Source organism: Meiothermus rufus DSM 22234, assembly GCF_000423425.1.
GTDB lineage: Bacteria > Deinococcota > Deinococci > Deinococcales > Thermaceae > Meiothermus > Meiothermus rufus.
In genome coordinates, this window is sequence record NZ_AUHY01000013.1 from 1 (window position 1) to 57,671 (window position 57,671).

A 57,671-nucleotide genomic window follows, 5' to 3' on the forward strand; every position below is an offset into this window, starting at 1 on the left:
CGCTCTCCAAGGACGGGGAGGCGGAGTACTGGGCCACGAACCATCTGGGGATGAGCGAAGAGAAGCGGGCGGAGTTAGAGCGGCAAGGATGGGGGATCGAAGTGTACCATCGGGGGCTCAAGCAGTGCTGTGGGGGGGAGCGGGCCCAGGTGAGGAAGGCGGTCTCCATCCTGCGGCACCTCCTCCTGGCTTTGCGGGCCTTCCTCCGGCTGGAGGTCTACCGGCTGCGCAGGGGGGTGAGCTGGTACGAGGCCAAGGCGTCCATTGTTCGCGAGGCAATACGAAGTTATCTCGCCCATCCCCTCCACATCCTTCAGCCAACTGCGTAAGTCCTAACCAGATGAAAATGGCTTTTTCCCATCCCCAGGAAAAGCCGTGTATCCTAATGGGCATGGAGTGGAGTGGCGCGGTGCTGGCCGGAGGGCAGTCGCGGCGCTTTGGTCAGGACAAGGCCCGCTACTGCTACCGGGGCCGCCCTCTGCTGCAGTGGGTTCTGGAGGGCCTGGAGCAGGCTTCCGAGCGCTTCGTGGTGGCCAACCAAGCCTACCCTGTAGCCGTGCCCATCTACCCCGACCTGCGCCCCGGCGGCGATACCCTCTCGGGCTTACACACCGCCCTAGCCCGTGCCCGCTGCGAATGGGTGGCCGTGGCCGCTTGCGACCAGCCCTTCTTGCAACAGGACTACTGGTGCTACATCCTAAAGCGAATCCTACCGGAAGCCCAGGCCGTAATAGCCGCCTCGGAGGGCTTCCTCGAGCCCTTGGGAGGGCTATACCACAAGTCCCTCGAGGCCGAGGTAGCCTGGCGCCTCGAGGCTGGCCAGCTGGGACTGCAAGCCCTGCTGCGAAGCGTCCCCCACGTGACGGTGCCTAAAGACGAGCTGGAGGCGCGCTTTGGCCCCCAGCTTTTCCTCAACGCCAACCGCCCCCAAGACCTACCCTAACCCTGGATGACCCGCCGGGTGGGGTAGGGAATGGGGATGCCCTCGGCATCCAGCCGCAGCTTAATGCGGCGGCGAAACTCCCGCCCGATGGCCCACTGCTCCTTGGGCTTGGCATTCAAGAGCACCCGGATGACTATCCCTGAGTCGGCGAGCTGCTGCACCCCCAGCACCTCGGGGGGGTTCTCGGTGAATTTGTCGTGCCAATCAGGGTCTTGGTAGAAGGCCTGCACCTCCTCGCGCACCACCTCTAAGGCCCGATCCACCGGAGCCTCGTAGGCAATGGACACATCCACCACCGCCCGGGCCCAGTCACGGCTCATCACCGTGACCTGCTGGATGGTGGAGTTGGGGATGAAGTGCACCCGGCCCTCGAGGTCGCGCAAAACGGTGACGCGCAGGTTGAAGCGCTCCACCCCCCCGGAAAGCTGGCCCACAGTAATCACGTCGCCCACCCCATACTGGTCTTCCAGGAGGATGAAAAAGCCGTTGATCACGTCGCGGATCAGGTTTTGCGCAGCCAGCGAGATGCCTAGCCCTACTACCCCTGCCCCGGCCAGCAGGGCGGTGACGTTGAGGCCCAAATTGGAAAGCACCAGCAGCACCCCTAAAGCCACAATCAGCACCCGCAACACCGACTCCAGCACGCTCTTCAGGGTTTGGGCCCGCACCTGTTCGCGGGTGAACTCCTGCGAGGTGCCCGCTGGCAGGCGTTGCAACAGCCGGGGTACCAAGCGGTAGAAAAACACCGTAGCCCCCAGGATGAGCAGCACGGCCAGGCCCCGCTCCCCCAGCCAGCCATACAGCCGCTGGCCCCAGGGGTAGAAGGGCTCGAGGGGCATCTGCCAGACAAACACCCCCAGCGAAAACACCCCTAGGCCAATCAGGCCCCACCAAAGCCAGCCGGCCAGGCGCCAGTAGCGGTCGTCGCGGGCCTCGGGGGTAAGCCGACCCAGCCAGCCCAAGAGGGCGGCCCCCGCCCGCCCCAGCCAGAAACCCAAGAGGAGCAGGCCCAGGCTGGTTAGAAGCTGAAGGGAAAGGCTCGAGGTCTCCATAATGCCCCCTACTCTGCCAAGCGGGCCATCCCTGCGCGTACCCGTTCCACCAAGCCTGCCTCCACCGCGCTTTTGGCCTTACGCAGGGCACTATACACCGCCCGGGCATCCGCCGAGCCGTGCCCGATAAAGACCGGCCCCTCTACCCCCAGTAGGGGCATCGCCCCATACTCCGCAGGATCCACCCGCGCCCGCAAACCCTGCAAGGCACCCCGCACCAGCAAGGCCCCCAGCCGGGTCAGCCAAGAGCCATGGGTTAGGGCTTCGCGCACCCACTGGAGAAGGGTGCGGGCCTCCCCCTCGGCCAGCTTGAGCACCACGTTGCCGGTGTAGCCATCGGTAATCACAATATCGGTGGTGCCGCGGAAGATATCCCGCCCTTCCACGTTGCCGTAAAAGCGAATCCCGGGAGCGTTTTTCAGCAAAGGGAAGGTCTGCAGGGTTAGCTCGTTGCCCTTCTCCTCCTCCTCCCCAATGGAGAGCAGCCCCACGCTGGGGTGCTCGAGGCCCTGAGCTTGGGCATAGGCGGTGGCCATTACCGCAAACTGCACCAACCAGTGCGGCTTACAGTCCACGTTAGCCCCGCCGTCGGCCAGGTAGGTGCGGCCCTTCTCGCTAGGCAGCTCGATGAGCAAGGTAGGCCGATCTACCCCCTGGATGCGCCCCAGATGAAATAGGGCCGCGGCCAGAGTAGCCCCGGTATGGCCCATGGATACCGCTGCCGAGGCCTGCCCCTGCTTGACCAACTCCATACACACGTTGATGGAGGCTCGGCGCTTCTTGCGCACATCGGTAGCATGATCCTGCATGGTGATGTACTCGGGGGCTTCCACAATGGGTAGCCAGCCCCCTTGGGCCGTTAGCTCCGGCTTTAGCAGGTCGGTAGGGCCCACCAGCACTACGGGAATCCCTTGCCTATGGGCTTGTAAAGCGCCTTCTACCGTAACCTTGGGGGCTCGGTCGCCCCCCATGGCGTCTAGGGCAATAGGTTTCATGCGGGGGTATTGTATCCCTACTCCTTTGGAGGCGCACAACTTCCCCGTCGGATGAGCCGACCCGGAAAGCGTTTGCGCACCACTTTGTCCAGGGTGCGGTTTTCTATCGCATCCAGCACAATTTCCACCGCAGCTTTGCCCATCTCCTCAACGGGTTGTTCGATCACGTCGAGGGGTGGGGTTACCAGACTGGTCCAGGAGTAGTTGTCGAAAGTAAGCAGCGAGACATCCGTGGGGATGCGCAAACCCAGTTCCCGCAAGGCGCGAAAGGCTCCGGCGGCTTCGCTTCCGGTAAGGGAAAACAGGGCTGTGGGTGGCTCGGGCAGGCGCATAAGATCCAGCGTCAGGTGATAAGCCGCCACCTCACTGCGTTCTATGACCCGCTGGTAGCGAGGGTCGGGGCTTAGCCCCACCGCCTGCATAGCTTCAGGGAAGACCTGAGAGCGCTCATCGGGGGTGAGCACAGGGTCGTAATCGCCCAAGGTGGCTATGCGGCGGTGGCCCAAGCTATAGAGGTACGAAACCCCAGCAAAAACGCACTGTCGGCCATCCAGCATGACGTAGCTAAAGGGACTTTGGGGATGGCGGTGGTCGATCTCCAGGATATAGGTACCCCGCTTGTGCATGCGCTCGAGGTACTCGAGGTTGGGCTTACCGAAGGCCGAGCGCAAAATCAGACCGCTGACTCGCTGGCCGCTGAAGGTTTTGAGGTTTTGCAGCTCGAGGCTCGAGTCATACTCGTTGTCGGCAATCATCAGAGCATAACCACGGGTACGAGCAGCAATAGAAACACTACGAATAAGGGCCGCGAAAAAAGGCTCGATGATGTTACCCACCATCAGCCCTAGGGTGCGGGTACGGCCTCGGCGCAAGCTCCCGGCCACCTGATCCGGCTCATATCCCAGTTCCTCGATGGCTTTGCGTACCCGGGCCAGGGTTTCTGGAGCCAGCCGGTGGGGCTCGTGGATGGCCCTTTTGGCAGTGGTGGGGGCCACCCCCGCTTTTTTAGCAACGTCGAGGATATTGGCCACGTGACTATTGTAACAAGAAGGGACTTGACAAGGCCAGGGGGGTACCCGTAGATTTATGGACACGAGACCATAAAGCTGTACGCCACCACAACAGGTTCGTGAGTCGATTCGGTTGTTAGGGCGATATATGGTCACGTGACCATTACCTTGGGGAGCGTATTTCACCATGAAACCTCTAGCGATTGGACTAGACTACGGCACGGAGTCGGCCCGGGCCTTGCTGCTCGAACTGGAAACGGGCCGGGAACTCGAGGTCGCCGTGGCCCCCTACCCCCATGGGGTGCTCAGCCGTTGTCTGCCCTCGGGAAAACCCCTACCCCCAGCATGGGCGCTACACCACCCTGCCGACTACCTCGAGGTTACCCAAATCTTGTTGACCCAGATGGCCCAAGCCGCACGGAAACATACCGGCGAGGTAGTAGCCCTGGGGTTAGATACCACCGCTTCTAGCCCCTTGCCCACCGATGGGGAAGGCACCCCTCTGGCCCTGAAGGAAGCTTTTCGCGAAGAACCGCACGCCTACCTAAAGCTCTGGAAGCACCACGCTGCAGAGCCCTATGCCCAAGCCATCAACCAGGCCCAGCCTGGCTTTCTACGCATGTACGGGGGAAAAACCAGCGCGGAATGGTCGCTAGCTAAGGCCTGGGAGGTGCTGGAACAAGCCCCATCAGTCTGGGAAGCCACCAGCCGCTGGATTGAGGTTGGAGACTGGCTGGTCTGGCAGCTTACCGGCAATGAGGTTCGCTCAGCCTGCCAAGCTGGCTACAAGGCCCACAGGCAGCCTGAAGGCTATCCTTCACCCGAGGCACTCCGAGCCCTTTGCCCGGGCCTCGAGGGTTGGCTAAACCGCCTGGCTCCTCCCCGGCCAGTAGGCTATCAGGCCGGGGGGCTTACTTCTCGGTGGGCCCAGGCCTGCGGCCTAAGACCCGGCTTACCGGTGAGTACCGCGGTTATCGATGCCCATGCCGCTCTGCCGGGTGTAGGGGTGGTGGAGCCCGGAGCGATGGTGGCTATCCTGGGTACCTCGAGCTGCCACCTGACCCTGAGCTCTCAGGCCGTACCCGTGGCCGGGGTAGCCGGGGTGGTACCTGACGGTATATGGCCTGGCTTTTTCGGTTACGAGTGTGGTCAGCCCGCCAGTGGCGACATGCTGGCTTGGTGGGTGCGCACCTTAGCCTGGGCTAGCAGCAGCGACGAGGCTCCCCTTTTTACACGCTTAAACCACGCCCTGAAGCAGCAAGCAGGACCCTCCGGACTGGTGGTGCTGGACTGGTGGAACGGCTGCCGCACACCCCTGATGAACGCCCGCCTCAAAGGGATGGTCAAGGGTCTCGACCTGGCCACCGACCCTCCCCGTCTTTACCAGGCCCTGGTGGAGGCCAGCGCCATGGGCACCCGGCTGGTGCGGGAGACCCTGGAAAAGGCTACCGGCCCCCTGCCCCGGGTAGTGCTTACCGGGGGGCTGAGCCGAGTAGAGGCTATTGTGCAGCTCTACGCCGACGTGCTGGGCTCGGTCGTAGAGGTAGCCACCACGCCCCAGGCCTCGGCCCGGGGAGCCGCCCTGTACGGTGCACGGGCTGCCAACTTCGAGCTGCCTCCAGCCCCAGCCCTACGCATTTTTGAACCTCGAGGCTGGCCCTATGAAGCTTCCTACGCTGAATACCTCGAGCTGGTCGACTATTTCGGTCGTTCGCAAGAAGGAGGTGATCATCCTACACAAAACGCTTCGGCACCTCGGCCCTAAGCACTTCCCTAAGGAGGTACCTATGCGCTTCAAAACCTTGCTGATAGGAAGCACCTTGCTGGCCTCGCTGGCCCTGGCCCAAACCACCATTACCATTGCCACCGTTAACAACCCCGACATGATCACCATGCAAAAGCTGACCCCGGAGTTCGAAAAAGCCAATCCGGGCATTAAGGTCAACTGGGTGATCCTGCCGGAAAACGAGCTGCGGCAAAAGGTAACCACCGACATCGCCACCAACGCAGGCTCCTACGACATTCTGACCATCGGCACCTACGAAACGCCCATGTGGGGTAAGAACGGCTGGCTGGTAGAGTTGACCGACCTGCCGGAATCCTACGATCTCAACGATGTCTTGAAGTCGGTGCGCGATGCTCTTTCCTACCAGGGGAAACTCTTTGCCCTGCCCTTCTACGCGGAAAGTTCTATCTTCTACTACCGCAAGGACATCTTCGAGCAACGCCGAATAACGGTGCCGAACCAACCAAGTTGGGATCAGGTACTGAACTGGGCCCGTACCCTGCACAACCCCCGCCAAGGGTTTTATGGCATCTGCCTGCGGGGCCTGCCCGGCTGGGGTGAGAACATGGCTTTCATCGGCACCCTGGTTAACACCTACGGAGGGCGCTGGTTCGACGAGAACTGGCGGCCCCAGTTCACCAGCCCAGAGTGGAAACAGGCCATCCAGCGCTATGTAGAGCTGGTCACGCGCTATGGCCCTCCGGGGGTGACGGGCAACGGCTTCACCGAGAACCTAACCCTGATGTCTGAAGGCAAGTGTGCTATGTGGATCGACGCCACGGTGGCCGCCGGTTTCTTGGAAAACCCCCGCACCTCCAAGGTGGCTGGCAAAATTGGCTATGCCCGGCCTCCGGTGGCCGTTACCCCTCGAGGCTCCCACTGGCTGTGGGCCTGGGCCCTGGCCATTCCCAAGTCCAGCAAAAAGATTGACGCAGCCAAAACCTTCATAGCCTGGGCCACCTCCAAGGAGTACATCGCCTTGGTAGGGCGCACCCAAGGCTGGGTCTCAGCACCTCCAGGCACCCGCCGCTCCACTTACGAAAACCCCAACTACCTGCAAGCAGCTCCTTTCGCCCGCACAGTGCTTAACCTGATCAGCCAAGCCAATCCTAACCAGCCTACCCTCAAGCCTGTGCCTTATACGGGAATCCAGTACGTCTCCATCCCTGAGTTCCAGGCCATTGGAACCCGTGTGGGCCAGGAGATTGCTGGGATCGTAGCGGGCCGGGCGAGTGTGGATGCTGGGCTAGCTCGAGCCCAGGCCGCAGTAGAGCGGATCATGCGCGATGCGGGATACCTCCGCTAGGTAGCGCAAAGGGGCCGGGGTGTCCCCCGGCCCCCTCTCGAAGGCTTTACCATGGTGCAAATACATGCTCTAAATCAAGGTCGCCGCAGCACTCTTCGTCCCAACACCTTCTGGCTTCTGGCACCAGCTATAACCGTGCTGGTGTTGTGGACTCAGATTCCCTTTGCCCTAACCATTTATTTTTCTCTACGCCGCTTCAACCTGCTCAACCCCGAACGCCAAGGCTTTGTCGGTCTGACGAACTTCGCCTCTTTGCTGAGCGACCCAGTCTTTTGGACAGCCATCCTCAACACTTTGGTGCTGGTGGGCTCGGTACTGCTGATAACGGTGGTGCTGGGCCTCCTGCTGGCAGTGCTCTTTTACCAGGACTTTCCTGGCCGCTCTCTAGCCCGCACCCTGATCATCTCGCCCTTCTTCGTGATGCCGGTGGTCTCGGCACTCATCTGGAAGAACATGCTGATGCATCCGGTGCATGGCATCTTCGCCTGGATTGCTCAAAGCCTAGGGCAAGAACCCATCGACTGGCTGGCCGCCTACCCCATGCAGTCCATCGTGATCATGGTGGCCTGGCAGTGGACCCCTTTTGCCCTACTGCTCATCCTGACCGGGTTACAGTCGCTTTCCAAGGAGCAGCTCGAGGCTGCCAAGATTGATGGCGCCAACCCATGGCAGGAGTTCCGCTACATCATCGTGCCTCACCTGGCCCAGACTCTCTCGGTAGTGGTGATGCTGGAAACCATCTTTCTGCTGACCATCTTTGCCGAAATCTACGCTTCCACCTCAGGCGGGCCGGGTCTAGCTACCACTACCCTGCCCTACCTGATCTACCTCAAGGCTTTCGGTGAGTATCGCATCGGCGCTGCAGCAGCAGGGGCCGTTTTCGCGGTCATTCTGGCCAACATCGTAGCTATCTTTGTGCTACGTATGATTGGGCGTAACCTGCAAGGAGGGCGCACATGACCAGCCAGCGCCTGCGTTGGGAACTCAGCCTGCTGGCTTACCTGGCTGCCGGCATAATGTTCTTCCCCATCTTCTGGCTGTTTCTAACCGGCTTCAAAAGCGAGGGTGAAGCCATTGCCATTCCCCCACGGCTTTTCTTCACCCCAACCCTGGAAAGCATCCAAGAAGCTCTGACCCGCAGCGACTATGGCCTCCATGTCATCAACTCCTTGATCTCGGCACTGGGTTCCACCTTCCTAGCTTTGCTGCTGGCTGTACCGGCGGCCTATGCCATGGCCTTCTACCCCACCCGCCGAACTCAGGGCACCTTATTGTGGATTATCAGCACCAAGATGATGCCCCCTGTAGGGGTGGTGATCCCGGTGTATCTGATCTTCCGCGACCTACGCTGGTTGGATAACATCTGGGCTTTGGCCCTGATGTACGCGGTGATGAATCTGCCGGTGGTCATCTGGACGCTTTATGCCTACTTCCGGGAGGTGCCCCACGAGATTATGGAAGCTGCACGAGTGGACGGTGCCAGTACCCGGCAAGAACTCTTGCAGGTCTTGCTCCCGGTCTCGCTGCCAGCCATCGCCTCCGCTGCCTTGCTCAGCATCATTCTGGCCTGGAACGAGGCTTTCTGGAGCCTTAACCTGACCTCAGCCCAGGCCTCGCCTCTCTCGGTCTATGTGGCCTCCTTCAAAACAGCGGAGGGCTTGTTCTGGGCGAAAATGTCGGCAGCATCGATGATCGCCGTACTACCAGTGATGGTGATGGGCTGGCTGGCCCAGCGCCAGTTGGTGCGAGGGCTGACCTTTGGGGCCATTAAGTGACAAGGATACCCATGCGCGCTGCTCTGATTACCCAACCCCGAAACCTCGAGGTTCGCGAACTCCCTACCCCCCACCCGGGCCCCCTGGAAGTGCGGGTTCGGGTAGGGGCCACCGGGGTTTGCGGTACCGACCTACACCTTTTTGAGGGTCACTTCCACGCCCGGCTACCTTTGGTACCTGGCCACGAAATCGCAGGAATCATCGACGAGGTAGGGCCGGGCGTACGGGGCCTCGAGGAAGGCCAGCTGGTGGCCCTCGACCCGGTAATTGCCTGTGGCCAGTGCTGGGCCTGCCGCCGGGGCCAGCGTCAGCACTGCCTGGCCTTCCAGGCCCTGGGGGTTACCCAGGCCGGCGGTTTTGCTCAATATGTGATTGCCCCTGCCAGCAATGTCTATCCCGTGCAGGGCCTTAGCATGGAAGAAGCTGCCTTTGCCGAGCCTTTAGGCTGTGTGGCCTGGGGGCTTTTGCGCCTGCGCCCCGAACCCGGCAGCCAGGCCCTGCTCTTCGGGGCCGGGCCCATTGGCCTTCTATTGATGCAAGCCCTGCTGATCAGTGGGGCTAGCCGGGTGGTGGTGGTGGACCCGGTGGCCGAACGGCTGGCGTTGGCCCAGCAGCTTGGAGCTCAGGCTACCGTACAAAGCGGCCCCGAGCTGGAAGGTCATCTGCGCGATCTGGCGCCCCACGGCTTCGACATTGTGGCCGAGGCCACCGGTGTACCCAGCGTGGTAGCCCAGATGCCCCACTACGCCGCAGTGGGAGGAAAGCTACTGATCTTTGGGGTGGCCCCTGAGGAGGCCCGCGTATCCTTCAGCCCCTACGACATCTTCCAGCGCGACCTCTCGATTATCGGCAGCTTTTCTCTGAACGGCACCCTACCCCTGGCCCTGGAATGGCTGCAAAGCCGACGCATACAGGTACAACCCCTGATCAGCCACCGCCTGCCCCTCGAGGAACTAGCGCAGGCCCTGGCCTACAAAGAGCAACCGGGCATGGCCCGATCCCTCAAGGTGCTGATTACCCCGGAGTAGGTTATGGTGTTAGACAAGTTTAAACTGAACGGCCAAACCGCAGTGGTGACTGGTGGTGCCCGAGGAATTGGTCTGGCCATCGCCACTGCCCTGGCCGAAGCTGGGGCCCGGGTGGTCATTGCTGACCTTGACCCCCAGGGCCAAAAAAGCGCCGAGCATCTCCAAGCCCAGGGGCTCCAGGCTGAATACCACTCCCTAGACGTGACCCACTCGAGCCAGGTCGAAGCCCTAGCCCAGACCTTAGGCCCGGTGGATATCCTGGTCAACAATGCCGGAATTTGCCGCAATACTCCAGCTTTGGAAACCCCCGACGAGGAATGGTTGCAGGTCTTCAACGTTAACGTGCACGGAGTATTTTGGTGCAGTCGGGCTTTTGGCCGGGGCATGGCGGCCCGCCAACAGGGTAGTATCATCAACATCGCTTCGATGTCGGGGCGAATTGTGAACCGGCCCCAACCCCAGGCCGCCTACAACGCCTCTAAGGCGGCAGTAGTTCACCTGACCCGCTCTCTAGCAGCCGAATGGGCCCCCTTTGGGGTGCGGGTCAACGCCATCTCACCCGGCTACATCGGCACCAAGATGACCAAGCGAGGCTTACAAACCCCGGAGTGGCGGCAGGACTGGCTGGGTCTGACCCCCTTGGGCCGGCTGGGCGAACCGGAAGAAGTGGCAGCCTGTGCGCTTTTTCTGGCCTCGGAGGCCAGCAGCTACCTCACGGGGAGCGAGCTGGTGGTGGACGGGGGCTACACCATTTGGTAGGAGGCGCGATGCAAACGGTGATACCTGAGCCCCACCAGGTGATTTGGGCTGATGCCGTTGAACCCATCCCCGGCCCTGGAGAGGTTCTGCTCCGCCCCCTGGCCGTAGGCATCTGCGGCTCCGACCTCCACGTCCTCGAGGGGCAGCACCCCTTTGTGCGCTATCCGGTCTACCCCGGTCACGAGGTGGCCGCCGAGGTGGTGGCCCTGGGGCCAGGCGTGGAGGCGGAATGGCTGGGTGCTCGGGTGGCCCTCGAGCCTTCCCTCACCTGTGGGTGCTGCAACGCCTGCCGCAGCGGCCGGTATAACATCTGCGAAAACCTAAAGGTGATGGGCTTCCAGGCCGCGGGGGCCATGGCCGAACGATTCGTGAGCCCAGTGCGCAACCTGCACCGCCTACCCCCAGGACTAAGCCCGGAGGCCGGAGCCCTAGTCGAACCGCTAGCGGTAGCGGTTCATGCAGTAACTCTAACCTCGGTAGCCGGCCGCCGGGTGGCAGTACTGGGGGCAGGCCCTATCGGCCTTCTGGTGGCTCAGGTAGCCCAGGTGTACGGAGCCACCGAAGTGAGCTTGATAGAGCCATCCCCCACCCGTCGGGCCCGGGCAGAGGCTTTGGGACTGGCCGCCCAGCCCCAGGCAGCCGATCGCTATGAGGTGCTCTTCGAGTGCGTGGGGCATGAGAGAGCCCTCGAGGCTGCCATTAAGAGCGCCTGCAAGGGCGCCCAAATCGTAGTGGTAGGGGTATATGGCCAGCCCACCTGCATCAGCGCTGGCCTCATCCAGGACTGGGAGCTGGGCCTTAAGGGCAGTCTAATGTATACCTATCACGACTACTGCGAAGCCCTACGCCTTCTGGCCCAGCAAAAGGTAGATGTGACCTCGCTCGTTACCCATCGCTTTGCCCTTGAACAGGTTGCAGAGGCTTTCAAAACCGCCCAGCAGCGCGATCAAGCTCTAAAGGTACTCCTGCTGGGCTGACCTTCCCTTTGGACAGATTGTCCATTGCGGCCCAGGGGGCTTTGCGCCTACCATGAAGCCAAGCCAAGGAGGCAGGTATGCTCAAAGAACCCCAGGTAACCCTCAAACGCATCGCCCACTGGATTGGAGGCCAGCCGGTCGAGGGCCGCTCCGGACGCAGCGGGGTGGTTTGGAACCCTGCCACCGGAAAGCAGCAGGCCACAGTGGACTTCGCCTCGGTAGAAGAGGTGGATAACGCCGTGGCGGTGGCTAAGGAAGCCTTTAAGGGCTGGCGGCAGGTGCCCCTCTCCCGCCGGGCCGAGATCATGTTCAAATTCCGCGAGCTGCTCGATCAGAACCGCCGCAAGCTGGCCGAGCTAATCGTCTTAGAGCATGGCAAGACCCTGGCCGACGCCCTGGGCGAGGTGGCCCGTGGCCTAGAAAACGTGGAGTTTGCCACCGGCATTCCCCACCTCCTAAAGGGGAGCTACTCCGAGCAGGCCAGCCGCGGGGTGGATGTCTACCAGATTCGCCAGCCCTTGGGCGTGGTGGCCGGTATCACCCCCTTCAACTTCCCGGCCATGGTGCCCATGTGGATGTTTGCCAACGCCATCGCCTGTGGCAACACCTTTGTGCTGAAGCCCTCGGAAAAAGACCCCTCCCCTAGCCTGTTCCTGGCTGAGCTATTGCAGCAGGCGGGCCTACCCGATGGGGTGTTCAACGTGGTGCAGGGCGACAAAGTCGCGGTAGACCGGCTGCTCGAGCACCCCGATATCAAGGCGGTAAGCTTTGTGGGTAGCACCCCTATCGCCAAATACATCTACGAGACCGGCAGCAAAAACGGTAAGCGGGTGCAGGCCTTGGGTGGGGCCAAGAACCATATGATCGTGCTACCCGACGCCGACATCGAGATGGCTGCTGATGCCGCTGTGAGTGCAGCTTATGGCTCAGCCGGCGAGCGCTGCATGGCCATTTCCCAGGTAGTGGTCGTGGGCGATGCCACCGCCGAAGCCCTTATCGAGGCCATCCAGCAGCGCCTGCCCAGAATCAAGGTAGGGCCGGGGCTGGAGGAAGGCGTGGAGATGGGCCCCCTGATCACCCGCGAGCACCGCGATCGGGTGGCCTCCTACATCGAAAATGCCCCCAAGGAAGGGGCTACAGTGGTGGTGGACGGGCGACAAGACCCCATCAGCCAGCGCGAAGGCTTCTTCCTAGCGCCCAGCTTGCTAGACCATGTCAAACCCGGCATGCGGTGCTACAACGACGAGATTTTCGGGCCGGTGCTGGGCGTGACCCGGGTCAAAACCTACGAGGAAGCGGTGCGCCTGGTCAACGAGCACCCCTACGGCAACGGCACCGCCATCTTCACCCGCGATGGCGGTGCAGCCCGGCAGTTCCAGTTCGAGGTGGAAGCCGGCATGGTGGGCATCAACGTGCCTATACCGGTGCCGGTGGCCTACTACAGCTTTGGCGGCTGGAAGGCCAGTTTGTTCGGCGACTTGCACATGTACGGCCCGGAAGGGGTGCAGTTTTACACCCGGGCCAAGGTGGTCACCAGCCGCTGGCCCGACCCCAGTACCAGCAAGGTGGATTTAGGCTTTCCTCAGGTGCGCTGAGCGACCTATCCCCTGAACACCCGCTTCACCTTTTCCCAAAAGCCCTCCGGGGCTACCTCCTCCCCCATCTCCTGGGCGTACTGGCGCAGTAGGTCTCGAGCCCGGGGAGGAAGATTCTGGGGAACCTCGAGGCGGGTCACCACCTGGAGCTTGCCCCGGCGTGGGCTGCCCGGGAGGGGCAGCCCCTGGTTCTCCAGCTCGAATACCTCACCCTCGCGGGTACCAGGGGGGATGCTGAGCTCGAGATCCCCCTCCAGACCCGGAACCGTAACCTTGGCCCCCAGGGCAGCCTGGGCCAGGCCCAGCCTGAGTTCGTAGATCAGGTTGGCCCCATCCCGCTGCAGATGGGGATGAGGGCGGATGCGGGGCCGCACAAAGAGGTCACCTGCCCCCCCCGGCCCCAGATTGCCCATCCCCGAGACCCGCAACAACTGGTTTTCGTCTATCCCCGCGGGGAGGTGTACCCGAAGGTGCTCCTGCCGCCGTACCCGGCCCTGGCCCTTGCAGGTTGGGCAGGTTTCGGCCAGGGTGTAGCCCCGGCCCCGGCAGACCCCACAGGAGGCCTGGGCCACCATGTTGCCGAAAAAGGTGCGTTGAATCTGCTCCACCACCCCCCGCCCGCCGCAAGCCCGGCAGGTCTGGCGTCGCCCCCCCTGCCCCTGACAGTCTGCGCAGGGCACCAAGCGCTCATACACCAGCTCCTTCTCGGCGCCGTGTAGCACCTCGACCAGCTCCATCTCCACTGTGGCTTCCAGGTCCTCCCCCCGGGGGGCTCGCCCGGCCCCACTCCCAGGGGAGCGAAAGCCAAACACCTGTTCAAACAGGTCGAAAATATCGCCAAAATTGCTACCTCCCGCACCCCCCCCTGGCGTAGCGGTGCCGTAACGGTCGTAGTGGGCCCGCTTCTCGGGGTCGGAAAGCACGGCATAGGCTTCATTGATCTGCTTGAATTTCTCCTCGGCGGCCTTGTCCCCAGGGTTTTTGTCGGGGTGGTAGCGCAGGGCCAGTTTGCGGTAGGCCCGCTTGATCTCCTCGGCGCTGGCGTTTCGGTCTACACCCAGGATGGCGTAGTAGTCGTTCATCGAAGTTTAGTCTAGCAGGCTTAGGTATTTTTCAGGTGTGATAGAACACCAGGACGCTTTGCGAAACCTACGGATCGGCCCGCTTTGACAAAGCGTATATACCCCTGTATATTCAGGGCAGATGCGGCTCTCTGCTCGAGCTACCCAGTAACGGCGCTCTTCTTCGGAAGAGGCCGTGCGGGTTTCCCAGCAGGGAGCCTTTTTTGTTTGGAGGAATCCCCATGGTGCTCCTAACCCCTGGCCCTACCCCTCTCCACCCTCGAGTGCAAAAAGCCCTGGGCAAAGAGATGCGGGGCCACCTCGATCCCGAGGTACTGGCCACCAACCGACGCATCCGCGCCCATCTAAACCGCCTGTTTGACCCCGGCGAGGGGGCTTTGCTGGCCGCACTGCCGGGCTCGGGTAGCCTGGGCATGGAGGCGGGCCTGCACAACCTGGCCGACGAGGGCGACGCGGTCTTGCTCTTGGTCAGCGGCACCTTTGGCGAGCGCATGGTGGAGATTGCCCACGCCTACCGCTTCAACTACAAGGTGCTGCGTTCCGAGCCGGGGCAGCCCATTGACCCTCAGGCAGTAGCCGAGGAGTTGAACCACCGCCCCTATAAACTGGTCGCTCTGGTACATGGCGAAACCAGCACCGGGGTGCTCAACCCGGTAGAAGAGATTGCCGCTTTGGTACAGGCCCACGGAGCCCTGTTCATGCTGGATGCGGTAACCACCGCGGGCATGATGCCCCTCTCGATGCAGAAACTGGGCATCGACTATGCCTTCACCGGCAGCCAAAAATGCCTTTCTGCTCCCCCCGGGCTGGCCCCCTTTGCCCTTTCCCAGCGCGGGCGGGAGTGCTTAGGACAGGTGCGCGGCTGGTACTCCGACCTCTCGCGGGTGGCGGTGTACTGGGAGCAGGAGGGCTACTTCTGCACCTCACCGGTCTTGCTGCACTACGCTTTAGAGGAAGCCCTCGAGCTGGCCCTGGAAGAAGGCCTGGAAAAGCGGCAAAAACGGGCCGAGAGCCTTTACGCCGCAGTACTCTCGCTTTTAGAGGAGCTGGGCTTTAGGCCCTATGCCGCTGCGGGTGCGCGCCTACCCACAGTGCTGGTGGTTCGCCCACCCCAAGGCTGGCACGAGGCCGAGATTCGTAAGGGCCTCTACGCCCGGGGGGTCTCGGTAGCTGGGGGCATCGGCCCGACCGCAGGCCAGGTGCTGCGCTTGGGCCTGATGGGAGAAAGCGCACGGGTCGAGCACTACCGGGCTTTCTTCAAAGCTTTGGGCGAGGTACTGGGCAAGGGTGGCCTAGAACAGGCCTTCGAGGAGCGGGTCGGGTTGGTGGCATTTTAGGGTTGGGTTAGGTAGAAGTGCTCGAGCTCGGCCTCGAGCTGCCTCAGGGCCTGCTTTAGGCTGCCCCCTTGCAGGGGCATAACCCCATAGGCCTGGATGGGTAGGCCCTGCCGGATACGGCGGAAGACCACCTGGGCCCCCTCGGGGCTGCTCCCCTGCAACACCACCAGAAAGCGATCCGGTGCCAAGGCAAAGACCATATCGGAGGGGCGCAAAAAGGGCAGTAGCTCGCTTCCCGATAGGTCGGTGGGGGCATGGAGCAATAAAAGGGTGATGGGACGTGCTCTGGAAAGAACCTCGAGGCTAGGGGCCAGGCCTTCTAGCATAGCCCGGGGCAGCACCCCGGTCTTTGAGGGGCCCAGCGGTAGGCCCGGCACTTCCTGCCAAAAAAGCAAGCCCAGCAGCAGTGCTCCCGTCCCCATAAGACCCGCCAGCGAGGCCACCACCGCCACGTCCTCGGGCACCTGGGCCAGGTCGCGACTAGCCGCTACGGCCACCATGCAACCCAAAAGACCCAACCCCAACACCCAGAAAAAGCGCACCCGGGGGCCTAAAGGGGCTCTGGCATACAGGCTGGCTGCCGCAGCCAAGAGCAAAGCCGCCAGCAAAAACACCACACCGGGATAGAGGCTCTCCTTTCGCGGGAAGAGCCATAGTGGCAGCAGGCCCAAAAGGACAAACCCCCAGGGCAACAAGGACAACCCCATAATCCCTAGCATAAAAGCTAAGGGCCTGGGTCGGTAGGTAGCCCCCACAGTCGTTTCGGGGGCGAAAGTACCGATAGCCCGTGGTCAGGGCCTCCTCCTGCTGGTAGAGTTATGCTGTGAACATAGTGCCGCTGGCTGAACGCATACGCCCCAAAACGTTGGACGAGGTCGTAGGACAGGAGCATCTGACCGGGCCAGGAAAACCCTTGCGGCGGATGCTCGAGGCCCGCCGCCTGTCCTCCTTTATCCTGTGGGGGCCCCCAGGCAGCGGCAAGACCATCCTGGCCCGCCTGCTGGCTCAGGGGGTGGGCCAGGCAATGGTGGCCCTCTCTGCCGTCAGTGCCGGGGTCAAGGAAATCAAGGAAGCCGTGGCCGGGGCCCAAACCCAAAGTGGCCTGGTGCTTTTCCTAGACGAGATTCACCGCTTCAACAAGTCGCAGCAGGACGCACTGTTGCCCCACCTAGAGTCGGGTCTCCTGACCCTGATTGGGGCCACCACCGAGAACCCCAGCTTCGAGATCAACCCTGCGTTGCGCTCCCGAGCCCGGGTGTACATACTCAAACCGCTGGACGAAGAGGCCATCCGCAAGGTGCTGGAGCGGGCCCTAGCCCACCCCGAGGGGTTGAAAGCCCAGGCCGACCCCGAGGCCCTAAACCTTTTGGCCCAAGCTGCCTTGGGCGATGCACGCCGGGCCTTGTTGGCCCTCGAGCTAGCCACCAGCCTGGGCGAGGGTCAGGTTACCCTAGCCACAGCCAAGGAAGCCTTGGGGCACAGCATTCTGGCCTTCGATAAGGAAGGCGAGCACTTCTACGACCTGGTCTCTGCCCTGCACAAATCGGTGCGTGGCAACCACGTCGATGCCGCGCTTTACTACTTCGCCCGTCTGGTGGAGGGCGGGGCCGACCCTTTGTACCTGGCCCGCCGCCTGACCCGCATGGCCGTGGAGGACGTGGGCCTGGCCGACCCAGGCGCCTTACGTTTAGCCATAGCGGCCAAGGCAGCCTACGAACTTCTGGGCAGCCCCGAGGGCGAGCTGGCCCTGGCTGAGCTGGTCATTTACCTGGCCCTAGCCCCCAAGTCCAACAGCAGCTATGTAGCCTGGAAAAATGCCCAGAACGCGGCCCGTCAGTACCCCGATGCCCCCATTCCGCTGCACATCCGCAACGCCCCCACCGCTCTGTTGCAGCAGCTTGGCTACGGGCGGGGCTACGCCTACTACCATGACGACCCCGAGGGCAGCTTCGCCCAGCCCTATCTGCCCGAAATACTCGAGGGTCTGACCCTCTACGAAGCCACCGGGGAAGGCTGGGAACAGCGGGTGCGCCAGCGGCTACAAGCCCTACGCGAGCACTTCGCCTCGAAAGCCAAAAATCCACGTAACGCTTAGAGACCCTGGGTTCGTTCATTCGTCACAGGGGTTGCGTAACGTCTTGCGTAACATACCCTTACATGGCGGGAGCTATCCCGCCGCCGCAACCTTGGAGGAACACATGGCCAAACTTCTAGCCGTAGACGACTCACTAGCCGATTTAAAGCTGATCGAACAAACCCTTGCGCCTTACCACCAGGTGGTGCTCTACCAGGGCAGCGAAAACGTAGAACAGCGCATCGAGGCGGAAAAACCCGACCTGGTGCTTTTGGACGTGGTCATGCCAGGTCGCAACGGCTACGAGGTGTTGCGCTCGCTACGGCGCAACGAGGCCACCAAGCACATCCCGGTGCTGGTCATCAGCTCCAAAGGGGAGCCTACCGACATTGAGTGGGGTAAGCGCCAGGGGGCCAACGGCTACCTTACCAAGCCCTACACCCCCGAGGCCTTACGCCAAGCGGTGCAGGAGCTGCTCTAGCCGACGGTGGCCTGGGGGTGCAGCATGCCCAACACAACCGTAGGCAGAATCTGGGTGCTGCGCCTGGGCAGTGCCTTGCTCGGGGTGGAGCCCAAAGCCTTTAAGGAGGTATTGGAGGTGAACCAGCCCACCCCCGTTCCGCTGGCCCCCCCGCTGCTGCTGGGGCTTTTGAGCAACCAAGGCCAGATTGTGCCCCTGGTTGACCTCAGCCAGGTTCTACAGATGACCCCAGCAAGTTCGGGGTTGGCGGCGTTGCTCGAGGTCGAAGGGCAGCCCCTGGCCTTTCCGATCGACGAGGTGGTGGGGCTGCACACCCCGCTGGGGGCCAGGGTTCTCCCCAGCACCCACCCCCTGTTCAGCGCCGTCCTCGAGGATGGCCGCCAGCCCATCCAGGTCCTCGAGGTGGGGCGCTTACTGGCCCATCTCTCCGCCCAGATGTCCCCCGCCCTGTCTGCCCCTACACCTGGCCTTACAGGGTCACAAGCCTAAAGGAGCAAATCCTATGGAACAAAACCATCTCCCCATGAGCCACGACCCCCTGCTGGTGGGGTTATCCTTCTTGATTGCCATCTTTGCGGCCTACGCCGCCCTGACCATTATCAACCGCCTGCGCTATACCCGCGCGGGCAAGGGTTGGCTGTGGGTGGGAGCCACCACCTTCGGCCTGGGGGTGTGGGCCATGCACTTTACCGCCATGACCGCGCTCAAGCTCGACCGGGTGGTGACCTACGACCCTCTCCTCACCCTCCTCTCGGTCTTCTTCGCCATCGCAGGTGCGGCCATGGCCTTTCAAATGGTCAGCAAGCCCCAGGTGGGCCGGGCCCAGCTCCTGGGCGCGGGCTTTTTCCTGGGAGCTGGCATTGGCACCATGCACTATACCGGCATGTTCGCTATGCGCTTAGACGCTCAGATGGAATTTAACCTGGCGCTGGTGGCCCTCTCGGTGCTGGTGGCGGTGGTGCTGGGCACCCTGGGGCTCTGGACCCTGACCAGCCCGGTCTTCCGCCCCCTTCCCTTCCGCCATCTTTTCACTGCTACCCTTACCGGACTGGCCATCCCCTTCATGCACTACACCGCCATGCTGGCGGTTCGGTTTACCGATAGCGACAGCGAGCAAATCCACAGCATGGTGGCCAGCGGCCAGCTGCTTTCGCTCAACCTCTTCCTGCTCTTGGCCGTGGCGGTGGTGGGGCTACCCATGTTCCTGACTTCCTTGCTCGAGACCCCCGACGATAGCTTGCAGGAGGTTCAGGTATGATTGGCCGGGTACCTGCCCGCCCCCAGCGCCGGCCTATCCCCGCCGCCCCCACCCAGGTGCTTCGGGCGGGGGGGGTGCTGGGCTCGCTGAAGATTTGGCAGAAGCTGCTGCTCATTAGCTTGGCCTTCCTCCTGCCGATTGCCTTGCTTATCGTCACGCTGTACAACAACCAGCAGGCTCGTCTGAGCACCGTTTGGCGCGAAGCCGACGGGGTGCAGTATATCCGCAGCACATACGACATCATGTTGCAAGTTGGGCAGCACCGCCGTGCAGTGGAGCGCTTCCTTTTGCGCCAGGGCAGCCGCGACAGTGTTCAGCAACGGGCCCTTGAGGTTGATTCAGCTGTATCGGCCCTCGAGGCCCTCGATCAGCAGCTAAAGGGGCGGATGGGCGTCGGTCAAGAAATCGCCAGCCTGAAGCAGAGCTGGGAACGGCTTAAGACCCAGGCCCTAAGCCTGGATCCTATCAACAGCTTTGAGGAGCATACCGCCCTGCTGGCAGACCTTCAGCGGCTGATCGTGCTGGTAGCCAACAACTCGCAGTTGGCGCTGGACCCCGAGCTAGACAGCAACTATCTGATGCAGTCGGCGGTGTTCCGAATTCCCGCCTTGCTGCAAGACCTAGAGCGGCTAGATAACCTGGGTCAGAATATCCTCAACAAGCGCATGGCCAACGCCTACGAACGCTCCGAGGTCAACGCCTTGGCCGTTCGACTGGGTAGCGGTGCCGCCGAACTCAAACAGCAGTTCGAGTACGCCAGTCAGAAAAACCCCTCGCTGGCCACTGTTCTGGGTGAACCTTTGAACCAGACCGAAGGCTTGGTACGCGAAGCCTACGTGTTGGCCATTAACGAGATCGTGGCCCCCCCACGCCTGAGCCTGGCGGTGGCAGACTACGAAGCTGCTTTTACCCAAGCCTTTGAGGCCCTTGGTCGCTACAGCGCATCCCTACTGGCTGAGCTTGAAGATCTGTTGGAAGAGCGGATGTACTACCTCCAGCGAAATCAGCTCATCACCTTCGCCCTCATCGCCCTGGCCTTAGTACTCACCTTCGGCCTGGTCGGGTCGGTGACCCGTTCCATCGTGGGGCCGGTGAACCAGTTGTTTCTCGCTTCCAACCGCCTGCGCAAGGGTGAGCTGGGGGTACAGGTACCGGTACAGTCGGCTGACGAGCTGGGCTCGCTGGCCCGCACCTTCAACGAGACCAGCGTGCAGCTCAAGGCTAAGGCCGAGGCCGACGCCGAGCAGCTTCGCCAAAGCCAGCTCTTGCAGGAAAACATCGCCGCCTTCCTCAACGTGGCCATGGAAATCGCGCAGGGCGATCTGACCCGGCGTGGACGGGTCACCGAGGACGTGCTGGGCAACGTGGTGGACGCGGTAAACCTCACCGTAGAGGAGATTGCCTACCTGCTCAAAGAAGTGCAAAAAGCCGCCGAGATGGTCAACCAAGGGGCCTTGCAGATGGCCCAGGTCTCGGAGAACGTACTGCAAAAGGCCGAGTCGCAGGCTGAGCTCTCGGCCCGGGCCCGCATCGAGGCCCTGGACGCCAGCGAAGCGGTTCGCACTATGGCTACCCAGATCGCCCAGGAAAGCGAACTGGTGGCCCAGGCCCGCGAAGCTGCGCAAGAGGGCCAGGCCGTAGTGGAAAACACCTTGGCCGGCTTGAAGAATATCCGCCGCGAGGTGCAGAGCATCTCCAAGAGCATCAAGGGCCTTACCGATCGCTCCTTAGAGATTTCCGAGGTGGTGGACACCATCTCTCGCATCGCCAAGCAAACCAACCTGCTGGCGCTGAACGCAGCCATCGAGGCTGCCGGGGCGGGTGAGGCCGGGGCTCGTTTCGCGGTGGTGGCCGACCAGGTACGCAAGCTGGCCGAGGACTCGGCCCGGGCAGCCCAACGGGTAGCCCTGCTGGTCAAGGGCATCCAGAGCGAGATTCAGGGCGTGGTGATCTCGGTCGAAGGCGGCACGCGCGAGGTAGAACAAGGCTACCAGATCGCTACCGAGGCTGGGCGTCGCCTCGAGGAAATTGCCCGTCTGGCCCAGCAGTCCGCCGAGGCAGCTCGCTACGCGGCTCAGGCCGCTCAGGAGCAGGTGAGCCGGGTAGAAGCGGTTACCGAGGTGGTGCAGGAAATCTACGATACCGCCCTGCAAACCGACCAGGAAAGCCGCAAAGGCCGCCAAGCGGCTGAAGCCTTGCAGGGGCTGGCCCAGCAACTCAGCCAGAGCCTGACCCGCTTCCGTCTGCCCCAGTAGCCAAGGAGTGCCGCTATGCGCAAAGCCCTCCCCCTCCCCTTCGCCCCTCGAGGCCGGCCTGCCGCCCCTCCCCCAGCCAGGGCCTCGAGCCTGCGCACCCGCCTTTTGCTGGGGAACCTTCTGCTGGTGCTGGTACCCATCCTACTAGTAGGCCTGGCGGTAGGAGCCCTCTCCCTACAAAGCCTGCGCCAGAGCCTGCTCCAAGCCCAGCAGGAAAAACTGGTGGTCATCCGCGACGCCACCAAGCGGCAGATCCAGGAAAACCTCCAGCGCACCCTATTCAGCAGCGCGGTCGCTGCGCGCAACCCCAGCCTGGTAGCCGCCTTGCAAGCCCTTTCCCAAGGCTGGGCCCAGCTTCCCCAGGATGGTCAGCGGGGCCAGCCCCCTAGCCCGGCTTTCCTGACCGAGCAGCGTAGCGCCATACGCAGCTACTACCAAGACCAGTGGCTACAGACCTACCTGAACCTGAACGCAGGGCAAAGCCTCGATCTAACCCCTTATCTGGCCTCGCTGGATAGCCGCAGCCTGCTGCTGCAAGCCGCCCTGCTGAACAACCAACCCAGCCTGCTTCAGGGTAGCGCCTATGGGGAGGCCTACACCCGCTACCACCCCCTGCTGCAGGAGCTATTGCAGAGCCTCGAGCTCAACAACCTGTACCTGGTGGATGCCCAGGGGGTGGTGGTCTACAGCAACCGCATTGACCTAGGGCGCTCCTTGCTCAAAGCCCCATTGGAGAACTCCCCCATGGCCCGGGTCTTCCGCGAGGCCCGCCAAAACCTGGATCGCCGGGCCGTCCTGAGCGACCTTAGCTTCTACACCCCGGCCTTCGACGAACTGCTTTTGTTCTCGGCAGCCCCCGTCTATCAGGGCCAGAAGCTTTTGGGGGTGGTCGTCCTCGAGGCCCCGGTAGGCCGGTTAGACAACATCCTGACCAACAACGCCAACTACGAGGAGCTGGGCCTGGGTCAGCGAGGAGATGTATACCTCCTCAACCTTAACAACGGCCTGATGCTTTCCAACCAACGGGGCTTTCTGCGGGAGACCGATACCTATCTAGAAAGCCTGCGTCAAGCCGGCCTGCCCCAGCCCCTGCTCGAGCGCATGCTGAGCAAGGGCAGTGTGGCCGGTCTGCTCAAGGCCGACCCCGAGGTGGTGCAGCGGGCCAACTTGGGCGCTGGCGCGGGGCAGGTGCAAGACCTGCTGATAGCCTATGAACAGGTGAGAATCGCCGACCTCCCCTGGGCTTTGGCCGCCCAGATTCCCCTGAAAGAGGCCCTGGCCCCCCTAGGCCCACTGCAACAGCGCTTCTTGCTGGTGTTAGGTGCGGTGCTGCTCTTGGTGGTGGGGCTGGCCTTGTTGGCCACCCAAGGCTTCGTAAACGCCATCACCCGCCCCATCCAAGCCATCGCTAAGGTGGTGGAAGCCTTCGGCCAGGGCAACCTCTCCCAACGGGTCAACCTGCAAAGCAATGACGAGATCGGCCAACTAGGGCAGGCGTTCAACCAGGCTATGGCCCAGCTCGAGGTCTTCTTCGCCCAGCAGGCCGAGGAGCAGCGCCGCAGCCAGCAGCTCCAGCAAAACGTGAGCGCCTTTTTGCAAATCGCCACCGAAATTGCCCAAGGCGACCTGACCAAGCGGGGCCAGGTCACCGAGGACGTCCTGGGGAACGTGGTGGACGCGGTGAACCTGACCATCGAGGAGCTGGCCCAGCTGCTCAAAGAGGTGCAAAAGGCCGCGCAAATGGTCAACCATAGCGCAATCCAGCTGGACCAGCTCACGGCCTCCATTGCCTCTGGGGCGGTTGCCCAGGCCCAGGAAGTCGGCCAGGTGCAAGCCCAGACCCAGCAGGTCACGCAAAACATTCGCCAGATGGCCCAAAGCGCTAACCAGACAGCCCAGGCCGCCTTGAAGACCCTCGAGTCGGCCCAGCTAGGCCGTCAGGCGGTCGCCCAGGTACTCTCTGGGATGCAAAGCATCCGCCAGGAGATGCAGGACATTGCCCAGAACATTGCCGCTCTCTCGCAACGTTCGGCGGAAATCGAAGAGATCGCCAAAGTGCTGGAGGAGTTCGCCTCCCAGACCAACCTGCTGGCTCTCAACGCCTCCTTCGAGGCTGCCGGGGCCGGAGCAGCAGGCCGCCGCTTTGCCATTGTGGCCGATGAGATTCGCAAGCTGGCCGAGGAGTCGGCCCGGGAAACCAGCCGGGTGGGTAGCCTAATCCAGCAGGTGCAACAGGAGATCGCCCAGGTGGTGGGCCTGGTCCAAGAAGGGGTACGCGAGGTCGAAACCGGCTATGGCGTGGCCCAGACCGCCGGGAGCCGGCTGGAAGAAATCGCCAGGCTGGCCGAAGCCTCGGCGGGTCTGGCCCAGGCCATCTCCAGCCTGGCCCAAGGCCAGGTGGCCCTGGTGGAGCGGGTAGAGGAAGCCGTACAGAACATCGCCCAGACCGCGCAGCAAACCGGGCAGGAAAGCCAGGAAGGCCGCCGCTCCGCTGAGGCCATGCGCCTTCTGGCCGAGCAGCTCTCCCGTGGCCTGGCCCGCTTCCGCCTGCCCAACTAGGAGGCTTTGTGTCCACTGCTACCCCGCCTGATCTGCTGCAAAGCTTCCTCGACGAGGCCTGGGAAACCGTGGTGGTCTTCGAGCAAACCGCGGAATTCCTGGCCATCGGACGGCACGAGCCTTTGGTGGTGATGGCCCACCGCCTCAAGGGCTCGGCTGGGCTGTATGGCTTCCCCCAGACCGCCAACCTAGGAGCCCTGGCCGAGCGCATCCTGGAAGCGGCCCCTCACTACACCGAGGCCCAGCGGGCCAAGGTGGTAGAGTTTATGAGCCAGCTCACCGCGGTACTTTCCACCGCCTTGGAAAACATCGCTATCCACGGCAAGGAAGGCCAGGTGGGTCTGGAGCTAGGGCGTCTGGGGGCTGCCCAGCTTCTCTACGAGCTCACCGCCGAGAACCCCCAGGCTTTCGCTGACATAGCCCTCGAGCCCTCGCCCGAGGAAACCCTGGCCCTAGAAAACCCCCAGCCGGGGGTGGTGGAGGAACTCCAACGCTTCTATCAGCAAAACGCTGAGTTCTGGGAGTTCTTCGCCCCAGAGACCCTGGAGAACCTCGACCAAGTGGCCAATGCTCTGCTGGCGCTGGAACAGAAAGAAGCGCCAGATGAAGCCCAAAGGGATTTGTTCCGGGCCATGCATACCGTCAAAGGCGCAGCCTACTCGGTAGGCTGTAAACCCATCGGGAGCCTAGCGCACCAGCTCGAGGACCTGATGGTGGCGGTGCGTGAGGGCCGCCTAGCCTGGGATGCTGAGGTGGCCCGGCTGGTACTGGAAGGGGCCCAGCTTCTGGGCAAAATGGTGGCCGTCGCCGAGGGCAAGGATGCTGGTGCTGCGCAAAGCCTGCCTGCCGAGCTATTCCACCTGCAAAACCATCTGGCCCGCTTGCTGGGCCTCGAGGCCCCCACCCCCCTAGCCGAACCCGCAGGGCCAGCCCAGGCCCCTACCCCTTCCCCCGAGCGCCCCCGCCCTAGCCCCACCGCCTCGGTGCGGGTGAACCTCGAGCGCCTGGATGCCTTGCTCAACCTGGCCGGCGAAACCCTGGTCACCCGGGCCCGGCTGGAGCTTCTGCTAGAGCGCTTGGAAGAGCTAGATGCATTGCTAGAGAATGCCCGCCAGCGGCTTCTGCGCACCACCACCGACTTCGAGGCCCGCTACCTCAACCCTCGCCTCGAGGCCAGCCCCCCCGCCCCTGAGGCGCCGGCACAAAGCAGCGTGGGCAAAACGGTACGGGAGCTTTTTACCGAACTCGAGTTCGACCGCTACGACGACCTCAACATCCTGGCCCGCTCCATTCAGGAGATGACCAACGACCTCACCGAGGTGCGCAACAGTTTCAGCGAGCAGATCAAAGCCCTTAGGCAGGAAACCGAGCGCTTCGGCAAGCTCTCGCAGGAGCTGCGCACCGAAGTGAGCCGCACCCGTCTGGTGCCCATTGGCCGCTTCTATCAGCGCTTGGCCCGCCAGGTGCGGCAGATCGCTGGGGAAAAACCCGTTCAGCTAGAGTTCCAAGGCGAGCAGGTGGAGATCGACTCGGTATTGCTTGATGGCCTCTCGGAAGCCCTCATCCACCTGGTCAACAACGCCATCGCCCACGGCCTGGAAAGCCCAGAAGAACGCCTGGTCAGGGGCAAAAATCCCCAGGGCACCCTGCGCATCCGCACCCTGCAACAGCGCAACACCCTGGTGCTGGAGGTCAGCGACGATGGCCGGGGCATCGACCTAAAGGCCGTCAAGCAAAAAGCAGTGGAAAAGGGGCTCAAAAGCGCAGCCCAGGTCGAGGCCATGCCCCCGGAAGAGGTGATCCAGCTCATCTTCCTGTCCGGCCTCTCCACCGCTGAGGCCGTCTCGGACGTAGCTGGGCGGGGAGTGGGGCTAGATGCCGTGGCCGCTACCGTCCGCCGCCTACGCGGCGATCTGAGCGTGGAAACCCGCGAGGGGCTGGGCACCACCTTCCGCTTGCACATCCCGCAAAATCTGGCGGTCTCGGAGCTCCTGCTGCTGGAGGCCGGGGGCCAGACCCTAGCCCTTCCCCGGGAAAGTCTGCTTACCTTGCTTAGCGCCCCCGCCGAGGCCCTGGAAATTCCCTACGAAGGCCGCTCGATTCCCATCCAGCGCTTGAGCGAACTCTTGGGCCTCCCCCCCGTGCAGCAGGAAGAGTATGCCCTGGCGGTGGTGGAAGGACGTGGGGGGGCTTGGGTAGGGCTGGCCGCCGAGCGCTTCATCGGCCTAGAGCAGGCCTTGGTCAAACCGCTAACCGCCCCTCTAGCCGATCTACCCCATCTTTTGGGGGCCACCGTTTTGGCCACCGGCGAGGTGGTGCTGGTGCTTAGCCCCAGCGGCCTGCTCTCTTTGAACCATCCCCTTCCCGTGCAGGCCCAGGTTGAGACCTCCCCTACCCAGCAGCTGCCGGTGCTCTTGGTGGACGACTCTCTCTCGGTACGCAAGGTGGTGGGCCAGATGCTGCGCAAGGCCGGATACCCGGTGGTCACGGCAGCCGACGGGCAGGAAGCCCTCGAGCTTTTGGAGCAGCAACCTTTCCAGGCGGTGGTCACCGACCTGGAGATGCCCCGCATGTCGGGCTTTGAGCTATTGGAAGAGGTGCGCCGCCGCCCCCACCTGGCCCACCTGCCGGTAGCGGTGCTCACCACCCGGGCTTCCAGCAAACACCGCGATCTGGCTCTCGAACTGGGAGCCAGGGCCTACCTGACCAAGCCTGCCGACGAAGTAGAATTGCACCGATTCTTGCAGGATGTGTAGCCTTTGATCTACCGGGGAGATTATCCGATGAAGGCGCTTATTCTAACCAACCAGCCCAAGCGGGGCATTGCCCTCAAGGATAGCTTCGCCCTTTCGGGGTTTGAAGTGCAGGTCGAGGAGAGCGCCCTGTACGCGATGACCCTGCTCGAGCGCAACCACCCCGATGTGATCGTGAGTACAGCCACCCTCAGCGACCTGAGCGGGCGGGAGTTCTTCGAGCTGGTACGGGCCGACCCTCAGCTAGCCCTGGTACCTTTCGTTCTGCTGGACGAACATGCCCCGGCTCAAGCCGGCGAGTTGGACCTGGTACTGCCCCCCAGTACCCCGGTAGCCGAGGTAGTGCGCCAAGCGTACAAGCTGATCCTCGAGCTCACCCGCAAGACCCACACCTCCGAGCCCCACAACCCCGTGGCCCAGCACGGCATTCAGGGGCGCCTGGGCGACCTGAGCCTGTTCGAACTGGCCCAGTGGCTGGCCAAGTCCAACAAAACCGGACGGCTGAGCGTCGAAATTGAGGGCGAGCGGGCTAGCTGGCTTTTTAACAAGGGCCAGCTGATCCACGCCGAGTACGCCGGCAAAAGCGGCGAGGACGCGGTGTTGCATCTATTGCTTCGGGCGGAAAACCAACCCAAGGGCTACTTCCACTTCGAACCCCTCACCGAGGCTGACTTTTTCCTGGAACCGGTCACCATCCGCAAAACCACCGATCAGCTCTTGCTTTCCCTAGCGGTAGAGATGGACCACCGCCAACAGGGCATCAACTGAGGCGGAAGCTCGAGCTGAGCCGGCTGAGGTCCGCCGATACAAAGCAAAGCGTCCGGGTGCTGTTGAGGGGAAGCTCCTGGCCCATCGCCAGGCTGGTGGAAAGGCCCAGCTCGGGGAGCAAGAACACTCCCTGACGCTCGACCAATACCCCCGGGCCACAGTAACCGTGTTGCAGCAGGTAGACCAGGGTCCAGTGCTCCCGGCTTTTGCGCTCGGCTTCCCGCACCAGATCGGCCACCGCCTCCGCCGCACCCACCCGCAAAAGAACCTCGTCCCGTGAGAGCACCGGCTTCCCGGCCAAGAAAGCCCGCAGCTGCTGGTGGGCCACCAGGTCCAGGTAGCGGCGCAAAGGGCTGGTCACTTGAGCGTACAAGGGCAGGCCCAGCCCCCGGTGGGGCCCCGGGCTGGTCTTGAGCTGGGCCCGCCTTATCCGGCGGCGCAGGGCCCACATGCCCGCCAGCCCTTCGGGCAGGGCCTCGAGCGAAACCTCGGGAGCCTCCTGGGTGGCAAAGGGGAAAGGAATCTGGTGTTCCAAAGCGAACCCCGCAGCCGCCTGGCCGGCCAGCAGCATAGCCTCCCGCACCCAGACGCGGCTTTCGTAGGGGGGCAAAGGGGCCAGGCGCACTGCTTCCCCTTCCAGCCGAACCTTAACCTCGGGCAAAGCCAGCTCGAAGGCCCCCTGAGCCAGCCGTCGTGCCCGGAATATCTGGGCCAGCTCAGCTAGGGGAGCCAGCTCCGGGCGATGTAGGGCTTCCGCGTAACTCAGGCGCTCCACCCGCACCCAACTAGGGTAGATGGCCAGGGAACACACCTCCCCTTCCCGCGAGACCTCCAGTTCGAAGCTCAAGGCTGGGCTGATCGCTTTCAGGCCCAGGCCCAGCTCGAGGGTGACCGCGGGGGGCAGCATCCCCACCGTGCCTTCTGGCAGGTAAAGGTTGGCCCCTCGGCGGCGGGCCTCGAGGTCCAGGGGGCTATCCGGCCAGACCAAGGCGGCCACATCGGCCACGTGCACGTACAGACGAAACCCCTTCTCCTGGCGCTCCACCCAGACCGCGTCATCGGGGTCCTGGCTCTCCTCGTCGTCGATGGCTAAAGCTGGCAAGTGGGTCAGGTCGCGGCGGTTTTCCTCCGCTAAGGAAGGCAGGGGAAGGTCGGGGGGGGAAAGCCGCAGGCCCAGCCGGCTGGGGTGGGGGTTTTGGTAGCGCCAGTAGCCCCGCTGGACTAGATAGGCCTGGGCGCTCTCCGGCGTTTCCGCCAGGCCCAAGGCTCTAAGCACCGGGCTGTCCTGGCGCCGGCCTAGGGCCAGGGCCTCAATCTCCCGCCGTAGCTCCGGCACATCCTCCCCCTGGGCCAGCCGGGCGATGGCTGCTTGGTAGGCCTCACGGGCGGCTTGTTTTTGCCGCAGGGCCTCGAGCTCCTCCCGGCGGCGGGCCCGGATGCGCGTGCCCTCGAGGGTAAACCAGAGGCCCTCCTGGGCCAGCTGGTAGGCCCCGTAGGCGCTCTGGGGGGTGTACTGGCCGTAGAGCAACTCGGCCAAGGTCGCCAGGGCCACCTCTTCCCCCTGTAATAGCTCCCAGGCTGCCTCGGCCTCGGTAGGAAGCCCGGGCTCGAGGGGAAAGGAAACCGGCCCGGGATGCAGCAGCCAGACATCCTTAGGGCGCACTTTCTGCTGGCTGCCATCGGCTAGGCGCAGCAGCCACTTCTCCCCCGTTTGCTCCACCAAAGCGGGTTTTCCTTTATAGATAACCAATGCACCTACCATGTGGGGTCCTGCAGTAGTTTGGCCAGCTCCACGTGCAGCCGGTGTGAACCCCGGTGCACCATGAACTGGCCCAGATAGGGCCGGCCCGCCAGGTACAAATCCCCCAGAAAATCCAGGGCCTTGTGCCACACCGGCTCCTGCAGCATCCGGGGGGTGTTGACAAACCCCTCCCGACTATAGACCAGGGCATTCTCCAGCGAGGCCCCCTGGATAAGCCCCTGGGCCCGCAGGGCCTCCACCTCGTGCAAAAAGCCAAACGTGCGTGCCGGGGCCAAAGCCTTTAGGGGAGTGGGCGGGCACTGCACCTGCTGGTAGCCAATTTTAGGGTGGGGAAAGAAGATGCTCACGGTAAGGGAAAACTGCGCGGCGGGCTGGGCCAGCACACTGCTCTTGCCCTCGGCCACCCGCAGGCTGCCCGGCAGCGGCTGGGGTGGGGGACCTTGGGGCACTAAGCCTTCCAGGGCAGCCAACCACTCCTGGGCGCTGCCATCCAGGATGGGTACCTCGGGCCCCTCCACCTCGATGAGCAGCCCCTGCCAAACCCCCCGGATGTAAAGCGCCGCCAGAAGGTGCTCCACCGTCATCAGGCGGGCTTCCTGCTCAGCCAGCACGGTGGAACGCGTCGTCTCCACCACCCTCGAGGCCAGCGGGCGGAAGGCCACCCCTCCCAGCCAGAAGCGCACGGGCCCCTCACTGGGATGAAAGCGCACCGTGGCGGCTGCACCGGTGTGCAGACCGACGCCGCGGATAACCACCTCGCTCATGCCCCGGAGCGCAACAACTGCCGCAGGCCCCGCTCCACGCTGGCCAGCCAGTCCAAGAGGGCCAGGCGGCGCCAGTGCTGGCGGATGGGCCGGGCGGGCACCGCCCCCGCCCAGGTCTGGCCCGGGGGCACATCCTTGGAAACGGCGCTGCCCCCGCTCAGGCGGGCCCCGGCGCCCACCCGCACGTGGTCGGAGAGCACCACCCAGCCCCCCATCAAGACCCCATCCTCTACCACCGCACTCCCCCCGATGGCGCTGCTGCCCACCATCACCACACCCCGGCCAATCCGCACATTGTGACCAATCTGGGTCAGGTCGCCGATCTTGCTCTGGGCCCCGATGCGGGTCTCCCCCACCACGCTGCGCTGCACCACACAGCCAGCCCCTAGCTCCACCCCGTCCTCCAGCACCACCCGGCCCGTGTGGGGCAGGCGACGCCCCTCCTGGAAGCCAAACCCAATCACCCCTAGCACGCTGCCCGCCCCCACCCGGCAACCCGCCCCCAGCCGGGTGTAGCGATACAGGGTGACCCGGGGCTCGAGGACGCTAAAAGGCCCCACCTCTACCCCTTCACCCACATAGCAAAAAGGCCCCACCACCGCTCCCTTGGCAACGCGGGCCCCCCGGCACACCACCGCGTAAGCCCCTACCCGGGCGCCGGCCTCGAGGCAGGCCCCCTCCTCGATGAGGGCGGTGGGATGAACCCCCAAAGCCCAGTTCTCGGGCGGGTCGAAAAGGGCTAGCAGAGCGGGCCAGGCTTTCTCCACCGAGGGCACCCGGACGACGCTTCGCCCCAGGGGGCAAGGGCTGGCCTCGTCCAACACCAGGGCGGCCCCACTGGCTATGGCGGCCTCGAGGAAGCGCGGGCTGCGCACCGCCACCAGCTCACCCGGCCGGGCCTCATCGGGCGGGGCCAGGCGGCTAACCTCGACGTCGGGGCCCTCGAGGCGGCCCCCCAGGTGTTGGGCAATAGCCAAGAGCCGCATGGCGTTCTAGCGCTTCAGCACATTGTCCGAGGTAACCAATGCGTCGCGCAACACGTGCAGCATCTCCAAGGCCTTGCCGGTGCCCAAAGCTACCGCCTCCACCGCGTTCTCGGCCACCACCACCGGTACCCCGGTGGACTCTTGCAGCAGTAGGTCTAGGTTGCGTAGCAAAGCCCCTCCCCCGGTGAGCAGAATCCCCCGGTCAATAATGTCGGCCACTAGCTCGGGCGGGGTGGTCTCGAGGACGCCCTTCACTCCCTGCACGATCTTTTCCAGAGGCTCCTGTAAAGCCTCCACCACATCATCGGCGCTCACCTCGATGCTCTTGGGCAGGCCCGAGATCAGGTCGCGCCCCCGCACCTCGGCCACCGTTTCCTCTTCCCCAGGGGCCTTTTTGGCCGCCCCGATTTTGATCTTGAGGTCTTCTGCCGTGCGCTCGCCAATCAGCAGGCTGTACTTGTTGCGCACATGGCGAATGATGGATTCGTCGAACTCGTTTCCGGCAATGCGCAGGCTGGTTGAGCGCACGATGCCCCCCAGGGAGATAACCGCAATGTCGGTCGAACCCCCACCGATATCCACCACCATGCTACCGGTGGGCTCGGCGATCTTAATCCCGGCCCCGATGGCCGCCGCCAGAGGTTCGTCAATCAGATAGGCCCGCTTAGCCCCGGCCTCCACAATGGCCTGAACTACCGCTCGCCGCTCCACCTCGGTGACCCCTGAGGGCACCCCCACCATCACCTGGGGCCGGGCAAAGCGCAAGGGGGGCAGCACCTTTTTGATGAACAAAGTCAGCATCCGCTCGGTGAGGGTATAGTCGGCGATGACCCCATCCTTAAGGGGCCGGGCCGCCACAATGTTGCCGGGGGTTCGCCCCAGCATCCGGTAGGCCTCGGCTCCCACCGCCTTGACCTCTTTAGTGTCGCTGACCATAGCAATAACCGAAGGCTCACGCAGCACAATACCTTTGCCACGCACGTAAATCAGCACCGAGGCGGTGCCCAGGTCAATACCCACATCTTCGCCGCGAAACGAGAACAAACCAGCCATAGCGCTTTATTGTACAGGCTTACAACCCAGGCGGGTATCCCAGTGCCCTAGAATACATGGGATGCAGACCTGTGACTATTTGATCATCGGCGGGGGGATTGTGGGCCTGACCATTGCCCTCGAGCTGCGCCGGCGGCAGAAGGAAGCCCGGATTGTAGTCCTGGAAAAAGAAAAGGCGCTAGCCCAGCACGGCTCTGGACGCAACTCGGGAGTACTGCACGCTGGGTTTTACTATAGCGCCGACTCGCTCAAAGCCCGCTTCACCCGCGAGGGCAACGCCCGTTGGAAGGCTTTCGTGGAGGAACGGGGGTTGCGCATTAACCGCTGTGGCAAGTTGGTGGTGGCTAAAAACGAACTCGAGGTGGAAGGGCTGCGCGAGCTCAAGCGCCGGGGCGACCAAAACGGGGTAGAGACCTACCTAATCTCCCTCGAGGAGGCCAAAAAAATCGAGCCCCGGATCAAGACCACCGAGCTGGCCCTGTGGTCGCCCCAGACCGCCACAGTAGACCCTCAGGAGTGCATGGCCGCCATAGCGGCAGAGTGCCGGGATCAGGGAATCACGCTATGCCTGGATAGCCCTTACCAGGGCCGGCGGGGCCTGGACATCCTCACCCCGCACGAGGTCTACAGCACCGGATTCGTCATCAACGCCGCAGGCCTTTACGCCGACAAGGTAGCCCACGACTTCGGCCTAGGTCTGCGCTACCGCATCCTGCCCTTTAAGGGGCTGTACCTCTACGGCGACGAGCCGGCAGGATCGCTGCGCACCAACATCTATCCCGTCCCCGACCTGCGCAACACCTTTTTGGGAGTACATTTCACCGTAACCGTGGACGGCAGGGTCAAGATTGGCCCCACCGCCATCCCCGCTTTCTGGCGGGAAAACTACCAGGGCCTTCAGGGCTTCAACCCCACCGAGGCCCTATCCATTCTGCGGGATGAGGCCGTTTTATTCTTGCGCAACGACTTCAACTTCCGCGGGATTGCCCTGGAGGAGCTGAAGAAATACGCCCAGCCCTATCTGGTAGCCCAGGCCGCAGCCCTGCTGGAAGGGGTCCGGCGAGAGAACTACCGTACCTGGGGCCGGCCCGGCATCCGGGCCCAGCTTTACGACCACCAAGAGAAGAAGCTGGTGATGGACTTCACCCTCGAGGGCGACGCCACCAGCCTACACGTACTCAATGCCATCTCGCCTGCCTGGACCGCGGCCATGCCCTTTGCCGAGTATGTGGTGACGCGGGTGGAGGAGCTACAGCAAGGCCACAGCCTCAGCCCATAAGCTGGCCTAACAACCGGCCCAAGCGGGTCGGGGAGCCCTCATCGTGGCCGCAGTCCACCTCGTTGCGGTTGGTGCCGCAAACCGGGCAAAGGCCCTTGCAATCTTCCTTACAGAGCACGGTGTAGGGCAGCTCGAGGGCAAAGGCCTCGCTGAGGATGGGCCCTAGCTCGAGGTTGGGATGGCCAAACAGCAGAACCTCCTCTTCATCTTCCTCCACGAGCTCGGGGTGGGCCAGGCCCGGCTGGTAGCGCAGCATGTACTGGAAATGGGCCCGCACCGCCGCCGGGGTAGGGGTTAGGCAGCGGCGGCACTCCAGCAAAGCGTAGCCGGCAATCTCCCCCGAGAGCCAGAAAGCCTGCCCCTCCTCCCCCTCCAGCCGGGCCACCCGCACCTTCCAGTGGGCCGGGCCCTGCAGCAGGATGCGCTCGTTCTCTAGGGGAATGTATTCCAAAATCTCCCCCTGGGCCGCGGTGCTGCCCCCCTCCCGCAGCAGGCGCGAGAGGTTGATGCTTTGAATGGCTTGCTCTTTCATTTCTGCCAGTCTACGCCCAAAGCGTAGCCTCTTACTTTAGCCCGGCCAAGGTTATTAGGTCAACAAGGGTAGACTTGAGCCTATGAAGCCGATTGGCATTTTAGGAGTGCCTATGGACCTTGGCCAGGGGCGACGGGGCGTGGATATGGGGCCCAGCGCCATCCGTTACGGGCGCTTGCAAGAAGTGCTGCAAAGCCTGGGCCACCAGGTACACGATTTTGGCGATGTGAAGGTGCCCGTGGTGGAAAGCCTGCACCGCCAAGCGGAACAACCGGGGGGACTGGGCTACCTCGAGGCCATCCGGGCCGCCTGCCTGGACACCATCCAGGCCCTGGGCCAGATGCCAGCCGATACATTCCCCATCGTGTTGGGGGGCGACCACTCCATCGCCATGGGCTCGGTCACCGGGGTGGCTCGAGGGGAGCGCATCGGGGTGATCTGGGTGGATGCCCACGCCGACTTTAACACCCCCGAGACCAGCCCCAGCGGCAACATCCACGGGATGCCCTTGGCCCACCTGTGCGGCCTGGGAGACCCCCGCCTGATCAACCTGGGCTACCCAGGGGCCAAGGTACGCCCGGAAGACGTGGTGCTGATCGGGGTTCGCAGCCTGGACCCCGGCGAGGTTCGGCTGCTGCGCCAGCGGGGGGTCATGGTCTTTACCATGAAAGAGGTGGACATAGAGGGTATTCCGGCCATTGCCGAGGCGGTGGTTCAGCATTTTCGCGGGTTTGCCAAGGTGCACCTCTCCCTCGATGCCGATGTGCTCGACCCCGAGATTGCCCCTGGGGTGGGCACCCCGGTGGCCGGGGGCCTGACCTACCGCGAGGCCCACCTGCTGATGGAGCTCTTGGCCGATGCCCAGCTGGTCACCAGCCTTGACCTGGTGGAGGTCAACCCTATCCTGGACATCGCCAACCGCACCGCCCGAATGATGGTCGAGCTGGCCGGCAGCCTACTGGGTAAGAAAATTTTCTAAAGCTGGCTTAATCCTACACTCATAAAGCACAAAGGGCTTTGCTAATGCTGGGTCTGATTGCCCTGGGAGCCTGCGCCCCCGTCTAAAACCCCCCACCCCAGGCCATTCTCAGCAGCGATCCTTTGGTCTACCTGCCGGAAGCCTGGGTGGAGGCCCGCACCCTGCGAGGAGGGGTGGAGGAGGTGCGCCTGCGTACCTACTACAGCCGCACCCTGGGCGAGCTGCAAGACGCGCTGGTTCGGGGCTTTCAGAGCAGCCGGACGCAGCTTAAGTGCAGCGAACTGGTGGGTTTAGGCCTGGGTGGGGGGCCCTACCTAAAGCTGCGCCTGGCCGCCAGCCCCGACCGCGACCTTACCCTGCGCCTCACCCCGCTGGACGGGCACTGGCTACTGGGCCATAGCCTCTTCCAGGCGGAGCTACGCCGGGTTCCACCCCACTTTGGCCTGGGCTGTCCATTGGACTAAGGTAGACCCAGCCGACCTCGAGCCTCATGCACCTGGGCCGGGGTGAGGTTGCGGCCTCGCTGGGCCTGCACCTCGGCGGCGGTGAAGGGTTTTTGCCCTTTGGGGAAGCGGTTGCCCCACTGGGTGGCGATATGGTTGAGCAACCCGGCAATCTCTTCATCGGAAAGGGAGCGGCCAAAACCGGGCATCACCTGGTCGAAGCTACGGCTGCCTACCCGTATTTTGCCTTGCAGGCCATAGAGCACCACCCAAATCAGGTACTCCCGCCCGCCAGGCTGGGCCAGGAGGGTGGGCACATGGCCTGCCAGCGGGGGCCAGTTACCCACCCCACCCCTTCCGTCCGTTTTGTGGCAGACCGCGCAACGCTCGTAGAGCGGGCTGGGCTGGGCCAAAGCCAGACCCAGCAAAAGGGGAAGCCAAAACGCCCACATGAGTTCCTCCTTACTTCGAGTATAAGCCAAAGGTAGGAGGAGAGCCGGTATTTTGACCCTTACCCCACCCAGGTAAGCCGGAACCCTCTGGTACAATCCCGTTGTGTTGGTGATTCCCGCGGTAGACATCCAGTCCGGACGGGCGGTTCGGCTCCTCGAAGGCAATCCCGAGCAGGAAACGGTTTACTTCGAAAACCCCGTGGAGGCTGCCCTGCACTGGCAGGCCCAGGGAGCTCGGATGCTGCACCTGGTGGACCTAGACGCGGCCACGGGACGAGGGGAGAATCGCCAGGTGCTGCGGGCGGTGGCGGCCACCCTCTCCATCCCTTTCCAGGTGGGAGGTGGGGTGCGCAGCTTGGAGGACGCTCGAGCCCTTCTGGCCCTGGGGGCCTACCGGGTGGTGGTGGGCACCCTGGCGGTCAAGGCTCCGGAGGTGCTGGGGCAGATGCTGGCGGAGTGGGGCCCGGAGCGGGTGGTGGTCAGCCTGGACGCCCGAGGCCTGGAGGTGGTGGTCTCGGGCTGGAGCGAGGCCACGGCCCGCCAAGTCCCCGAGCTGGCCCAGCCCTTGTGGGCCATGGGCCTGCGCACCCTGATCTATACCGATGTACGCCGGGATGGCACCCTGGCTGGGCTAGACCTCGAGGGGGTGCGGGCGGTACGCTCGGCCTGGCCCGGCTTCCTGATTGCCGGGGGGGGCATCGCCTCCGAGGCCGACCTACTGGGCCTAAAGCGCCTAGGGGTGGAGGGGGCCATTACCGGAAAGGCCCTGTACGAGGGGCGCATCGACCTCAGGCGCTGGGTCCAGGGGTAAACTGCGACCATGAAACTCCTGAACGGGCTGGCTTTCCTAATCGTGCTGGCGGTGGCCGCAGGGGTCTGGGCTCTGTATACCCTGGAACCGAATCTGTGGTTGGGCACACCCTGGGGCGCGGTACACGGGGCTTATCTCCTTCTAGGAGCTTTTGCCTTAGGCCTGCTGGTGATGGGGCTGTATGGGCTGGTGGCCTGGGTCAACGCGCAAACCGCCCTTCGTCGGCTGCGGCGAGAGCTACAGCAGCTTCGGGAGGAACTCGAGGCCCTAAAGCGGCAGCACCCTGAGGAACTCCCGGTCATCCCCGATCGGGAAGCGGAGTAAGCATGGTCTGGAAGTTTCGCCCATGGCCCAGCCTCGAAGCCCTACGCCCGTTGGCCGAAGGGCTGGGCCTCTCCCCTTTGGGGGCTGCTTTGTTGTGGCACCGAGGCTTCCGCCAACCCGCCGACCTAACCCCACCCCTCACCCTGCTGCCCCTGGAGGGCCTGGAGGAAGCCGCGAGGCGCGTACTGGAGGCCATCGAAAAAGGCCAGCGCATCCGGGTTCACGGCGACTACGACGCCGATGGCCTATGCGGCACCGCCCTCCTGCTCGGGGGCCTGGGAAGGCTGGGGGCCAGTATCCATGCCTTTATCCCCCACCGCCTGGAGGAGGGCTATGGGGTTTTGCTAGAGCGGGTGCCGGAGCACCTGGAGGCTTGCGACCTCTTCATTACCGTGGACTGCGGCATCAGCAATCATGCCGAGCTGAAAGCGCTGGTGGAAAACGGCGTCTCGGTCCTGGTCACCGACCACCACACCCCAGGGGAGGTGCGGCCTCCGGGTCTGATTGTGCACCCGGCCCTCTCCCCCCGGCTAAAAGACCAGGCCCACCCTACCGGCGCGGGCGTGGCCTTCCTGCTCTTGTGGCAGGTGTACGCCATCCTGGGTAAAGAACCCCCGCTGGAGTATGCCGACCTCGCGGCCATCGGTACGGTGGCCGATCTAGCCCCTTTGCAAGGGTTCAACCGGGCACTGGTCATGGAAGGGTTGCGGCGCCTCTGCGACTCGGCCCACCCGGGCCTGGCCTGGCTCGCTGCCGAGCACTGCCGGGCCTTTACCGCTAGCGAAGTGGCCTTCCGCATCGCCCCCCGGCTCAACGCGGCCTCGCGGCTGGGCCAGGCTGAACTCGCCCTGGAACTCCTCACCACCCAAGACCCCCTCCAGGCCCGACGGGCAGCCGAGGCCCTCTCCCGGCTAAACCAGGAGCGTCAGCGGATCGAAGAGGCGATGCTAAAGCGCATCATGGCCGGGTTGGAAACCGAGCCGGCGGCCCTGGTTGTCCACGACCCAGAGGGCCACCCGGGGGTAATGGGGATTGTGGCCAGCCGGCTGCTGGAGCGCTTCTACAAGCCGGTATTCATCATCGCCCAGGGCAAGGGTTCGGTGCGCTCCACCCCCGGCATCAGCGCCGTAGGGGCGCTGCGGAGTGCCCAGGCCCACCTCAAGCGCTTTGGCGGCCACGCGCAGGCGGCCGGTTTTGCTATGGAAGAAAACCAGGTTCCCGCTTTCAAGGAGGCCATTCAACGTTATGTGGCCCAGTTTCCCCCACCTGTACCCGAGCTTTGGCTGGACGGAGCCCTGGACGGGGAGGACCTCGAGGCCCTGTACCGGGCCACTACCCTCCTCGAGCCCACCGGGGAAGGCAATCCGCCGCCCTTGTTCTTCCTACGGGGCCGGCCCGAGCGGGTACGCCGGATGGGCAGCGAAGGGCAGCATCTGGCCTTTTACCTGAATGGGCTGCGGGTAGTGCGGTGGCGGGATGGCGGGGAGAACCTGCCGGCCTTGCTGGAGGTGGCCGGCGAGCTGGTCGCCAACGAGTGGAACGGCGAGCGTTCCCTCGAGCTCTGGGCTGCGGCCTACCGCCCGGCCCAGGAGGAAGAGGACGATCCCCTATCGAAACAGGCAAAGCCCGTGCACCTAAGGGCCTGGGCTTTTCCCCTTCCCCTGCGCCATGGCCTAAAGCAGGCCCTTGGGCAGCAAGCCCGGGTTTACGTACACCCCGAGGGTGCTTTGTGGTTCAAAAGCCGCGGGGCCCAGGTGGTGCCCCCGGAGGAAGCCGAGTACTGGTTCAGCCTGCCCTTAGCCCCAGCCTACCCCCCCCGGGTGTGGATCGCCCTTTCGGAAAAGGCCCTGGCTCAGCTAGAAAGCCACCCCAACCCCCTGGTACAAGCCCTGGGCCGACGGGTAGCCACCGCTTACCGGCAAAAGCAGGCGGGTCTGTTGGGAGAAAGTTTAGAGCGCTACTGGCAAGCCCTGAAGGTGTGCGCTACTACCTGACGACGCCACCATTCTCAGGGGCTCAAAGGGCGATCTGCGCCAGTTCTCGCCGCAGGTTCTCCCGCGCGGGCTCTTCCAGAGGGGCAAAGGCTCCGGTCTGGTAGATGCGCTCACGCGCCAAAAAGCGCTTTAATAGACTGGCCCGACGCTCCTGGTAGAGCCCCTTAGGCAGCCAGGCGTACTCCTGGCGGATGGCCTGGGTATAGGCCTGGTAGGTCTGGGGGTCGCTGCCCAGAATGGACAGGTCGGCATCCAAAAACAGCGCGCCGTCCGGGTCTTGGGTCTGATGGTTTGCCGTAGCCAGGATAAGATTCACCACCCGTTGAATAAGAACGCCAGCCAGCCCCAACCCCTCGAGGCGTGCTTGAGCCAGAAGGGCGCTCTGGAGTTCGTTGTCTTCACGGGTAGGGTCGTAGATAGCGTCGTGGAACCAGACCGCCAAGGCCAGATGGGGGGCCTGTTGTAGAGCCGGGGCCCCTATGGGCGCGGGTGGGGCTTCCAGCAGAGCGAATAGCCGCTCGAGGTGGGCCAGGTTGTGGTAGTAGCGCTGGGGCTCGGTGTGGCGGACGAGAAGCTCCTCAAGCAAGGGCCGGTGCGCCGCTGGAGCCACCCCCAGCCCAGCCCATAAAACCTTCCAGCGCTCTACCAGGCGGCGGCGCCCCCCCGGCGAGAGGTGGAACCTCATCAGCGGGCGTACTCCACTGCCCGGCTCTCCCGCACCACCGTGACCTGCACCTGGCCAGGGTAGTTCATGTCACGCTCGATGCGCCCGGCAATCTCGCGGGCCAGCAGGGTAGCCTTGGCATCGGAGATGCGCTCCGGCTTGACGATAACCCGTACCTCGCGCCCGGCCTGCACTGCAAAGGCCTGTTCCACCCCAGGGAAGCTCAGGGCGATGCGCTCGAGCTGTTCTAAGCGCTGGATGTACTCCTCCAGGCTTTCCCGCCGGGCCCCGGGCCGGGCCGCACTGATGGCGTCGGCGGCAGCGACCAACACCGAGTACAGGGTCTCGCCGTTCTCTGGGTCGTGGTGGTGGGCGATGGCGTCGATGACCTCTTTGGGCTCGCCAAAGCGGGAGGCCAGGGTGATACCGATCTCCACGTGGGTGCCCTCGATCTCGCGATCGACCGACTTGCCCAGGTCGTGCAACAGCCCTGCGCGACGGGCCAAAGCGGCATCCAGGCCCAGCTCAGCCGCCATGATGCCGGTCAGGTGAGCCACCTGGATAGAGTGCTTAAGCACATTCTGACCGTAGGAGCTACGGAAGTGCAACCGGCCCAAAAGCTGCACCAGGCCTGGCTTGAGGCCCACCACCCCGGCCTCGAGGGCCGCCTCTTCCCCGCGCTCATAGACAAAGGTCTTCATCTCGTTCTTGGCCTTCTCCACCACCTCCTCAATGCGGCTGGGGTGAATGCGGCCATCCTGCACCAATTGCTCCAGGGCCATCCGGGCAATCTCGCGGCGCATGGGGTTGAAGCTGCTGAGCAGTACCGCCTCAGGGGTATCGTCGATGATCAGGTCTACCCCGGTCAGGGCCTCGAAGGTGCGGATGTTGCGCCCCTCCCGCCCAATGATGCGCCCCTTCATGGCATCGGAGGGGATGGGCACCACCGAGACCGCCAGGGCCGCTGCGGTCTCGGAAGCCTGGCGCTGGGCAGCCTGGGCCAGCAGTTTCTGGGCCTCCCGCTTGGCCTCGAGGCGGGCCCGCTCCAAGCTGGCCTTGACCCGCAGGGCTTTCTCCTCCTCCAGCTCGGCGTCCAGGCGGGAAAGCAGAAGCTGCCGGGCCTCCTCCTGGCTCAGGCCGGCCACCTCTTGCAGCTTGAGGTCGATCTGCCGCTCGCGCTGGGCCAACTGGGCCTCACGGGCCTCCAGGGCCTTCTCTAGCGCATCGAGCTTTTCTTCCTGCGCATCGAGCCGGGCCGCCCGGAGGTCGAGCTGCTCGCCCCGGCGGGCTAGGCGTTCGGTCTCCCGCTTGAGCTCCTCGCGCTCCGCTCGGATGGCCTGTAGCTCGGCCTGTAGCCGTTCACGCTCGCGGGCCAGGCCTTCCTGCTCGGCCTGCAGGCTGGCCTGAAGCCGTTCGCGCTCCTCACTGAGCTGCTGGCGCAACCGCTCCTCGCCCTGTGTGCGCAGCCGCTCGAGTTCGGCCTGGGCGCTCTGGCGCAGGCTTTGCACCTCGGCCTGGGCACTCTGACGCAGGCTCTGGGCCTCGGCGCGGGCGGTTTCGAGCTGGGTTCGGGCCTGGGCCTGGGCCTGCTCTAAAGCGGTCTGGGCCTGTTGCCGTGCGGCCTCGAGGATGCGCTCGGCCTCGCGCCGGGCCGCCTCGAGTTCGCTTTTATCCAGTACCACCTGGCGGCCTGTGCGCTGCAAGAGCAGCACCACCGTCACCGCCAGCACCACCACCATCAGGGTGAGTATCCAATCCAGTAGGGTAAACGCCATCGGTGCCTCCTCGATTGCAAGGAGGTTCTCACAGTCTCAGGTCTGGCCGGGACAAGAAAAGCTTTTAGCGCATGGCCCGCTGTCCCACCAGAGGTAGATCGTCGCTAAACTCTACACCAAGCTGCCCCTTGGCCCGGCGGATCGCCACCGAGCAAATCCATATACTGGCTTCCTGGCCCTTCATACTGGGAGAACCCCACCTAGCAAGCCTTAAACCTCGGACAGCCGAGCGGAGGTATCCTCCTCCTCCTCGGCGGTCGTCCGTAGGGATAGCTTACCAGCTTGGGCCAAAACTTTCTCCCGGATTTCCTGGGCCAGCCTTGGGTCGCCCCGCAGAAACTCGGCGGCTTTCTCCTTGCCCTGGCCCAAACGGGTCTCCCCATAGGAAAGCCAGGAACCGGCCTTGGTGATGACCTCAGCAGCCACTGCCACCGAGACCAGGTCGGCCCAAGGGTCGATGCCCTTACCGAAGTAGAGCTCGAGCTCGTGCTCGCGGAAGGGCGGGGCCAGCTTGTTCTTGGTCACCTTGACCCGCACCCGGTTGCCCACCGCCTCGTTGCCCGATTTGATGGGTTGGCCCTGTTTACGCACATCCAGGCGCACCGAGGCGTAAAACTTAAGCGCTCGTCCCCCGGGGGTGGTCTCGGGGTTGCCGTACATGGTGCCTACCTTCTCCCGAATCTGGTTGATGAAGATGGCCGCGGTGTTGCTCTTGGAAAGGGCCGCGGTCAGCTTGCGCAAGGCCTGGCTCATCAGGCGAGCCTGCAGGCCCACAAAGGCATCGCCCATCTGCCCCTCAATCTCGGCCTGAGGCACCAAGGCGGCTACCGAGTCCACCACGATGACATCAATAGCCCCCGAGCGGGTCAGGAGTTCCACGATCTCCAAAGCCTGCTCGCCGGTATCGGGTTGGGAGACTAAAAGGTCGTCGATGTTGACCCCCAGGCTTTTGGCGTAGATGGGGTCGAGGGCGTGTTCGGCGTCCACAAAAGCGGCCACCCCTCCCGCGGCCTGGGCCTGGGCCACAATGGAGAGGGCCAGGGTGGTCTTGCCCCCCGACTCGGGGCCGTAGATTTCAATGATGCGCCCGCGGGGAATCCCCCCAATGCCCAAGGCGATATCGAGCCCCAGGCTTCCGGTGGGAATAACCTCCACCTGCTGCCGGGGGGCCTCGCCCAGGCGCATGACCGCGCCCTTGCCGAATTGCTTCTCAATGGCCTTTAGGGTTCCTTCCAGCACTTTTTGCTTTTCCTTGTCCATGTCCTGTGCTCCTTCAACTTAGGGGAAACTGCGCCAATACACGGTACACCGACCCCGCGGGCTCGAGCCTGGACTCCACTAAACACAACGCCCGGGCCTCAAAGCGCAGATCGAAGACCAGGGGGCCTATGCGGGGAGCCGGCCCCTTTTTACGGGCCAGGGTCAGGTGGGCGTGGAAGGCCTTTGGGTTGGGAATATCTGGCAGGGCTTGCTGCAACCCCTGGGCCAGAGCCTCGAGGCCCTCCCCCCGGGCCTTCACAAACCAGACCCGAGGCGAGCCCACCGGGGGAAAGTAACCGGTGCCCCCCAGGGCCACCTGGAAGGCCGGCACACTCGCCGCCACTGCCTGGCCCACCCGGTGAAGCTGGGGCAGACGCTCCTTGGGCTGCTCCCCCAAGAACAACAGGGTGATGTGGAGCTGGTGGGGCGGAACGGGCTTCCAGCCCTTGAAGCCCCGCACCTTTTGCTGGGCCTGGCCTAGGGCCTGCTGGATGGCCGGTGGCGGAAAGATGGCGTAAAAGAGCCTCATAGGCCCTCCTCAAGCGCCCTCAGCAAAAAGGCCAGCGCAGCGTGGGCCGCCCGCTGGCGCAACACCTCGCGGCTAGCCCCGGGCAGGCGATGGTGCTGGGCACGGGTGCCTTTAGGCGTGGCCAAGCCCAGGTAGAACGTACCCACCGGCTGGCCCTCCAGGGCCTCCGGCCCGGCCACCCCGGTGGTGGCGAGGGCATAGGTGGCCCCCAGGGCCTCGCGGGCCAAAGCCGCCATGGCCTCGGCAAAGGCCGCCGAGACCATACCCTGGCCGGGCGTCAGGCCTAGCCGGGCTTTGGCCTCCGGGCTGTAGGGCAGAAGCCCGCCCAGGTAGCACTCGGAAGCCCCAGGCACCCCGGTCAGGAGGGCCGCCAAAGCCCCCCCGGTGGCCGACTCGAGGGTCGCCAGGGTGGCTCGCCGGGCCTGCAGGGCCTGCAACACCAACTGTGGGAGGGTTTCACCCTCCTGACCCCACAGGGCCTGGCCCAAAAGCGGGCGGATACACTCGGCCAGCCGGTCTACCTGCGCTGGCTCCCCGCGCAGCACCACCGCTACCCCATCTACCTTGGCATAGGTGCCCACCTCCACCGCCCCGCCCCGCTGAAACAGGTCGCCCAACAATTCCACAATGCGCGACTCCCCCAAACCAAAGGTCTTGAAGGTAACCTGCTTGTAGGGTTTTTGCGGCAGGCCCAACCTGGGCAGCAGGGAAGCCCACATGGGCCGCCACTCGGCCGGAGGGCCGGGCAGGGCCACCAGGTCTTTGCCCTCCTGGCGCACCCACCAACCGGGGGCGGTGCCCCTGGGGTTTTCAATCCAGGAGGCCGAAGGAATTTTGTAGGCCTGTTTGCGGTTGGCCTCCGGCATCCGCCAGCCCCGGGCCTCGAACAGCTTTTCCAACGCGCCTAAGACCAGGGGGTCGAGCACCAGTTCTTCTCCCAAGGCCGCGGCAATGGCCTCGCGGGTGATATCGTCGGGGGTAGGGCCCAGCCCACCGGAAAGCACCACCAGCCGGGCTTTAGCCCAGGCCTCGCGCACCTCCTGGGCCAGGGTGTCTAGGTCGTCGGCGACCCGCAAGGTACGGCGAACCTGCAGGGCGTAGGGCCTCAGGCTCTGGGCGATCTCAGCGGTGTTGGTGTCGGTGGTCTCGCCATATAAAAGTTCATCACCCACGCCGATTATTTCTGCTAAAAACATAATATCCTCTATATGTTACATCGATTCTTTAAAAAGGTCAAAAACATCCACCCCCCATCCTACACCGGCAGGAGGAGGCCTATACCATGGGCAAAGCGCTCACGGTAGCCGAGGCACCCCCCACCTCCACCTGGTCGCCCGGGGCCAGTTCCTTGCGCAGTAGGGCCAGGGCAATGGCCCCCAGCCGAGGCGATTCCACTGCGGTGCCCACCCGGCCCACCCGCTGCCCCTGGCGGAAGACCTCGGCCCCCGGCGGAATGGCCCGCTGGCCCAATAGCCCCATGAGCCGGTAGCGGGTCTGGCCGCGTGCCTCGAGCCGGGCCATTATCTCCTGCCCCAGGTAGCAGCCTTTCTTGTAGCTGACCCGGCTATCCCAGCCCACCTCCTGGGGTAGCTCCCCCCGGGCCTCGGCCAGGTCGGCCACCCCACGCTCCACCCGCCAGATATGCCAGGCCTCGCGCCCGGCCAGGGTCACCCCCGCCTCCAACAGCCGCTGGGCTAAGGGCAAAGCCTGGTCAGCGGCCACAAACAGCCACAGGCCAAACTCGTCCCGCGCCACCACCCATCCCTCGGCCTGGCTCAGGCTCCAGCGGGACGGAAGCAGCCCCAGCACAGCGGCCAGTTCTGGGGCTTTAGGGCCTTGCAGACGCAAGGTGTACCAGTCCTCCAGCACCCCGACCTCTACTTGGTCAAAAACGATGTAGCGGGCAAAGCGCTCGGCCAGGGCCGAGGCCTCCGGGGTACTGATCCAAAAGGCCTCTTCCCGTGGCAGTACCACCCCGGCATACTCAATCTGGCCTTTGGCATTGAGAAAGGCGGTCTCGAGCCAGCTTTCCTTAGGCATCTGGCGGATATCCGAGGTGCACTGGTTGTGCAGGAAATCCCGCCGATCCACCCCGGAAAGCGCCACCAGCCCATACTCGGGAAAGTCCAGCAGGGCCACCCCTTGCTGTAAGGCCCCCAGTTCTTCCTCTACTGCGCCATAGTTCCAGGGAACCCCCTCCCGCCAGACCACCCCTCGCGAGGCGTGCAGCTCCTGCAGCGACATAGCTCCAGTTTAGCCTGGCCCTAGCGCACCTGCACCCGGTAGAAGAAATACCCCTCCTCACCAGGCAGAAGGGCCGGGGCCGGGCCTGTCCCATCAGGATGAGGCGCAGTGTTCAAAGCGCAGTAGGCCGCCAGGTTGAGGCTGATGGTGCTGGTTAGGCCCAGGTCAGGGTACACGGTGGTGCCATTGGGGCAGACCAGGGCCACCTCGCCGCCTCCCCCGTAGGCGTTTTGCACCAGGTCGGTGAAGAAGGGGATGGGGTCGAAGAGCACCACGTTGAAGATGGGCTGGCTGCCAATGTTCTGGTAGGCAATCCTGTACTCCAGCACCTCCAATGGCCTCCCTCCGGCGCTGGCGGCAAAGGGGGTGCCCTGGGTTACGTTGCGCACTTCCTTGGTAAGCCTAAGGGTTCCCATGGCCACCGTAGTCGCGTCTACCAGAGAGCGGGACTCCACTACGGAGGCGTTGTTGGTCCACTGCAAACTGGCCTGAAGGGTAGCCATATCCACCCGCCCATCCGGCACCCCCGCCGGAACCACTACCTGCACCTCTAGGGCGCAGGCTTTGAGGCTACCGTCGGCTTCTCGAGGCCAGGCCGCACCCACGGTGAAGCTAAGGGGTAAGGGAGTAAAGCTTTCCCCAGGGTCCCAGCTTCCATTGCAGTTGGCATCGAACCGGGCCTGGTAAGCGAAGCTGGGCGCACCGGCCAGGCTCAGCGCGACGTTCCCCAGGGTTCCAGGCTGGAAGAGGTGGGCGTAGGTCAGCACCCCAGGGCTGGTGGCCTGGCCCGACTGGTCGGGCCGGAAAGTGCTATGCCGTACCAACCCGAAGTTGCGGGTCAGATTAGCGGGCAGTCCGCTCGCTGCCCCCAGGCTCACCACCGCCCCAGAGGAGGTGGGACTAGTGGCCGCGCTCCAGCTGGTGACCGGTGTGGCCGCGCTCCCATCGTTCCAGCCCGTGGCCGGGCGCGCGGGGTGGGAGAGGGTTACGCTTCCCCAGGCGTAGGGGATCCAAAGGAGGTAATTGCCGTTCCCGTCCGTGGTGGCGGTACGGGTGTTCGTACCGTCTGTGGCCGCGAGGGTTACCCCACCCCCACCCCGCTCGGTTCCATCCTGAAGGGCGTTATTAGGGATGCCCCCTCCTTCCCCGTCGTCGTAGAAGACCCTACCGCTAAGCCGGGTACCGCGGAAAAGACCAAAATCCTGCCCGGTCAGGTTGCTATTCAAAGTCAGGCTACGCACTCCACCCGTGGGGTGGATAAAGTGCCAGCTGGAGGGCGGGTTGGGCGTGGTATCGGCAGGGTTGTTGTTATCGTCCACAATAAGGGTGTAGCTGCCAGGGGCCAGGTTGGGGAAGCTGTAGGCCCCAGTGCCGGGGTTGACCGTAGTCACCTGAACCATACTTCCCCCCTGCAAGAGCTTCACATAAACCGTAACCCCGCTGCTCCAGTCCTCGCCCCCGTCGCGCACGCTGTTGGGCTGGAGGTCGTGGTAGACGAAGCCGGAAAGGGTATACCCCACCACCGTCGAGCTAACCGAGACCGAGGCGCTTTGGCTGAAGCTAGTACCCAGGGTCTGGCTGTTGTAGCTGATCTGGGCGGTGTTGGTGAGGGTCTGCCCCGCTGCACTGGGGAGCACCTGCACCCGGAAGCGCACCGTGGCCCCCTGGGTTGGCGGGATAAGGCCGCCCGAGGTGGCGTTGGCCCCTACCCCTAAGCGGAAACGCACCCGGTTGTTGGCGCTATCGTACTCGGCGATGTCGTCCCCAGGCGTATCGGACATGGAGCCAGTGGGAGCGGTTGCCGCATTGGAAACCACCACCAGACTGCCCGGCACGTACTGGGTGTGGGCCGGAATGGGATCGGTGAGCACCACGTTGGTGGCCCCGTCCAGACCAATGTTGGTGAAGCTTAAGGTGTATTCCAGGATATCCCCCAGCAGGACATCCCCCCCGTTCAGGTCCTGGACGGTTTTGGTAAAAGTGGTAATCAGGTCGGGGACGTAGAGGTCAATCTGGAAGGTCAGAACGGTGGGAAAGTACACATCCTGGGTACTGGTGAACTGGAGGGTGGCACTGGTGGCCCCGTTGGGAATGCGGCCCGTGGCGTCTACGATATCGGCATCCACCGCCATCTGGTTGATGTAGTCGGGGGTTTTGCTGCTGAAGCGGGTTCCCAGGAGAGACACCGAGGAGTTAAAGAAGTTGTTGGCGGGGTTCTGGCCGTCGCTAAGGGCACTACCGTTGAGCAGAAGCTGGTCACCATTAATCCCGCCATCTCCTTCGAAGGCCACCGCTCCAACCCGGGCATTCACGCTACCAAAATAGGGGGCCAGAAAGCCGGAAGGGGTGATGGTCACCGGGTTGCCACTGCTAACTACGGCCAGCCCATCGTAGACCACCAGATTGCGCAGGGACTGGGCGGTGTCGCGGTAGACCACCACCAGGCTCCAGCCGGCGTAGAACCCCAGGCCGTCGTTTCCCGTGGCGGCCAGAATCCCCCCCACCCAGTAGGTGCCGTTGCCCGCAGCCTGCACCAGGCTGGTCAGGTCGGCAAAGGCAGTATAGGGGCGGCTTGTATTGGTGCCCTGGGTCGTAATGGTGCCCAGTAAGGTGCCGCTGATGCTCTGGTAACTGCCGCTGCCGGGGGGTTTGACGGAAATTTGATTGCGTCCAGCCGCGTTTTCACCAGCCCGCGCCCCCCAGTACAGCCTGGCAAAGAGTATCTGGCTGCCTGCGGGCAGGCTCAGGGTGGCGCTAGAGGAACCGCCCCGCCCAGTGGGCCAGGCTGGGGCGCTGGCATCGGCATTGAAAAAACGCATGGAGCGGGTTGTGTCTAATTGGTTCGATGAGGTAAGAATCGTATTGTTCGCCGCAGGGTTATTCATCACCGCAGAATCGCAAGCTGTATTGGTGGCATTCGGATAGCACATGAGGGTGTTGGCTATCAGGGTGATGGCCCCCCGGTCGTTGGTCTGGTAGCGAATGGCAAAGGGGGTGACCACCTGGGCGAAGGCCAAACTAGAAAAGAGCAGAAGGGCCAGTGCGCGTTTCACCATCCACCTCCCAGGAAGTCGAGGCGCAGATACAAGCCGGGGGCGGTATCGGGGGTGAGGCCGGTAAAGCCGCCGAAGGTGTAGCCCAGGTTGAGCCACAGGCCCTCCAGCAGGCGGAAGCTGGCCTCGAGGGCCAGGGCCGTGGCCTCGGTCTGGGTGCCGGGCTGGAACTGGTAGTAGGCCGCCGCCCCCAGGCCCAGCCACTCGGTAAAGTAATAGTTCACCCCCAGACCAAGCTGGTAGGTGTGGCCCGCCGGGTCGTCCAGCATGAGCCGGTAGGCCAGGCTGGGGCGGAGTTGGAACGAGAGGCCAGGGTGGTAGCTGGTGGCCAGGGCCCCCTCGAGGGTGCGCGCCTCCCCGCTTTGCAGGCGGTGGTAGGAGAGCAGCGAGACCTCGCGGCCCCGCAGGGCATAGGCCAGGGTGAAGCGGCCCTCGGGGGAGGGCAAAAGCTGGTAGGTGGCGTCAAAGGAGAGGGTTTGCTGGGCGTCGAGCTGGCCCGAAGCCCCGGCCCGCACCACCACCTTGGGCTCTCTTGCCAAAGCGGTCTCGCCGCCTAGCGTAGCGGTGAAGCCCTCGGCCTGGTAGCGCAGGGCCAGGCCAAAAGCGGCCTGATCTGCGCCGCTGGCGAGGCTGCGCTCGTAGCCGGCGCTGGCGTTCAGGCTCCAGTGGGCGTCCAAGGGGAGCGGGGCCTCGAGGCCAAAGCGGGCCCGGTTGCCCTCTCCGCTCACCCCGGGAAGCTGGTAGGAGAGGGCCAGGTTGGCCGCCCCCAGCTTCTGCTTGAGGCCCAGGGTGCCGGCAAAACCCAGCCCCCAGGTCTGGAGCAGATCGGCCTCGGCCATCAGGTTGGCATCGAAGGTATAGCGGGCGCTCAACCGGGTGGTGGCACTGGCAGCCAGGCTAAAGGGCTGGGCGTGGGTTAGCTCGCTTTTGAAGGAACCTTCCTGGAGGATGAGCCGCCCCAGGGCGCTGGTGGCGGCGTTTTCCCAGGTGTAGCCCAGCCCCGCCCCGATGGAGAAGGCCGGGCTCAGGCGGCGGATATACAAAAGGCCGGTGCGGTTGGTCTCGCTGGCCTGGTGCTCCAGGGCAAGCCTATCGGCCTCGCTCAGCCGGTAGCTCAGGCGGCCCTGGCCCTGGAGCCTATTTTCGTAGGACAGGCTGGCGCTGGACTCCAAAGCCCCGCTTTGGCCGGAGACCTCGAGGCCAAACCGCCCTTGGGGTTGGCTGGCCATCTGGCTATAGCTGACCTTCAGGCCAAAGCCCGCCCCCTGGTAGGTGGCCTCGGCCCCGTAGCGCCAGGCCTCGCTCGGCAGGAGGGCGGCCCCTGCGGCCAGGCTGAAATCGCCCAGCCTCAGGCGGGCCCCCAGCCCGTACCCCAGCTCCCGCGCCCCGCCCAGCGGGGCATAGACCACCCGCAGCCGCACCGGCTGGAAGTCGGAGGTAGTAGGCCAGAGGGGCTGGGCCAGGGTGAGGGTGCCGCTGGGGGCATCCAGCACGTAGTCCTTGAGGCGCTCGAGGCGCACTTCCTGCGGGCCAATCTGCAAATACACCTGCTCGCTCCCCGCTTCGGCAGGCCCGGAGAGCTTGTAGAAGCGGGTACCATCGGGCAGGATCAGGTCGGTTTTGCTGTTTGTCGGCACAAAGCCCACGAAGCCCCGCAGCGCCAGGTCGCCCCGGGTTTCCAGGCGCAAAGCGGTGGCCTGGGGCAGCCCGCTTACCCCGAAGACGCCGAGCCCATCGGCGTAGTAGCCCAGGCTGAAGCGGGCGTCGTCATAGCGCAGGGCTACGGGCTCGTCGGAGCGCAAAGGCAGGGTGGGCTCATTGCCCGCTCCGGTGAGGGGGAAGCGCCCGGTAGGGTCGGGCTCCTGCCGCAGGCCGCTTTTCACCTCGGGCTGGCCCTGGCTATAGCGCAGTGCACCATCCAAAGCCCCACGCAACACCCCCTCCCCCAGGGGGGCTTCCAGGTAACCCCGCCCCAGGCCAAACCCCTCTATGCCCTCGCCCAGGCGGACGCCCAGGCTGCCCTGGAACTGCCACAGCCGGTTTTGCTGCCCTACCACAAAGAACTCGGCCTCCTGAACTAGCTCGCCAAAGGCCAGCCGCAGGCGCAAAAGGGTGGGGGTAGGGGTCGGTTTGAGCCGCAGAACTACCCGCCCATCCCGCAAGAGGAGCTGGTAGCCGGAAAGGGTGGGGAAGGCGTCCTCGTCCAGCGGCTCACCCGAGGTTTCTAGGGTCAGCGGGCCAAAGCCTGAGAGCAAGCCCAGGGCATCCAAGGCCCGCACCTCTAGCTCCAAGGGCGTGCGCCCATCGGCCTGCAGGCGCAACGGACGCACCTCCAGCCGGGTGGGGCTGCCGACCAGGAAAACCTCAACCCGGTCGGAGCCTGCCGCGGTCTCCACTTCAATCAGGTTACGGCCCGGTTGCAGGGGCAGGCCGTAGTACTCCAGCCGCTGGATGCCTGTACCGCTATCGGAGGTGGCCTGGCCTAAATTTTTAGCCTCCACCGCCTCGCCATTCACGCTCAGGCGGGCCTCCAGGCCCAGCGGCATCTCTAACACCACCCGCGCCTTGTCCACGCGGAACAGGGTGCCCGGCAGGGGCTCCTGGATAAAGCCCTCGCGCCTTGGCACGACCAGTCCCTGAGCTTTGGCATACTCGGCTTTGCCGATGCGCCCCTTTAGGTAAACCTCCCGCTCCCCCAGCCAAAGGGTCAGGGTAGGTTCCTCCAAGGCGCCCAGGGCCTCGCGGTGGCGAAGCTGGTAGGTAAGCTCCCCTGTAGCCTGGTAGGGCAGCTCGAAGAAAAGCCGGCCTTCCGCATCGATCCGGGGATCGGGGATGGGCCTGCCATCCAGGCGGGCCGAGCCGGGTTCGTAGCGGGCCTCCTTGGGCGGAAGGTGGGTGAGCAGCAGGCCCTGGCCGAATCTGCCGCTGGCCTCGGCCTCTACCCTAAAGTCCAGGCGAACGGTGGAAAGACGCTGAGGCTCCAGGATGGGCAGGGCGGTCAGGGTAGCCCTGACCGGGAAGGAGGCCGGGGTATTGCCCACAAAGGCCGCAACCTGGTTTTCCAAGAGGCCCGCCCGGCCCGCCTGGCCTCTGAGTTCAAGCACCCGTTCCTCGCCGGGCTGCAAGGTAAAGCGCAGCTCGCCGGGCAGCTCTACTTTTAGCCCTTCATCGGGGGACTCCTGGAGCCGTACCTCGAGGGGGTGGTCGGTGGGGTTGGCCAGACGGAGGGTGAAACGGGCCTCACCCCCCACCAGTACCCGTGCGGGGGCCACGGTTTTCTCCAGGGGCAGAAGCACCCGGCGCAGGCGATCCGGGGCGCTGGGGTTGCCCCCGTTGGAGCGGAGATGGGCCAGGAAGCCCCCCTCTGCCGCCGGGCCAAAGCGCACTCGGGCGGTGTAGGTGTGGGTGGTGGCCTCGCCTGGGGCCAGGGTGCCCATAAAGGCAGGGGGGCTTTCCACCTCGAGCCACTCGGGGTAGGTATCCTCCAGGGTATAGGTGAGCGGGGCCTGGCCCGCATTGCGCACCATCAGCCTCACCGTCACCTCTTCCCCCGGTACCACTACCCGCCTGTCCAGCGAGCGGGAGAGTTCAGCCAGCGGGCGCAGCACCTGTACCTCGGCCTGGGCCTGGGCTAAGGTCTCGCCCCGGGCATCCAACAGCCGGGCGGTGTTGGTCAGGGTCGGGGGAGCCTCGGGGCTGAGGCGGGCGGTCAGCTCAAAGACCCGCTTCTCGCCTGGGGCAAGGGTGAGCGTCTGATCCAGGGGCTCTCCCTCCAAACCCGGGGCCAGGCTGTCCAGAAGCCGCACCTGGCCCGCTTCGTCGCCGGTGTTTTGTACCACCAGGCGGTAGGCCACCTCGCTGCCCACCGCGGCCCTGGGGGTGAGGGCTTCCTTGCGCAAGGTGAAGGTGGCCGGCTGGATGATCTGCAAGCTCCCCCGATCCCGCAGGCCCCAGGGGGAAAGATGGCCTTCCACCTGGGGTTCGCCCTTACAAACCGCCTGAACCGAAAGGCTAAGGCGTACCGGGCGGTCCTTGCGCAAGGGGGCCACAAGGCGAGGGGCCTCCTGGGCTTCCAAGCAGGGGGGAAGCAACAGCTCAAGCTCAGCGGGCAGCAGGTTGGGGAAGGCGGTCTCGGCCCAAAGCGTGAGGGTGGCGGTCTCCCCTACGCGCAACAGGGGCTTTTCCACCTCCAACCGAAGCCTGACCTCCGGGTAAACCCGGAAGCGCACCCGCTGGGTCTCGCCACTGGCCAGGCTTACCGCGTCCGGCCCTTCGACCCAGGCCCCTTCGATTGGGGTAGCCAAAGGGTAGCGGCCCGGGGCCACGGTCAGACGGGCTTGGCCCTGGCGCAGCTCCACTGCCTGTTCGCCGACCTGTACCCGTAGGTCAAGGGGTTGTTCGCCCTCCGGCAGCACCAGCCAGGCCTCTAGCTCGAGGCTGGCCTGGGGCGGCAAGGGCTTTTCCACCACAAAACGAACCTCTCCCCCGGCACAGCCAAAGCGGGCGGTTCGCTCGTCTATAGCCTCGCCCCCCTGTACCTCGGTGCGCACCAGGCGGTAGCCCTGGGGCAGCTCAGGCAGCCGCACGGTGCGGAGTTTGTCCCCTTCCTGAAGCAGCGGCAGTGCCAAAGGCTGGCCCTCTCGGTCGACCACCGTGGCCCTGACCGGGCGCGGCGGCACCACCCGGAAAGCCTCTTTTTCCACCTCCATACAGGCATCTATCCGCACACCAATGGTGTTCGAGTGCTGGGTTGCCCCCCTGGGCTGGCGGAAACCAAAGACGATGGCGCCCGGCTGTCGGATATCGTAGTAGGCCCAGTCCCGGTCGCCCGAGATGCTTCTGGCCTCGAGGCGCCCATCCGGCAGGCGCACCCGGGCTTCCATCTCTTTGGGGCCGTCCTCGTCGTAGAAGCCCACCCGTAGCGGCAACACCTCGGGGCTTACCTTGAGCACCAGGGGCTCGAGCCACTCAAAGCTGCGATCGTTGAGATTGATTTGACTGGGGCGGATATCGAAGAGCTGCGAAGTGGGGTCGATTAGAAGCCCCGCCGCCTCCGGCTCACTGGTCTGGATGCGGTAGCGGAAGGCGTTCTTACCCAGGCCGTAAAACCGGCTCTCGATATGGTACACCCCGGGCTCCACCGGGCCGCGGAAAAAGAGCGCCCAGCGGTGGGGCTCTACCCCGAAGGTTTCCTGGGCCAGCACCACCCCATCGCGCACCAGCACAAACTCGGCCCGTAGCTCGCCCTGGCCTTTGTCGTAGCGCTCGTCTCCCAGCTCTTCCTGGCCCTTTAGCCCCCGGCGGTAATCCGCTGGGTCAAAGCCGGGAGAGTAGATTTGCAGGTTGAGAAGGGTGGGTTTGTGCACCACCACGCTGGCCCGAAGAGCCTGAATCTCCCAGCCCAGTCGGTCGCCCGGCACGATGCCCAATAGATCGGTGCGGCTTTGCGCCAGGCCCAAAGCCAGGGCCAAAGGCCACAAGAAAAGAAGGAGGCGGGGCCAAAGGCTCATGGGTACCTCCAGCGCACCTGGGGGTCGGTGAGGAAGGCGGGCCCGGGAAGGTCGTAGATGAGGGTTTCCTGCCCCTCAAAGCGTTCGAAGCGGAAGACCCGTTCTCCCCCCTGGGGCAGCGGGTCGGTGAGGGTCAGCTCGGGGAGGGCCTCGAGGCTCTTTAGCTCGAGCACCACCCGCACCCCTTGCGGCAGGGGGAGGAGCTTCTTACGCACGGTCAAGGGGCCAAAGGTCAGGGTGGTCTCCCGTAGGGCCTGCACCAGGCCCTCGGGCGGCTCGAGGGGGAAGTCGCTTTGGGTCAGGCCCTCCACCCAGACCCGGTGGTGGTAGCCCTCCCCCTGGGCCCCGGGATGGGGCCGGGGCTTGAAGGGGGCCGAGGCCAGCTCCAGTAGGAGCGCCCACCACCCCCCCACCATGTTGCGGAAGCCATACCGCCCCTCGGCATCGGTGGTGGCTTGTAGCCCATTGCCCAAAACCACCCGGGCCCCCGGCAACGGCACATCCACCCCAGGGGTATACCGTCCGTCGCGGTCGACATCGAGGAAGACCCGGCCCACCAGGTTGTGCGGCGGGATAAACACCCCTGGCTCCAAGCGCACCAGGGCCGAGGCCCGGGCCAGCACCCGGAACTGGGCCCCTTCTATCCCGGTGGCCTGGGCAACATTCTCCAGAAGGTCACCTCCCCCGGAACCGATGCGCATCTGGTAACGCACCACCAGGCGCTGCCCGGGGTCTAGCCGCAGGTTCTCCCAGACCAGCCGCCCATCCTGCACCGTTGGCTCGGCGGAGCTGGCCGTTCCCGGCAGGTAGACCAGGCCGGGGTCGGGGGTGTCTTCCAGCCGGATCAGGGCCTCTTCCTCGCCCGTGTTGATCAGGGTGATGGTATAGGTCAACCGGTCGCCCGGTCTGGCCCGCGAGGGGCTTACCTCCTTGAGTAACATAACCTGGTAAGGCTTGCGCACTACCAGCCGGCTATAGTTGTCCGCATCCTGGCTTCCATCCGGGCAGGTGGCCGTCGGACTAAGGTGTAGCACCCCGCTGGCCCCCAGGGGAATGCCTACCTCTACCAGGATTTGCAGGCTCTGGCCCGGGCCGAGGGTGGCCTGGGTCAGGCCGGGCTCCCCCGGGTCAAGCTGCCCGTTTTCATTGAGGTCGTGATAGAAGGCCACGTTGCTGGGCGTCCAGGGCGCGGTGTCCCGCTGCCAGCCCAGGGCCAGGGTAAAGCTCGCGTTGCCCAGGTTGGCGAGCTGGTAGGCCAGGTACACCCTCTGCCCGGGAAACCCTCGAACCACATAGGCGGGCACGTCGGGCGTACCGTTGGGGGTGACGGAGGGCACGCAAACCGCCTGCACCACGGTCTCCACCGGATTGGAAGAGGCTACCGGCACACCGCCTACAAACCCGATGGCCTGGTTGCGGATCACCGTACCCGCAGGGGTCGGTTGAGCCCAGGCCAGGCTGAGGGAAAAAAGCAGCGCCCCGCCAAAGCACCCGTGCAAAATTCGAGGCCAAATATGGGTTGGCAGGGAAAACATGGCTCTAATGTTATTAATGACTCTTACGAAAAAGAGAAGTGCGAGAGCCGACGGGTTCATTGCTAAGCTCACCGACTCTCGCACTGTAGCTCCTTACTCCTTTGGGTTCCATTGTGGCCCGTCCCTCAAAGGGGGCGGGCCACAGAAGGCCTACTGCACCTGCACGCGGAAGGTAATGGTAATGCTCGCCCCAGGCGGCATCACATCCGCAGTGGTGATGGTGCTGTCGCTGTTGGTATCCACCGCCACGTAGAGGCTCTGCCCAGGGGCCAGGGACGAAGGCGCTGTGGTGCTCCAGGTGGTGCCGTCGGTGGAGTAGAGCACCTGGAACGTACCACTGAATCCACTGGCGCTAGCGCTGGCGCTTACGAAGGTGGTATAGGCCGGCAGCGGGTCGCTGAGGATCACCTGGGTCAGGTTGCCAGTGCCAATGTTCTGGGCCACCACGGTGTACACGATCTGGTCGCCCGGGTAGGCCTGGCTACCATCGGCGGAGCGCACCGTGGAGGTGGAACCCACATAGCTCACCGCGCTCTTGCTAAGGCTCAGCTCCCCACCCACCACCGTGGTAGTCTCGGTGGCAGTATCGCTGGCGGTGGCGCTGCCCACACTGCAGGTAGCGGTAACGGTATTTACGTCGGTGCGCCCGATGGGCTGGCCCGCTGGCACGATGACCCGGACGTAGATGGTGAGGCTACCCCCATTGGCCGCTACAAAGACGTTGCCCAAGGCCGAGTACCAGTTGGTGCCGTCCGTGGAGTACTGGTAGGTCCAGCCGTAGCTGCCCCCGTCACCCGAGATGTTGCAGGTGGCGTCTGCGTTGGAGAGGTTGGTGAGGGTGTGGGTGTACTGGATGGTACCAGGCGTGGTTGCGGTGCCCGAGCGGTTAGGCTCGAGGCTAATCTGGGCCACCAAGTTCACATCCACCGCGCCAAATATGGTGTCGCTCACGCTGGGCAGGGTGGTGCTGGTCACGGTGATGCTCACATTGTCGCTGGCGCCGGGGGTCGCATCTACCGGAGCAGCCCCCACCGGCACCTGCACGGCAGCGATGAAGCAAGCCGTGGCCCCTGCATTAATCAGGCCAGTGCTGTTCACTGGGGCGGGCGTTGGGGTATCCATGACCCCATCGCAGTTTGCATCAGGGTAAAAGACCACGCTCCAACCAGCCGGCAGGCTCGAGGTGAAGTTGTACGTATCGGGGTTGGCCCCGGTGTTGCTCACCTCGAAGGGGAAGTAGGCCACGCCGCCGGGGTTGACCGCCGGGTTGTAGCCAGGACGGGTGTCGTTGGCCGGATCAGCAGGCTCGCCCCCTGAGGCACCATTGGTGTTATGGGCGGCATCCACCGAGTAACCCGAGACCACTGCGCTCACTGTATCCGTAGTGGTGTCGGACTGGCTGGGGTTGCCCTGGCTGGTAGCCGTAACGGTCAAACTGACGGGAGTAGTACTGGTGTAGCTAGCGGGAATGGTGCAGCGCAGGGCAAAGTTGTAGTCCGCGCCCGCAGCAATCGGGCCTACTGGGCCAGAGATGGGGGTGCTGAGGTCGTCGGCCAGCAGGGTGCAGACCCAGCCCGAAGGCGCCCCACTCACGCCCAGGCTGAAACTATCACTGGTGTTGCCGGTATTGCGCAGGGTGTGGCGGAAGACCACCGCACTACCGCTATTGGCTGAGGCAATGGTCTGGGTATCGCCCGAGCGGCTCACGCTGTACCCGCCTGCGGTATAGCTACCCGAGGCTCCGGCCAGGGGGAAGGCGTAGGGCCCTACCGCCACGCTGTAGCTGGCGGCCACGGTGTTGTGAGTGCTGTTGGTGGTGGCGGTTTGATCGGTGCCGTTGTTGTAGCGCACCGTGGCGCTGTTGGTATAGGTAGTACCCGCCGGGGCAGAGGCTGGCACGGTAGCGCTAAAGCTGAAGGTGTAGGAGGC

Annotated in this window: 45 protein-coding genes and 1 pseudogene (1 of these 46 running past the window's edge); 25 read left to right on the forward strand and 21 right to left on the reverse strand. The window is 64.2% G+C overall.

From position 1 onward, the window contains the following. Positions 1 to 329 (forward strand): annotated as a pseudogene (locus G552_RS0103685) (IS701 family transposase); the annotation flags it as partial. Positions 330 to 391: 62 nt separating this feature from the next. Beyond that, the gene (gene mobA, locus G552_RS0103690) at positions 392 to 943 is read left to right on the forward strand and encodes a molybdenum cofactor guanylyltransferase (protein ID WP_027881794.1); all 552 of its coding nucleotides are present in this window, start codon (positions 392 to 394) and stop codon (positions 941 to 943) included. Here mobA and G552_RS0103695 read toward each other — a convergent pair. Genes G552_RS0103695 through G552_RS0103705 form a run of 3 tightly spaced genes read right to left on the reverse strand, consistent with a single transcriptional unit; the run spans position 940 to position 4,021 of the window. Next, positions 940 to 1,995 (reverse strand): mechanosensitive ion channel family protein, encoded by a 1,056-nt coding sequence (locus G552_RS0103695; RefSeq protein ID WP_027881795.1) that lies wholly within the window; start codon positions 1,993 to 1,995, stop codon positions 940 to 942. The genes mobA and G552_RS0103695 overlap by 4 nt on opposite strands. Before the next feature lie 8 nt (positions 1,996 to 2,003). Beyond that, positions 2,004 to 2,990, reverse strand: a complete 987-nt coding sequence (plsX, locus tag G552_RS0103700; protein WP_027881796.1) for a phosphate acyltransferase PlsX — start codon at positions 2,988 to 2,990, stop codon at positions 2,004 to 2,006. A gap of 17 nt (positions 2,991 to 3,007) precedes the next feature. Further along, on the reverse strand, positions 3,008 to 4,021 hold the full coding sequence (locus G552_RS0103705) for a LacI family DNA-binding transcriptional regulator (protein WP_027881797.1): 1,014 nt from the start codon (positions 4,019 to 4,021) through the stop codon (positions 3,008 to 3,010). 166 nt (positions 4,022 to 4,187) lie between these two features. Between G552_RS0103705 and G552_RS14715 the strand changes: the two genes are divergently transcribed. The 8 genes from G552_RS14715 to G552_RS0103745 all read left to right on the forward strand — a co-directional run bounded on the left by G552_RS14715 (position 4,188) and on the right by G552_RS0103745 (position 13,226). Then, the gene (locus tag G552_RS14715) at positions 4,188 to 5,765 is read left to right on the forward strand and encodes a ribulokinase (RefSeq protein ID WP_036270212.1); all 1,578 of its coding nucleotides are present in this window, start codon (positions 4,188 to 4,190) and stop codon (positions 5,763 to 5,765) included. 22 nt (positions 5,766 to 5,787) lie between these two features. Continuing rightward, entirely contained in the window at positions 5,788 to 7,092 is a 1,305-nt protein-coding gene (locus G552_RS0103715; RefSeq protein WP_027881798.1) for an ABC transporter substrate-binding protein, read from the forward strand. A gap of 141 nt (positions 7,093 to 7,233) precedes the next feature. Then, entirely contained in the window at positions 7,234 to 8,052 is an 819-nt protein-coding gene (locus tag G552_RS0103720) for a carbohydrate ABC transporter permease (protein WP_245575101.1), read from the forward strand. Continuing rightward, positions 8,049 to 8,867 (forward strand): carbohydrate ABC transporter permease, encoded by an 819-nt coding sequence (locus tag G552_RS0103725; RefSeq protein ID WP_027881800.1) that lies wholly within the window; start codon positions 8,049 to 8,051, stop codon positions 8,865 to 8,867. The genes G552_RS0103720 and G552_RS0103725 overlap by 4 nt, the downstream gene beginning before the upstream one ends. 11 nt (positions 8,868 to 8,878) lie before the next feature. Next, a complete protein-coding gene (locus tag G552_RS0103730; RefSeq protein WP_027881801.1) occupies positions 8,879 to 9,895 on the forward strand; it encodes a zinc-dependent alcohol dehydrogenase family protein in 1,017 nt (338 codons plus the stop codon). A gap of 3 nt (positions 9,896 to 9,898) precedes the next feature. Next, positions 9,899 to 10,654 (forward strand): SDR family NAD(P)-dependent oxidoreductase, encoded by a 756-nt coding sequence (locus tag G552_RS0103735; RefSeq protein ID WP_027881802.1) that lies wholly within the window; start codon positions 9,899 to 9,901, stop codon positions 10,652 to 10,654. A gap of 8 nt (positions 10,655 to 10,662) precedes the next feature. Next, the gene (locus G552_RS0103740; RefSeq protein ID WP_027881803.1) at positions 10,663 to 11,631 is read left to right on the forward strand and encodes a zinc-dependent alcohol dehydrogenase; all 969 of its coding nucleotides are present in this window, start codon (positions 10,663 to 10,665) and stop codon (positions 11,629 to 11,631) included. A gap of 77 nt (positions 11,632 to 11,708) precedes the next feature. After that, positions 11,709 to 13,226, forward strand: a complete 1,518-nt coding sequence (locus G552_RS0103745; protein WP_027881804.1) for a CoA-acylating methylmalonate-semialdehyde dehydrogenase — start codon at positions 11,709 to 11,711, stop codon at positions 13,224 to 13,226. A 5-nt stretch (positions 13,227 to 13,231) separates the two neighbouring features. Here G552_RS0103745 and dnaJ read toward each other — a convergent pair whose 3' ends face one another. Continuing rightward, positions 13,232 to 14,308, reverse strand: a complete 1,077-nt coding sequence (gene dnaJ / locus G552_RS0103750) for a molecular chaperone DnaJ (RefSeq protein ID WP_027881805.1) — start codon at positions 14,306 to 14,308, stop codon at positions 13,232 to 13,234. Between the two features lie 221 nt (positions 14,309 to 14,529). On the opposite strand from dnaJ, the gene G552_RS0103755 reads away from it, so the two are divergent. After that, a complete protein-coding gene (locus G552_RS0103755; protein ID WP_027881806.1) occupies positions 14,530 to 15,645 on the forward strand; it encodes an aminotransferase class V-fold PLP-dependent enzyme in 1,116 nt (371 codons plus the stop codon). Here the strand turns inward: G552_RS0103755 and G552_RS0103760 are convergent. Then, positions 15,642 to 16,352: a nucleotidyl cyclase domain-containing protein gene (locus tag G552_RS0103760; protein WP_245575102.1), complete on the reverse strand. Its 711-nt coding sequence runs from the start codon at positions 16,350 to 16,352 to the stop codon at positions 15,642 to 15,644. The genes G552_RS0103755 and G552_RS0103760 overlap by 4 nt on opposite strands. A gap of 122 nt (positions 16,353 to 16,474) precedes the next feature. On the opposite strand from G552_RS0103760, the gene G552_RS0103765 reads away from it, so the two are divergent. From G552_RS0103765 to G552_RS0103800, 8 genes are all read left to right on the forward strand, one after another. Further along, positions 16,475 to 17,740, forward strand: coding sequence for a replication-associated recombination protein A (locus G552_RS0103765; protein WP_027881808.1), 1,266 nt, complete (start codon positions 16,475 to 16,477; stop codon positions 17,738 to 17,740). Between the two features lie 103 nt (positions 17,741 to 17,843). Then, positions 17,844 to 18,200, forward strand: coding sequence for a response regulator (locus tag G552_RS0103770; RefSeq protein WP_027881809.1), 357 nt, complete (start codon positions 17,844 to 17,846; stop codon positions 18,198 to 18,200). Positions 18,201 to 18,224: 24 nt separating this feature from the next. Next, positions 18,225 to 18,689, forward strand: coding sequence for a chemotaxis protein CheW (locus tag G552_RS0103775; RefSeq protein ID WP_027881810.1), 465 nt, complete (start codon positions 18,225 to 18,227; stop codon positions 18,687 to 18,689). A 13-nt stretch (positions 18,690 to 18,702) separates the two neighbouring features. Then, positions 18,703 to 19,458 (forward strand): MHYT domain-containing protein, encoded by a 756-nt coding sequence (locus G552_RS0103780; RefSeq protein ID WP_027881811.1) that lies wholly within the window; start codon positions 18,703 to 18,705, stop codon positions 19,456 to 19,458. Then, positions 19,455 to 21,713 (forward strand): methyl-accepting chemotaxis protein, encoded by a 2,259-nt coding sequence (locus tag G552_RS0103785; RefSeq protein WP_027881812.1) that lies wholly within the window; start codon positions 19,455 to 19,457, stop codon positions 21,711 to 21,713. Before G552_RS0103780 ends, G552_RS0103785 begins: the two co-directional genes overlap by 4 nt. A 15-nt stretch (positions 21,714 to 21,728) precedes the next feature. Next, complete coding sequence (locus G552_RS15805; RefSeq protein ID WP_051195668.1) at positions 21,729 to 24,272, forward strand: methyl-accepting chemotaxis protein; 2,544 nt, start codon at positions 21,729 to 21,731, stop codon at positions 24,270 to 24,272. Between the two features lie 8 nt (positions 24,273 to 24,280). After that, the gene (locus tag G552_RS0103795) at positions 24,281 to 27,028 is read left to right on the forward strand and encodes a hybrid sensor histidine kinase/response regulator (RefSeq protein ID WP_027881813.1); all 2,748 of its coding nucleotides are present in this window, start codon (positions 24,281 to 24,283) and stop codon (positions 27,026 to 27,028) included. A 27-nt stretch (positions 27,029 to 27,055) separates the two neighbouring features. Beyond that, entirely contained in the window at positions 27,056 to 27,793 is a 738-nt protein-coding gene (locus G552_RS0103800; RefSeq protein ID WP_027881814.1) for a DUF4388 domain-containing protein, read from the forward strand. Here G552_RS0103800 and G552_RS0103805 read toward each other — a convergent pair. From G552_RS0103805 to mreB, 4 genes are read right to left on the reverse strand one after another with little or no spacing between them, the layout of a single operon-like run. Beyond that, positions 27,786 to 29,555 (reverse strand): ribonuclease catalytic domain-containing protein, encoded by a 1,770-nt coding sequence (locus G552_RS0103805; protein WP_027881815.1) that lies wholly within the window; start codon positions 29,553 to 29,555, stop codon positions 27,786 to 27,788. The two genes, G552_RS0103800 and G552_RS0103805, sit on opposite strands and share 8 nt — an antisense overlap. Beyond that, a complete protein-coding gene (locus G552_RS0103810; protein WP_036270219.1) occupies positions 29,549 to 30,319 on the reverse strand; it encodes a UDP-3-O-acyl-N-acetylglucosamine deacetylase in 771 nt (256 codons plus the stop codon). The genes G552_RS0103805 and G552_RS0103810 overlap by 7 nt, the downstream gene beginning before the upstream one ends. Next, positions 30,316 to 31,305, reverse strand: coding sequence for a UDP-3-O-(3-hydroxymyristoyl)glucosamine N-acyltransferase (locus tag G552_RS0103815; protein ID WP_027881817.1), 990 nt, complete (start codon positions 31,303 to 31,305; stop codon positions 30,316 to 30,318). Before G552_RS0103815 ends, G552_RS0103810 begins: the two co-directional genes overlap by 4 nt. Before the next feature lie 6 nt (positions 31,306 to 31,311). Then, the gene (gene mreB / locus G552_RS0103820; RefSeq protein ID WP_027881818.1) at positions 31,312 to 32,358 is read right to left on the reverse strand and encodes a rod shape-determining protein; all 1,047 of its coding nucleotides are present in this window, start codon (positions 32,356 to 32,358) and stop codon (positions 31,312 to 31,314) included. A gap of 61 nt (positions 32,359 to 32,419) precedes the next feature. On the opposite strand from mreB, the gene lhgO reads away from it, so the two are divergent. Continuing rightward, positions 32,420 to 33,637, forward strand: a complete 1,218-nt coding sequence (gene lhgO, locus G552_RS0103825; protein WP_027881819.1) for an L-2-hydroxyglutarate oxidase — start codon at positions 32,420 to 32,422, stop codon at positions 33,635 to 33,637. Here the strand turns inward: lhgO and G552_RS0103830 are convergent. Next, positions 33,627 to 34,169, reverse strand: coding sequence for a YceD family protein (locus G552_RS0103830; protein WP_027881820.1), 543 nt, complete (start codon positions 34,167 to 34,169; stop codon positions 33,627 to 33,629). The genes lhgO and G552_RS0103830 overlap by 11 nt on opposite strands. Before the next feature lie 82 nt (positions 34,170 to 34,251). On the opposite strand from G552_RS0103830, the gene rocF reads away from it, so the two are divergent. Next, entirely contained in the window at positions 34,252 to 35,148 is an 897-nt protein-coding gene (gene rocF / locus G552_RS0103835) for an arginase (protein WP_027881821.1), read from the forward strand. A 122-nt stretch (positions 35,149 to 35,270) separates the two neighbouring features. Beyond that, on the forward strand, positions 35,271 to 35,612 hold the full coding sequence (locus G552_RS0103840; protein WP_027881822.1) for a hypothetical protein: 342 nt from the start codon (positions 35,271 to 35,273) through the stop codon (positions 35,610 to 35,612). Here G552_RS0103840 and G552_RS0103845 read toward each other — a convergent pair. After that, positions 35,609 to 36,043 carry a c-type cytochrome gene (locus G552_RS0103845; RefSeq protein WP_027881823.1) on the reverse strand — a complete coding sequence of 145 codons (435 nt, stop codon included), beginning with the start codon at positions 36,041 to 36,043 and terminating at the stop codon, positions 35,609 to 35,611. The genes G552_RS0103840 and G552_RS0103845 overlap by 4 nt on opposite strands. A gap of 103 nt (positions 36,044 to 36,146) precedes the next feature. Between G552_RS0103845 and hisA the strand changes: the two genes are divergently transcribed. Genes hisA through G552_RS0103860 form a run of 3 tightly spaced genes read left to right on the forward strand, consistent with a single transcriptional unit; the run spans position 36,147 to position 39,172 of the window. Then, entirely contained in the window at positions 36,147 to 36,854 is a 708-nt protein-coding gene (hisA, locus tag G552_RS0103850) for a 1-(5-phosphoribosyl)-5-[(5-phosphoribosylamino)methylideneamino]imidazole-4-carboxamide isomerase (RefSeq protein ID WP_027881824.1), read from the forward strand. Between the two features lie 9 nt (positions 36,855 to 36,863). Beyond that, complete coding sequence (locus G552_RS0103855) at positions 36,864 to 37,178, forward strand: lipopolysaccharide assembly protein LapA domain-containing protein (RefSeq protein ID WP_027881825.1); 315 nt, start codon at positions 36,864 to 36,866, stop codon at positions 37,176 to 37,178. Positions 37,179 to 37,180: 2 nt separating this feature from the next. Then, positions 37,181 to 39,172 (forward strand): single-stranded-DNA-specific exonuclease RecJ, encoded by a 1,992-nt coding sequence (locus tag G552_RS0103860; protein WP_027881826.1) that lies wholly within the window; start codon positions 37,181 to 37,183, stop codon positions 39,170 to 39,172. Positions 39,173 to 39,194: 22 nt separating this feature from the next. Here the strand turns inward: G552_RS0103860 and G552_RS0103865 are convergent, their stop codons facing one another. From G552_RS0103865 to G552_RS0103915, 10 genes are all read right to left on the reverse strand, one after another. Continuing rightward, entirely contained in the window at positions 39,195 to 39,857 is a 663-nt protein-coding gene (locus tag G552_RS0103865) for an HD domain-containing protein (protein WP_051195669.1), read from the reverse strand. After that, positions 39,857 to 41,611: a ribonuclease Y gene (gene rny, locus G552_RS0103870; RefSeq protein ID WP_027881828.1), complete on the reverse strand. Its 1,755-nt coding sequence runs from the start codon at positions 41,609 to 41,611 to the stop codon at positions 39,857 to 39,859. The genes G552_RS0103865 and rny overlap by 1 nt, the downstream gene beginning before the upstream one ends. A gap of 210 nt (positions 41,612 to 41,821) precedes the next feature. Further along, positions 41,822 to 42,871, reverse strand: coding sequence for a recombinase RecA (gene recA, locus G552_RS0103880; protein WP_027881829.1), 1,050 nt, complete (start codon positions 42,869 to 42,871; stop codon positions 41,822 to 41,824). A 13-nt stretch (positions 42,872 to 42,884) separates the two neighbouring features. After that, the gene (thpR, locus tag G552_RS0103885; protein WP_027881830.1) at positions 42,885 to 43,400 is read right to left on the reverse strand and encodes an RNA 2',3'-cyclic phosphodiesterase; all 516 of its coding nucleotides are present in this window, start codon (positions 43,398 to 43,400) and stop codon (positions 42,885 to 42,887) included. Then, positions 43,397 to 44,596, reverse strand: coding sequence for a CinA family nicotinamide mononucleotide deamidase-related protein (locus tag G552_RS0103890; protein WP_027881831.1), 1,200 nt, complete (start codon positions 44,594 to 44,596; stop codon positions 43,397 to 43,399). The genes thpR and G552_RS0103890 overlap by 4 nt, the downstream gene beginning before the upstream one ends. A 79-nt stretch (positions 44,597 to 44,675) precedes the next feature. After that, positions 44,676 to 45,644, reverse strand: coding sequence for a CAF17-like 4Fe-4S cluster assembly/insertion protein YgfZ (gene ygfZ, locus G552_RS0103895; protein ID WP_027881832.1), 969 nt, complete (start codon positions 45,642 to 45,644; stop codon positions 44,676 to 44,678). Positions 45,645 to 45,664: 20 nt separating this feature from the next. Further along, positions 45,665 to 48,700 (reverse strand): SdrD B-like domain-containing protein, encoded by a 3,036-nt coding sequence (locus G552_RS0103900; protein ID WP_425411431.1) that lies wholly within the window; start codon positions 48,698 to 48,700, stop codon positions 45,665 to 45,667. Next, positions 48,694 to 54,207, reverse strand: a complete 5,514-nt coding sequence (locus tag G552_RS0103905) for a DUF11 domain-containing protein (RefSeq protein WP_027881834.1) — start codon at positions 54,205 to 54,207, stop codon at positions 48,694 to 48,696. The genes G552_RS0103900 and G552_RS0103905 overlap by 7 nt, the downstream gene beginning before the upstream one ends. Next, positions 54,204 to 55,742, reverse strand: a complete 1,539-nt coding sequence (locus tag G552_RS15810; RefSeq protein ID WP_027881835.1) for a DUF11 domain-containing protein — start codon at positions 55,740 to 55,742, stop codon at positions 54,204 to 54,206. Before G552_RS15810 ends, G552_RS0103905 begins: the two co-directional genes overlap by 4 nt. A 150-nt stretch (positions 55,743 to 55,892) precedes the next feature. Continuing rightward, positions 55,893 to 57,671, reverse strand: partial view of a DUF11 domain-containing protein gene (locus G552_RS0103915; protein WP_051195670.1) — the 3' portion only. The gene runs 897 nt beyond the window's last position; only the last 1,779 of its 2,676 coding nucleotides appear in the window; the start codon falls outside the window, past its right edge; it ends in the stop codon at positions 55,893 to 55,895.

Bases quoted from the DNA above. Each gene is read 5' to 3' on its own strand.
- rocF (WP_027881821.1), top strand. From the start codon at position 34,252: ATGAAGCCGATTGGCATTTTAGGAGTGCCTATGGACCTTGGCCAGGGG.
- rny (WP_027881828.1), bottom strand. From the start codon at position 41,611: ATGGCGTTTACCCTACTGGATTGGATACTCACCCTGATGGTGGTGGTG.
- G552_RS0103785 (WP_027881812.1), top strand. From the start codon at position 19,455: ATGATTGGCCGGGTACCTGCCCGCCCCCAGCGCCGGCCTATCCCCGCC.
- G552_RS0103755 (WP_027881806.1), top strand. From the start codon at position 14,530: ATGGTGCTCCTAACCCCTGGCCCTACCCCTCTCCACCCTCGAGTGCAA.
- G552_RS0103740 (WP_027881803.1), top strand. From the start codon at position 10,663: ATGCAAACGGTGATACCTGAGCCCCACCAGGTGATTTGGGCTGATGCC.
- G552_RS0103735 (WP_027881802.1), top strand. From the start codon at position 9,899: ATGGTGTTAGACAAGTTTAAACTGAACGGCCAAACCGCAGTGGTGACT.
- dnaJ (WP_027881805.1), bottom strand. From the start codon at position 14,308: ATGAACGACTACTACGCCATCCTGGGTGTAGACCGAAACGCCAGCGCC.
- G552_RS0103890 (WP_027881831.1), bottom strand. From the start codon at position 44,596: ATGTTTTTAGCAGAAATAATCGGCGTGGGTGATGAACTTTTATATGGC.
- G552_RS0103745 (WP_027881804.1), top strand. From the start codon at position 11,709: ATGCTCAAAGAACCCCAGGTAACCCTCAAACGCATCGCCCACTGGATT.
- lhgO (WP_027881819.1), top strand. From the start codon at position 32,420: ATGCAGACCTGTGACTATTTGATCATCGGCGGGGGGATTGTGGGCCTG.
- G552_RS0103780 (WP_027881811.1), top strand. From the start codon at position 18,703: ATGGAACAAAACCATCTCCCCATGAGCCACGACCCCCTGCTGGTGGGG.
- mobA (WP_027881794.1), top strand. From the start codon at position 392: ATGGAGTGGAGTGGCGCGGTGCTGGCCGGAGGGCAGTCGCGGCGCTTT.
- G552_RS0103860 (WP_027881826.1), top strand. From the start codon at position 37,181: ATGGTCTGGAAGTTTCGCCCATGGCCCAGCCTCGAAGCCCTACGCCCG.
- G552_RS0103900 (WP_425411431.1), bottom strand. From the start codon at position 48,700: ATGGTGAAACGCGCACTGGCCCTTCTGCTCTTTTCTAGTTTGGCCTTC.
- G552_RS0103770 (WP_027881809.1), top strand. From the start codon at position 17,844: ATGGCCAAACTTCTAGCCGTAGACGACTCACTAGCCGATTTAAAGCTG.
- G552_RS0103695 (WP_027881795.1), bottom strand. From the start codon at position 1,995: ATGGAGACCTCGAGCCTTTCCCTTCAGCTTCTAACCAGCCTGGGCCTG.
- G552_RS0103775 (WP_027881810.1), top strand. From the start codon at position 18,225: ATGCCCAACACAACCGTAGGCAGAATCTGGGTGCTGCGCCTGGGCAGT.
- G552_RS0103815 (WP_027881817.1), bottom strand. From the start codon at position 31,305: ATGCGGCTCTTGGCTATTGCCCAACACCTGGGGGGCCGCCTCGAGGGC.
- G552_RS0103715 (WP_027881798.1), top strand. From the start codon at position 5,788: ATGCGCTTCAAAACCTTGCTGATAGGAAGCACCTTGCTGGCCTCGCTG.
- G552_RS14715 (WP_036270212.1), top strand. From the start codon at position 4,188: ATGAAACCTCTAGCGATTGGACTAGACTACGGCACGGAGTCGGCCCGG.
- G552_RS0103730 (WP_027881801.1), top strand. From the start codon at position 8,879: ATGCGCGCTGCTCTGATTACCCAACCCCGAAACCTCGAGGTTCGCGAA.
- ygfZ (WP_027881832.1), bottom strand. From the start codon at position 45,644: ATGTCGCTGCAGGAGCTGCACGCCTCGCGAGGGGTGGTCTGGCGGGAG.
- G552_RS15810 (WP_027881835.1), bottom strand. From the start codon at position 55,742: ATGTTTTCCCTGCCAACCCATATTTGGCCTCGAATTTTGCACGGGTGC.
- thpR (WP_027881830.1), bottom strand. From the start codon at position 43,400: ATGAGGCTCTTTTACGCCATCTTTCCGCCACCGGCCATCCAGCAGGCC.
- recA (WP_027881829.1), bottom strand. From the start codon at position 42,871: ATGGACAAGGAAAAGCAAAAAGTGCTGGAAGGAACCCTAAAGGCCATT.
- mreB (WP_027881818.1), bottom strand. From the start codon at position 32,358: ATGGCTGGTTTGTTCTCGTTTCGCGGCGAAGATGTGGGTATTGACCTG.
- G552_RS0103725 (WP_027881800.1), top strand. From the start codon at position 8,049: ATGACCAGCCAGCGCCTGCGTTGGGAACTCAGCCTGCTGGCTTACCTG.
- G552_RS0103830 (WP_027881820.1), bottom strand. From the start codon at position 34,169: ATGAAAGAGCAAGCCATTCAAAGCATCAACCTCTCGCGCCTGCTGCGG.
- G552_RS0103845 (WP_027881823.1), bottom strand. From the start codon at position 36,043: ATGTGGGCGTTTTGGCTTCCCCTTTTGCTGGGTCTGGCTTTGGCCCAG.
- G552_RS0103800 (WP_027881814.1), top strand. From the start codon at position 27,056: ATGAAGGCGCTTATTCTAACCAACCAGCCCAAGCGGGGCATTGCCCTC.
- G552_RS0103805 (WP_027881815.1), bottom strand. From the start codon at position 29,555: ATGGTAGGTGCATTGGTTATCTATAAAGGAAAACCCGCTTTGGTGGAG.
- G552_RS0103760 (WP_245575102.1), bottom strand. From the start codon at position 16,352: ATGGGGTTGTCCTTGTTGCCCTGGGGGTTTGTCCTTTTGGGCCTGCTG.
- G552_RS0103810 (WP_036270219.1), bottom strand. From the start codon at position 30,319: ATGAGCGAGGTGGTTATCCGCGGCGTCGGTCTGCACACCGGTGCAGCC.
- G552_RS0103905 (WP_027881834.1), bottom strand. From the start codon at position 54,207: ATGAGCCTTTGGCCCCGCCTCCTTCTTTTCTTGTGGCCTTTGGCCCTG.
- G552_RS0103865 (WP_051195669.1), bottom strand. From the start codon at position 39,857: ATGAGGTTCCACCTCTCGCCGGGGGGGCGCCGCCGCCTGGTAGAGCGC.
- G552_RS0103855 (WP_027881825.1), top strand. From the start codon at position 36,864: ATGAAACTCCTGAACGGGCTGGCTTTCCTAATCGTGCTGGCGGTGGCC.
- G552_RS15805 (WP_051195668.1), top strand. From the start codon at position 21,729: ATGCGCAAAGCCCTCCCCCTCCCCTTCGCCCCTCGAGGCCGGCCTGCC.
- plsX (WP_027881796.1), bottom strand. From the start codon at position 2,990: ATGAAACCTATTGCCCTAGACGCCATGGGGGGCGACCGAGCCCCCAAG.